This is a genomic window from Streptomyces sp. NPDC001002, from assembly GCF_053599215.1.
In genome coordinates, this window is the sequence record NZ_JBSFLV010000016.1 from 1 (window position 1) to 57,671 (window position 57,671).

The following is a 57,671-nucleotide window of genomic DNA, read 5'->3' on the forward strand; positions in this document are numbered from 1 at the left end:
TGCGAGAACTCGTCCCGCAACGAGAACACCCGCTCCTTCGCGCGAGCCTTCTCCTCGTCCCGCCGCCCACCACCGAACACGGCGTCGAACTTCTCCGCCTGGATCTTCTCCGTCAACGGCAGTGTCTGGAGCGGATTACGGGTCCCGTCGGGACGCTCCTTCAAGACACCCCGGTCGATGTAGTCCTGCACGGAGGCCACATGCAGCCGCAGCCCGTGCTTCTCGACCGTGCGGTCGCGGTAGTCGAGGACCTCGGGGAAGTTGTGCCCGGTGTCGACGTGCAGCAGGGTGAAGGGAATCGGCGCGGGCGCGAACGCCTTGAGCGCCAGGTGCAGCATGACGATGGAGTCCTTGCCGCCGGAGAAGAGGATCACCGGCCGCTCGAACTCGCCCGCCACCTCGCGGAAGATGTGCACCGCCTCGGACTCCAGCGCGTCCAGATGGGAGAGGGCGTACGGACTGGCCGTACCGTCCTCCGTCGTGGCGACGGTCGTCATGCCAGTCCCCTCTCGGTGAGCAGCGCGTGGAGTGCGGCCGCGGACTCCTGGACGGTCTGGTGCTGGGACTCGATGCGCAGGTCGGGCGACTCGGGCGCCTCGTAGGGGTCGTCGACCCCGGTGAGCCCGCTGAGTTCGCCCGCCGCCTGCTTGGCGTACAGACCCTTCACGTCCCGCTCGGAGCACACTTCGACCGGGGTCGCCACATGCACCTCCAGGTACGCGGCACCGCTCTCCTGGTGGCGCTTGCGCACCTCCTCGCGGCTGTCCGCGTAGGGCGCGATGACCGGGACCAGCGCCTTGACGCCGTTGCGGGCGAGCAGTTCGGCGAGGAAGCCGATGCGCTGAACGTTGGTGTGCCGGTCCGCGCGGGAGAAGCCGAGGCCCGCGGAGATGAACTCGCGGATCTCGTCGCCGTCGAGCACCTCGACGCGGTGGCCCTCCTCGCGCAGCCGGCCGGCCAGCTCGTAGGCGATGGTGGTCTTGCCGGCGCTCGGCAGACCCGTGAGCCAGACGGTGGCTCCGGTCGTCACGTGTGTCTCCTGTATCTCCTGAGTGGTCGTCATGGTCAGCCGTGCAGCCCGCACTCGGTCTTGTTGCGGCCCGCCCAGCGCCCGGCCCTGGCGTCCTCGCCCTCAAGCACGCGGCGCGTGCAGGGGGCGCAGCCGACGGACGCGTAGCCGTCCATCAGCAACGGGTTGGTCAGTACGCCGTGTTCGGCGACGTAGGCGTCCACGTCGTCCTGCGTCCAGCGGGCGATCGGCGAGACCTTGACCTTCTGGCGCTTCTCGTCCCAGCCGACGACGGGGGTGTTCGCCCGGGTCGGGGACTCGTCGCGGCGCAGCCCGGTCGCCCAGGCCGTGTACTTGGTCAGGCCCTGCTCCAGCGGCTGGACCTTGCGCAGCTTGCAGCACAGGTCGGGGTCGCGGTCGTGCAGCTTGGGACCGTACTCCGCGTCCTGCTCGGCGACCGTCTGGCGCGGGGTGAGGGTGATGACGTTGACGTCCATCACGGCCTCGACCGCGTCGCGGGTGCCGATGGTCTCGGGGAAGTGGTAGCCGGTGTCGAGGAACACGACGTCCACGCCGGGCCTGGCCCGGGAGGCGAGGTGGGCGACCACCGCGTCCTCCATGGAGGAGGTCACGCAGAACTGCTTGCCGAAGGTGTCGACGGCCCACTGGAGGATCTCCAGCGCGGAGGCGTCCTCCAGGTCACGGCCCGCCTGCTCGGCAAGCGCCTTCAAGTCGTCGGTCGTGCGGTCTTCCTGAACGGTGGTCATATCTCGTCCCCTCCCGTTTCGGTGCGCTGAAGCCCCCGGGACAGCAGCCCGAGGAACTTCAACTGGAAGGCTCGATTGCACGCTCCGCATTCCCACGCGCCGTGGCCCTGCTCGCTGGGACGCAGGTCCTCGTCGCCGCAGTAGGGGCAGTAGAAGGGGGCGGCCCGCTCGCTCACGACAGGGCCTCCTCGGAGGCGCGGGTGGCCCAGGTCGCGAACCGCTCGCCGTCCTCGCGCTCGGCCTGGAACCGCTTCAGGACGCGCTCGACGTAGTCGGTCAGCTCGTCCGAAGTGACCTTCAGACCACGGACCTTGCGGCCGAACCCGGCCTCCAGGCCGAGCGCGCCGCCGAGGTGCACCTGGAAGCCCTCGACCTGCTCGCCCTGGTCGTTGAGGACCAACTGGCCCTTGAGGCCGATGTCCGCGACCTGGATGCGGGCGCAGGCGTTCGGGCAGCCGTTGATGTTGATGGTGATCGGCTCGTCGAACTCCGGGATGCGGCGCTCCAGTTCGTCGATCAGCGCGGCGCCGCGCGCCTTGGTCTCGACGATGGCGAGCTTGCAGTACTCGATGCCGGTGCAGGCCATGGTGCCGCGCCGGAAGGAGGACGGCTTGGCGGTCAGGTCGAGCGCGGCGAGGCCCTCGACCAGCGAGTCGACCTGGTCCTCCTCGACGTCGAGCACGATCATCTTCTGCTCGACGGTGGTACGGACCCGGCCCGAGCCGTGCGCTTCGGCGAGCTCGGCGATCTTGGTGAGGGTGGCGCCGTCGATGCGGCCGACGCGCGGGGCGAAACCGACGTAGAAACGGCCGTCCTGCTGGCGGTGGACGCCGACGTGGTCGCGCCAGCGGGCCACCGGCTGCGCGGGGGCCGGGCCGTCGACCAACTTGCGCTTGAGGTACTCGTCCTCCAGGACCTGGCGGAACTTCTCCTGGCCCCAGTCGGCGACGAGGAACTTCAGCCGGGCGCGGGTGCGCAGGCGCCGGTACCCGTAGTCGCGGAAGATGCCGATCACGCCGGCCCACACGTCCGGGACCTCGTCCAGCGGGACCCAGGCGCCGAGCCGGACGCCGATCTTCGGGTTGGTGGACAGGCCGCCGCCGACCCACAGGTCGAAGCCGGGGCCGTATTCGGGGTGCTCGACGCCGACGAACGCGATGTCGTTGATCTCGTGCGCCACGTCCAGGAGCGGGGAGCCGGAGATCGCGGTCTTGAACTTGCGCGGCAGGTTGGAGAATTCCTTGGTGCCGATGTAGCGGCTGTGGATCTGGTCGATGGCCGGGGTGCCGTCGATGATCTCGTCCTCGGCGATGCCGGCGACGGGCGAGCCGAGGATCACGCGGGGCGTGTCACCGCAGGCCTCGGTGGTGGAGAGCCCGACGGCTTCGAGCCGGTTCCAGATCTCGGGCACGTCCTCGATGCGGATCCAGTGGTACTGCACGTTCTGCCGGTCGGTCAGGTCGGCCGTGCCGCGCGCGAACTCCTGCGAGATCTCGCCGATCACCCGCAGCTGGTCCGTGGTCAGCCGGCCGCCGTCGATGCGGACGCGCAGCATGAAGTACTTGTCGTCCAGCTCCTCCGGCTCCAGGATCGCGGTCTTGCCGCCGTCGATCCCGGGCTTGCGCTGGGTGTAGAGACCCCACCAGCGCATCCGGCCGCGCAGGTCGTTCGGGTCGATCGAGTCGAAGCCGCGCTTGGAGTAGATCGTCTCAATGCGTGTCCGCACATTGAGACCGTCGTCGTCCTTCTTGAACTGCTCGTTGCCGTTGAGCGGCGTGAAGTGCCCGGCTGCCCACTGACCCTCACCGCGGTGACGGCTCACCTTGCGGCGGGGCGCTGCGGCAGCAGGGTTCTGCGGGGTGGCGGCCATGTTCGGGGTCCTCCGGGACAGACGGGAGCGGCTCTTACCTGCGGGTACGGGCGCATGGGTCTACGTGCGCGTCGTTGCGCGGGACGAGACGTGTGCAGGAGATGTCGGTGTCGCTGCGGCTCTCAGCTCGCCGGACAGATGGCGCTGGACATGCGGCCGAGGTCGACGTGGCGCCGACTCACCAAGGCAATTCCAGTTCCGGACATGACGGAAGCGTGTCATGGCGATCTGGACACAGTCCAGCTTCGTCCGACATGCGGACACCCTGGTCTCGAAGTGCGAGACGCGGGTGTCATCGGTCACATGCGCCGCACGCGGTCTTGTCCGCGCAGGTCAGGCGGGGTATGCCCCGGGCCAGGGACCCGGCGTGGCCACCTCGCGCTCCTCCTCGACCTTGGTGTCGAAGAGCGTGAAGCCCCGGCGCAGATAGTTGTCCATGGCGTACTCCCCGTCCTTGCTGCATGTATGCAGCCAGACCCGCTTGGTGCGGGCGAGACCCGGCCAGCGGTCCGCGAGATCCCAGGCGCGGGCGGTGCCGTGCGCGAGCAGATGGCCGCCGATCCGGCGGCCCCGGAAGGCGGGGATCAGCCCGAAGTAGGCGATCTCCACGACCCCGTCGTCCTGCGGGTCCAGCTCCACGAACCCGGCGGGCGTCCCGCGCTCGTACGCGACCCACGTCTCCACGCCCGGCCGGTCCAGGTACCGCTGCCAGCGCTCGTACGGCCAGCCGAGCCGGTCGGTCCAGAGGATGTCGCCGCCGACGGAGGCGTACAGGAAGCGGCTGAACTCGGGGGAGGGCAGCTCGGAGCGGACGATCCGGACGTCCCCGTCCGGCGCGGCGGCCGGCAGCAGGTCGGTCGGGGCGGTCTGCTCCAGGGACCAGGTGGTCACGGGGAAGGTGCTCATGCCCGTCAGGGAATCATCCGGCCCGGAGGCTTGTCGATTACCGGCCGGCGGACTTGTCGATCGAGGACAGCGGGAGCGCGTACAGCATCCGGCCGGACTGGGACCAGACCTCGCCGGTCGTCGCCCAGTAGGAGAGGGAACCCGCCCGGCCGCTCCAGCACTGGTGCGAGGCGTCCGAGCCGCACTCGGTGGTCTTCGCCTCGTCCGCGTTCTGCCGCCAGAGGGTGCCGTGGTCGCCCGCGGTGTCGGCCGCCCGGTCCAGATACCAGGTCGAGTCGAGCGAGAGGACGCCCGCGACGCCGGTCACCTTCGTCTCGTAGGCCGCGTCCGCGACCGCGTTCCCGGCGGAGTCCGTGGCCAGGAGCCCGGCCCGCGCCGGGTCCGAACTGAACGCGTAGCGCCACAGCCGGGTGCGCAGATCGTCGTCCACGGGCACCCGCTCGCTCGCGACCAGACTGTCCGGCGCGGTGCTGCGGTCCAGGGAGATCGCCGTGGGACGGGGCGACCCGCCACCGAGCGTGTACGAGCCGACCGCGGGCAGCACATACCGGTAGCCGTACGCCGCCCAGCCGCCGCGCACCTTGCCGACCTTGAGGCTGTCGACGGTGGCCCGCTGCACGCGGCGCATGTCGTACGCGTAGAGGCCGGTGGCGGTGGTGACCAGCAGCTTGCCCTGGTACCAGACCATGCCGGAGACCGCCGAGGGCAGCCCTCGGTAGTCGCGTCCGCCGTCCACCGGGACCGCCAGGACCGCCCAGGTGTACGTCAGATGCGCGGGATCGTCCGCGTTCACGAAGGCGACCCGGGCCACGCCCGAGGCCTTGCCCCGCTCGGTGTCGTGACTCCAGCCGGACAGGATCACCCGGTTCCCGCCCCAGTGACCGTCGTCGTCCGCGTCCCCGGAGGTGGTGACCGCGCCGGCCTGCCAGCCGTCGGTGTCGGCACTGTCCCAGCAGTACGCGCGCGTGGCCGCCGGTTCGACGGGCAGGGTGCTGCGCTCGGCGGTGGTGCAGGAGGCCGCGTCCCGCAGCGTGCGGTCGCTGTCGTCGAGGACCTCGCGGACGCCGACCGGCTTGCCCATTTCGGCGGAGAGACGGTCGAGGGTGTCCTGCGGGACCAGGTGCTCCTGGAGCGGGAGGTCGGCCCCCTTGGCGTCCGCGGCCAGCGGCTTCAGGCCGCCGGGGGTGTCACTGACGGTGGCCTGCGAAGCGCTGATCATGGTGGCGGCCGCGGTGAGGGCGAGCGCGGTCCCGGCCAGGAAGCCGCGCACCGCCTGGCCGCGCCTTTGCCTGCGGTGTCTGCCGCGTTGCTTCATCGAACCTCCCGAGGCGAGCCAACTGCGTTTGTTGGTCCGAGCGTTGACCAAGGAGCAGGTGGGGTGGCCCGTAGAGGGATGCTACGGCAGGCGAGGGCCGCGGGGGACGAAGACCCTGCAAATATGCGGAAGATGCCGTCGCTCGGGCACGCACGGTGACGGAACGGGCATATTCAGGTGGTCCCGGTCGGAGTCCGTCCCGCCGTCAGCGCGGGGGCCGTCGAGTGCGGCAGCAGGTCCAGCGGGTCCTCGGGGACGAGCACCTCGACCTCGGCCTGCTCGCGGAAACGGTAGGGGCGATGCTCCAACAGGCCGCCGAGATAACGGCGTACCCGTGACATCTCGGCGCGCACGGTCACCGTGCGGCCCGCGTCGCCGAACACGTCCTCGGCCAGGCCCGCCGCGCTGCGCCCGGTGCGGTGCAGCGCCAGCAGATAGAGCAACTCGGCGTGCCGGGGGCTCAGTTCGCGGCTCCAGGACCCCGCGCACTCCGACACCGTCACCGTCCAGCGGCGCGGGCGGGTCAGGTCCAGCACGATGCGGGTGGCACCGCGTGGCGTGGGCTCGTCGGACGCCCTGATCAGCCAGCCCTCGGCCAGCGGCTCCACCGAGCAGGGCCCCAGCGGCGGCAGCCACCGGCGGCCCGGCGTCAGGGACTTGGGCAGGGTGATCCGGCTGCCGGCCGGCAGCCCGGTCACCGCGGCGGTCCAGCCGTCCCGGTCCACCACCAGGGCCCGCCCGGACAGCCGGGCAAGGACCGGGGCCGCCACCGCGCGCAGCCTCTCCAGCGAGGTCAGATGCAGTTCGCGCAGCCGGGCCTCGGCGAGCTTGGCCACCGAGTCGACCCAGGCGAGCGTGGCCGGGTGCATCGTCTCCAGCGGTCCGCTGACGTCCACGACCCCGAGCAGCCGTCCGTCGCGCGGGTCGGTGATGGGGGCGCCGGTACAGGTCCAGGTGGACAGCGAGCGCACGAAGTGCTCGGAGGCGAAGATCTGTACGGGCCTGCGGACCACCGCCGGGGTGCCCACGCCGTTGGTGCCGACGACCTCCTCGCGCCAGTCGGCGCCGACCTCGAAGCCGAGCCCGTCGGCGCGGCGCAGCACCGGTGTGCTGCCCTCCCGCCACAGCACCCGGCCGTCCGGGCCCGCGACCACCATGATGTGGTGGGCGACGTCCGCGACCGACAACAGCCCCTCCCGCAGCACCGGCAGCACATGGCGCAGTTCCGTCGACTCCCGCCGTCGCCGCACCTCGTCGGCCGAGAGCACCCCGGCCCGCAGGTCCCGTTCGGGATCGACGCCGCTGCGCAGGGTGCGCCCCCAGGACTGCTCGATCACCGGCCGCGGCGCGACGGGCGCGCGCTGCCCGGCGAGCGTGGCGGAGCGGACCTCGCTGAGCACCCGCGCCGCGCGCGTGGTGTCGACCGCGGCGAACTGGGTGACGTCCGTCGGCGAGAGCGCCACGGGACCTCCAGGGAGAAGGGGTCGGACCGCCGGGCCCACCGTCGCGATTCGGCCACGGAGCCGGCAGTCCGTTGACTGACCGTCTCATAGTGTCGTTCCCGCCAGAGGGACGTGCACGGTCCAGCCACAGAAAGCAGCAAGTTGCAACCCTCTGCAACCCTGGTGAACTGCCAAACCCTGGTTGAAACTTGAGCAACGCCGTCCCGAGCGGCGTGCCAGGCCTGTCTACGGGCCACTGGGCGGGGGTGGTGCCGTGTCGGCGCAGCACCACCCCCGCGTCCGGCCCTTCGCGCAGGTCAGGACAGTGGCCGGGCCCGCTCCACCACCGACGCCAGGTCGAGCGTGGACGGCAGGGTCCCGAAGGTCGCACCCCCGTCGCTGCCCAACCGTGCGGCGCAGAAGGCGTCCGCGACCTCGGATGGCGCGAACCGGACCAGCAGTGACCCCTGGAGCACCAGCGCGAGCCGCTCCACCAGCCGCCGCGCGCGTCCCTCGATGCCCTGCAGATCGGCGAGTTCGGTCAGTACGCCCTTGATCGCGCCGTCCAGCCGGTGGTCCGCGCCCCGCGCCCGGCCGACCTCCTGGAGATACGCGTCCAGCGCGGCCGGCTCACGGCGCAGCGCCCGCAGCACGTCCAGCGCCTGGACGTTGCCCGCGCCCTCCCACACCGAGTTGAGCGGCGACTCGCGCACCAGCCGGGGCAACCCCGACTCCTCGACATAGCCGTTGCCGCCCAGACACTCGGCGGCCTCGACCGCGACCGGCGAACAGCGCTTGGTCACCCAGTACTTGGCGGCCGGTACCGCGATCCGCAGCAGCGCCCGCTCCTGCTCGCCGCCGTCGTCGTACGCGGCCGCGAGCCGCAGCGCGAGGGTGGTGGCCGCCTCCGACTCCAGCGCGAGGTCGGCCAACACATTGCGCATCAGCGGCTGGTCGACGAGCTTGGCGCCGAACACCTCACGGTGGCCGGAGTGATGGACCGCCTGCGCGACGGCCTGCCGCATCAGCCCGGCCGACCCGATCACGCAGTCAAGGCGGGTCGCCGTCACCATGTCGATGATCGTGCGCACCCCCTGCCCCTCCGCACCGACCCTCCGCGCCCAGGTCCCGTCGAACTCGACCTCGCCCGAAGCGTTGGACCGGTTGCCCAGCTTGTCCTTGAGCCGCTGGAGCAGGAACACGTTGCGGGTGCCGTCCGCCAGCACGCGCGGCACCAGGAAGCAGGTGAGCCCGCCGGGAGCCTGGGCCAGCACGAGAAAACCGTCCGACATGGGCGCCGAACAGAACCACTTGTGCCCGGTCAACTCGTAGGTGCCGTCCTCTGCGAGCGGCCGCGCGGCAGTGGTGTTCGCCCGCACATCGCTGCCGCCCTGCTTCTCCGTCATCCCCATCCCGAACAGCGCCCCGGCCTTGAGGTGGGCGGGACGCAGCTCACGGTCGTAGACCGTCGAGGTCAGCCGCGGCTCCCACTCGGCGGCCAGGTCGGGGTCGGTGCGCAGAGCAGGCACCGCCGCGTGAGTCATCGACAGGGGACAGCAGTTGCCGGCCTCGACCTGCGTCCACACCAGGAACGCGGCCGCCCGGCGGACATGGCCGCCCGGCCGGTCCCAGGCGGCCGTCAGCCCCGCGGCGACGCCCTTGCCGAGCAGCCGATGCCAGGCCGGATGGAATTCGACCTCGTCGATCCGCCTGCCGTGCCGGTCGTGCGTACGCAGCCGGGGCGGATTCTCGTTGGCCTGCACCCCCCACTCCTGCACCTGCGCCGACCCGGCGGCCTGCCCGAGGGCGGCCAGTTCGTCACCGGCCTCCTCGGACAGCGCCGGGTCGAGATGCCGCGCGACGGCCTCCGTCAGGACCCGATCGGCGGAGTAGACGTCGTACCCGGTCAGGGGCGGCGGCTGGTTGGTCACGGTGTGGGTGGTACGTGCCATGCCCGCGAACCTACCGCGCACGGACCTGCCCGGACGCAACCGCCGGGCCGGGCCCGGGCCGGTGCCGGAACGACGGTCGCTCGTGCACCGGCCCGCGCCCGGCGACCCGTCAGGCCGGGCGGGCCATCGCCACCGCCTCCTCCGGTTCGATCGTGCCGGCCGGCTCGGCGGCCGAGAGCGGCCAGTCCTCGTGGTAGACGGTGTCGAGGTAGCGTTCGCCGAGGTCGGGGGCGATGGCCACCGAGGTGAGGCCGTCGTGGCCGTTGCGGGCCAGCCACTGGCCGGCGCCGCTGACGACCGTGCCCGTCGAGCCGCCGAACAGGAAGCCGCGGGCGGCCAGTCGACGGCAGGCGAGGACGGTGTCGGTCTCCTCGACGCGGACCACGTCGTTGACATAGGTCTCGTCGAGCATGGGCGGCGGCACGCTCGTGCCGAGCCCGGGAATCATCCGCGGGCCCGCCGGGCCGCCGAAGCTGACCGAGCCGACGCTGTCGACGGCGACGATGTGCACCCGGCGCCGCCACTGCCAGAACCAGCGGGCGCAGCCCATCAGGGTCCCGGTCGTGCCGGCCCCGACGAACAGGACGTCCAGGTCCGGGAAGCGGCGGGCGATGGCCGGCGCGGTGGTGCGGAAGTGCGCCCGCCAATTGGCCTGGTTGGTGTACTGGTTGAGCCACACGTACCGGTCGTCGGACGCGCACAGCGCCCGTACGTACGCGATCCGCGCGCCCAGGAACCCCCCGTGCACATCCGGTTCCCTGATGACGTGCACCCGGGTGCCGAGCGCCTCCATCAGCCGGATCGTCGGCAGGTTGCAGCGCGAGTCGGTCACGCACAGGAACCGGTGGCCCCGGCTCGCGGCGATCACGCTCAGGGCGACCCCGAGGTTCCCGGACGACGACTCGACGAGCACCGAGCCGGGCCGCAACAGCCCTTGCCGCTCGGCCGCGTTGACCATCTCGGTCGCCGCCTTCAGCTTGACGGAGCCGGCGAAGTTGAATCCCTCGCACTTCAGGTAGAGCGGCAGCCCCAGTGCGGCCCGAAGGTCGACGTAGAGCTCCTCTTCGTTGAACTGTGCCGGATCTGAAATTACGGGCATGACGCCCCCCTCCTCATGCGCCACGTGCATGGCCGTCAGCCGTACCGGCGCAGCTCGTGGAAGAACCCGTCGACGACGTGCAGCCCGCCCCTTCGGGCCACTTCGTCATGGACGAACCTGCCGACCGCGAGGTCGAGCACCCCCAGTCCGAACGGCGAGAACACCACCGTCCGGTCACCCGGGACGGTGACCCGCCCGGTCAGTACGTCGTCGAGCGTCCCGTCCAGGAACTCCCGTCCACCGGTGAGTTGTTCGGCCAGGTGCGGGGAGGTCTCGGCCTTCAGACAGTGCTCGACGTCGTCGACGAAGTTCGCCGAGTCGAGCAGGATCTTCGGGTCGAGGTCCCGCAGCGACACATGCAGCACCAGCGGATGGTGGGCGAACCAGGACGGGTCGTGGATGTACGGCGCGGACGCGACGGTCGCGAAGACCACCAAGTCGCAGGAGCGGATCAGGGACTCCGGGTCGTCGTGCACGGTGATCCGGCCCTCGGCGCCCGACCGTTCGAGGTAGCCGCGGAAACCGGCCGCGCTGTCGGCGTTCAGGTCGTGCACGCCCGTCTCCTCGAACTCCCAGCCGGTGCCGGTGAGATGAGTGTGCACATAGCGTGCGATGAGCCCGGTGCCGATGAAACCGACCCGCGTCGGACGCGTCCGCGTCCGGCTCAGCCGGTCCGCGGCCAGCGCCGCCGAGGACGCCGTCCGCGTCGCGCTGATCACCGAACTCTCCAGACAGGCGAACGGATAGCCCGTGTCGGGGTCGTTCAGGATCAGCACCGCCGACGCCCTCGGCAGCCCGGACTTGGTGTTCTCCGGGAAACTGGAGATCCACTTCAGCCCGTCCACCGGCAGCGGCCCGCCCAGCGAGGCCGGCAGCGCGATGATCCGGGACGAAGGACGGTCCGGGAAGCGCAGGAAGTACGACGGCGGGTTCACCGAGTCGCCCTCCCCGTGCAGCCGGTACACGGCCTCGACGAGTTCGCCGATCTCGGACTCCCGTCCGCTCAGCGCCTGTTGGACCTGCTCGCCGGAGATGACGGCGAAGTCCGGTGCGGCCGTGCTCATCCGCCGCTCACCTCGCACTCGGCGCGCCCCACCGGGTTCCCGAACGCCACCAGCACCTCGCGCGGCCCGTCGAACGGCTCCCGGCCGTGCGCGGTACGGATGTTGTCCACCAGCAGCAGATCCCCCGAGCGCCACGGCTCGCGCACGGTGTGCGCCGCGTAGGCCTCGTTGATCTGCCGCACCACGTCCTCGCCGATCGGATCGCCGTCGCCGAAGCGGGTGTTGAAGGGCAGTCCGTCGGAGCCGTACTCGTCCACCAGGTATTCACGCACTTCGGGTTCCATGGTCCATTCGTTGAGGAAGGCGATCTGGTTGAACCAGCAGCGCCGCCCGCTCACCGGATGGCGCAGCACCGCACTGCGCCGCTGCCGGGTGCGCAGCGAGCCGTCGCCCTGCCAGGCGAACTCGATGCCCTGGGCGCGGCAGTAGCGTTCGATCGCGCCGCGGTCGTCGGTGCCGAAGGCCTCCTGGACCGAGGCCCCGATCTCGTCGTTGTAGGAGCGGGTCAGCAGCCAGCCCTCCCGCTCGAACCGCTCGACCAGCGCGGCGGGCAGCGCCTGGAGCACCGCCGACGCGTCGGTGACCGCGGTCGCGCCGCCGGACTCGGGCGCCTCCAGACAGGCGAACAGCAGCAGGCCGGGGAACTCCAGGCCGTAGCTGACCTCGTGGTGCATGCACATCTGCTGGTTCGGCGGCCACTTGGTCGACGAGTAGACGCCGTCCGCGTAGCCGCGCCGGGGCGCGAAGGGCTCCCGGTCGGACATCAGCCGGTCGGTCAGCCGCCGGGCGACGGCCTCGGTCGCGTCGGGGTCGGCGAGCCCCAGCCCGCGGACCAGCACACAGCCGTGCTCAAGCAGGACGGCGTGCAGCGCGTCCCGGTGGGCGGCGACCCAATTGGCCGGGTGGAGCTCGGACTTGGCGTGCAGCAGGGGTGGAGCGCCGGGCGCGATTTCCAGGCCCGGAAGCGTGGCTTCAGACGTGTACGACATTGCGGGTTGTCCCTTTCAGTGGTGCTGGTCGAGCAGCCCGGCCAGGTCCGCGAGGACCGGGTGACGGGTGACGTCCTTGAGGGTGATCGCCCGGTCGAGGACGATCGCGAGCTTGACCGCGGACATCGAGGTGCCGCCGCGGTCGAAGAAGTGGTCCTGGCGGCCGATCCGCTGTTCCGGGATGCCGAGCACCTCGGCCCAGGCCGCGGCCAGCCGCCGCTCACCGGGCGTGTCCGGGGTGCCGGACTTGGCGTCGTCGAGGTCGGCGGCGAGCGCGGTCAGCGTCTTGCGGTCGGTCTTGCCGTTGGCGGTCAGCGGCAGCACGTCCCGCCAGTGCACGAGGGACGGGACCATGTAGGCGGGGAGCGAGGCCCCCAGCACCTCCCGTACCTTCTCGGCGTCCACCGGGTGCGGCCCGGTGCAGAACGCCACCAGGCGCACCCCGCCCACGACCACCACCGCGCCGTCCCGCACCCCGGGCACCCGCAGCAGCGCGTTCTCGACCTCGCCGAGCTCGACGCGGAAGCCGCGGATCTTCACCTGGCTGTCGCGCCGGCCGAGGAACTCCAGCTTCCCGTCGGGCCGCCAGCGCCCGTGGTCGCCGCTGCGGTACAGCCGCTCGCCGGGCCGGTAGGGGTCCTCGGTGAAGGCGGCCCGGGTGCGCTCGGGGTCGTTGACGTAGCCGCGTCCGACACAGACTCCGGAGAAGACGATCTCGCCGGGCGCGCCCAGCGGTACGGGTACCAGGTCATCGTCGACGACGTACACCCGCACATTGCGGATCGGCCGTCCCAGCGGCACCCGGTCCCCGGCCGGCACCTCGTGCATGACCTCGTGGTTGGTGTCGTCCGAAGTCTCCGTCAGGCCATAGGCGTTGACGAGCCGGATGCCGGGCATCGCGGTGAACCAGCGCTGCACCAGTTCCTGCTTGACCGCCTCGCCGGTGACCGACACACAGCGCAGGTCGGGCAGTTCGCGCGGACGCTGCTCCAACTCGGCGAGCACGGCCTCCAGATACGACGGCACGATCTGCACCACGTTCACCCGGCCGCGCGCGATCGTGTCCACGAAGGCCGACACGTCGAGGATCGTCTCCTGCCCGATCAGCAGCGTGCGCCCGCCGACCAGCAGCGCCGAGACCAGCTGCCACAGGGAGATGTCGAAGCACTGCGGTGCCGTCTGCGCGACCGTGCCGCCGGACTCGAAGCCCAGGTCCTCGATCTTGGCGAGGACGTGGTTGACGAACCCGGCGTGCTCGCACATCGCGCCCTTGGGCTCGCCCGTGGAGCCGGAGGTGAAGTAGATGTACGCGGCCTGGTCGGCGGTGACGGGCACGCCCAGAGCACCGTCGGCGTGGTCCTCCGCGTACGCCGTCTCCACGAACAGCCGGTCTATCGACTCCAGGTTGGTGTCGCTGCCCCACTCGGTGAGGACGAGGCCGCAGCCCGCCCGGTGGAGGGTGCGCGCGATGCGGTCGGCCGGGAAGTGCGGCTCGATGGGCAGATACACTCCGCCCGCCTTGAACACGGCGAGCACGGAGGCGAGCCAGTCCAGGTTCCGCTCCATCACGACGGCGACCACGCCCTCGCGCTCCAGACCGCGCGCGAGCAGCGCCCGGCCGACGCGGTTGGCCCGGGAGTCGAGCTCCCGGTACGTCCACCGCCGGTCGCCCTGCACGGCGGCGACGGCGTCCGGGTGGGCGGCGACCCGCTCCTCGAACAGCTCGTGCACCCGCCGGTCCGGCAGCTCTCGGACCGGTCCCGCCAACTCGTCGAGCTGGAACCGGAGTTCCTCCTCCGACAGCAGCGTGGGCCGGTCGGGTTCGGCGAGCGCGGTCAGGTGGTAGCCGGCGATCCGCGCGGCCGCCTCGGCGTCCAGGACGTCGGTGCGGTAGCGCAGCCGCAGCACGCCGTCCGTGACCCTCACGTCCAGGTCGTCGTCCTCGGCGCCCGGCTCACCGGTCAGCGCGGCGAGCACTTTTGCGTGCGCGGACGCGAGCGCGGTCGGCCCGGTCGGCTGTCCCGGCGGCAGCGGGACCTCGTACTCCGCCGTGCCCGGCACCGGAGTCAGCGTCCAGTGCGGGATCGGTTCCCTCATGTCTTTCCCCCCTTGGCGGGCACCCCGTTGCGGGACGCCCCGTTCACAGGCACCGCTCGCGCGGACCCCCCTGTCACCGGCGCTCCCGTCAAGGGCACCGCCGGATTCCCGCCCCAGGCCGCGCCCGCCGGCATCTCCTCGCCCTTCATCAGGAAGGAGTCGGGTGCCAGCAGCGCGCCGTCGCCCATCGAGACGCCGTAGTGCACCAGCGCGCCGGTGCCGAGCGTGCAGCGGGCACCGATGGTGATGCGCTCGGACTTGTAGGTGCCGTCCTCCTGGGAGTGGGCCTGCACCTTGGTGTGCGCGGCGAGCGTGCAGTCGTCGCCGATCGCGGTCAGCGTGCGCTCGGTGATGTAGGCGCCGTCGTCGAAGACCCGACGGCCCATGCGGACGCCCAGCAGCCGCCAGACGAGGTTCTTGTACGGCGTCCCGTTGAAGACGACGAGGTGGTTGTCCGGCACCTTCCACAGGCGCTCCTGCCACCAGAACCACGGGTCGTAGATCGAGCACAGCGTCGGCTCCAGCGACCTGAACCGCCCGATCATCCGCTCCACCAGCACGTAGTAGCCGGTGCTGAACACCAGACCCACCACGAGCGAGGCGCCGATCAGCAGACCGCCGAGGGCGCCACTGGCGCCGTAGAGGTCGACGGCGGCGAAGCCGAGGACCGTCATCGCGAACCAGTGCAGCCAGCGCACGAACAGGAACAGGCCCATCGAGCGCAGGTTGTAGCGGTTCTTCGCGGCCAGCCGGCGCGCCAGCTCGGGGCCCTCGCGCAGGTGGTCGAAGCGGGAGTCGCGCTCCACCGAGCGCGGGATCTCGAACGAGGGCGAGCCCAACAGGCCCACGCCCTCACGGAGTTCACCGTCCAGCGGGACCATCACCTTGGTCGCCAGCAGGCAGTTGTCGCCGGTGCGGCCGCCGCTGGGGTAGGCGATGTTGTTGCCGAGGAAGTTGTGCGGTCCGATCGTCGCCCGGGTGACCCGGAAGGAGGTCGCCGAGAAGTCGGCGTTCACGATCGACAGTCCGTCCGCGACCATCGTGCCGCTGCCCACGGTCGCCAGGTACGGCGTCTCGTGCGACACCTCCGTACCGAAGTTGGAGCCGGTCTGCTCCACGTGCGAGAGGTCGTAGCCGATGGCCCGCAGGTAGTGGACGATGTACGAGCTGTCGCCGCACAGCCACTTGAAGAACTTGATGTTGGTCATACGGGCGATCGCGCGCTGCACCGAGTAGTGGAAGCCGTAGAGCGGATAGACCCGGTCCGGGCGCAGGAACGGCTTCAGCAGGCGCGGGATCAGCGTCACGGCGGCGAGGCCGACGAGGACGGAGCCCACGAACAGGCCGACGGACAGACCCAGTGCCTCGCTGTAGAACTCGGCCGAGTCCAGCTGCTGGCGGGTCGGGTCGAGCAGGGTGTCCAGGGCGGGCACCAGGGTGAGCAGCAGATACGAGCCGCCGACCGCGAGCGGGACGTACACGAACACCGTCTGCAGCAGACCGCCCAGGCCGAACAGGGTCCGGCGCAGGGTGGTGCAGCGGGCCGGCGGTACGCGGACGTAGTCGACGTCCGTGCGGACGGCCGGGGAGCCGTGCCAGCGCTCGCCCGCCGGGACCGCGGCACCGCCGTACAGGGCGGAGGAATGGCCGAGTTGGGCGCCGTCGCCCATCGTCGTGCCGATCTCCAGGACGGTCTTCTCACCGATGTACACATCGCTGCCGAGGGTCACCCGGCCGGTGCGGATGAGGCCGGCCTCCGCTCGGTAGCAGAGCAGGTAGGAGTCCTTGCGGAGCACCGTGCCCGCGCCGACCGTCAGCAGGTCGGTGCAGACCGGCACCGAGTGGGTCAGGATCGTGACGCCCTTGCCGATCCGCGCGCCCAGCGCCCGCAGGTACAGCACGTACAGCGGGCTGCCGGTGAACAGGATCAGCGGGTTGGCGTGCAGCAGCGCCTTGACGGTCCAGAAGCGGACGTAGGCCAGGCTCCAGACCGGGAACTCCGTCTCCTTCCAGCGGCCCACCAGCAGCCACTTCGCGACCACCGGCAGGACGCACGCGCCGGCGAACACCGCGGCGCCGAAGACCAGCGACCGCAGATAGACCGAGACCACGGCGTCGGTGGCGGAGATCCACTCGTAGCCCTTGCCCAACACCAGTCCGGCGAGCAGGCAGTAGGCGGCGAAGACGAGCAACTGGAGCGCACCGCACAGGAGATAGCGCGGGGTGGAGCCGGGCGGAGTCGTCGGGACCGCGACCTCGGCGGTCGGCGCGGCGGCCGGTGCGGTGTCGAGGGCCGCGGCCAGGCGGCGGATCGTCGGATGGCCGTAGACGTCCTTCATCGACACCGACGGCAGATCCTCGCGCTTCCTGACGCGGGCACAGAAGTGGGCCATGACAAGGGAGTTGGCGCCGAGATCGTCGAAGAAGTGGCTGTCGACCGGTATGTGTTCCTTGCGTACTACACCGGCCAGCACCTCCGCGAGGACGCTCTCGGTGACAGTGTCGGTTTTTCCCACCACGTGTGCTCCTTACTGGTTTTACATGCTTTACGAGCTTTGTGAGCTCTGCGGTTCCACCGACGGCCGGGTAACTTGACGCGCCTTTCCGGCGATCACGGCGATGCCGGCCTCCAGCGGTCCCCGGCCCACCGCGCGCCGCCAGCAGACGGCGAAGAGCAGTGAGCCCAGGGCGAGCAGGCCGTAGAGAAGGTCGGGGGAGTTGCCGAGGGCGCCCGTGGCGAGGAGCAGGACGTGGGCGCAGTAGAGGGTGAGCGGCATGGTGCCCGCCGCGGTGAGGGGACTGAGCAGCCGGCGGGTGGGGGTGAGCCGGGTCAGCAGGAGGGCGGCGCCGAGCAGGGCGCACGCCGAACCGAGGGTCTGGAGCAGGTCGAACGGTGAGGTCGAGTGCGGGGCGCGGGAGATGAGCGACCACCAGGTGGCGTCGTCGCCGGTGTCCCACAGCACCTCGGGCCGGGCCTCGCGCCACGGTGTGTCCGGGAACTCGGCCCGCCACAGGTGCCAGAGCCCGCCGAACTGGGTGAGCCAGACGGTGGCGGTCAGCCAGGCACCGGCCGCCAGTGCGAGCCCGCCCAGCAGCAGCCGCCGTGCGATCCGTACGGACGTCAGGTCCAGCCGGCCCACGGCGAGACCCGCGCACAGATACGTCATCCAGGCGACCACCGGGTAGTTGCCGTGCACCAGCAGATCCGAGAGCAGCCCGAGCGGATCGGTGAACAGGTTGGTGAGGACGGGATCGCCCTCGAAGGCCGGCTCGGGCAGCACACCGCGGAGAAGGTGCACGGCGACGGGGCCGGCCAGGGCCAGGGCGAGGGAGAGCGCCGCCAGGGTGCGGGGGCGCAGGCGGAGTAAGGGGATCGAGAACAGGAACAGCAGGGCGTAGAACGCCAGGATCACGTCCACGCCGAGGTCCGCGGCCCGCGAGGCATAGCCCAGCAGGAGCCCGGTGAGCCCGATCAGTGCCGCCCGGGTGGCGACCGCCGCGTACTGCGGGCGCCCCACGACCGGCCGGCGCCCGCCGGTGGTGAACGCCAGGCCCACCCCGGCCAGCAGCGCGAACGTGGCCGCCGACCGGCCGCCCGCGAACATCCACGCCGGGGTGGGCGAGCCGTCCGACGCGAAGGCTCCGTACACATGTACGGAGAACATCCCGAGCAGCGCCAGACCGCGGGCGGTGTCCACCCCGACGATCCGCGGCGCGGCGGAGTCTGCGCCGTCCGGTAATGGCTGTGGCGGCGGTGGTGTGCGCGTCAATTGATACGGAACAGGCATACGAATTCCCCGAAAAGGAGTACGAAGGAATTCGCTCCGCTGTTCAGGGCAGGGCGAAATTCCGGAACATTGGGAAAGGGTTGGATTCGAGTTCCAAATGGTGTGGATGTGTGTCGAGTGGTCGCGTGAAAATGGCGCAGGGCAGCACGGCGCGATCCGCATGGATCCCATGCGGACCACGGGTAACGCGACTGGATCGGGTCCTGGTCAGAGACCCTCGATGTCCCCCGTGTCGTGTGCGTCTGAGTCGTCCTCAGCGAACGCAACGAATGCAAGGCGGATTCTTTCGGAAACTTCACGAATGGTTCAAGGGGGTTTCAGCCATTGGCTGGTTCCAGACCGTCCTGAATTCGTGATCAAGTCGCCGACGTGTGGCGTTTACAGAAATGACCGATTCAGCGAGCGAACAAACCGGCCATCACGGTCATGACAGAAAATTCGTTCGTTTTTGTCGGGCCGAGGATGAGTGCACGCAGCCACGGCGGATACCTTTAGGTCGTGCAGCCAGCAAGTGACTCCCCACAACGGCCCTCCGGCCGTCTCCACCGGGCGCGTGCCCTCTATCGGAACGTCTCGAAGCGCAGGACCGCCTGGCTGCTGCTCAAGGACACCGTCAACTCGTGCATGGAGTACCGGATCCTGGGCCTCGCGGCCGAGGCCGCGTTCTTCACGCTGCTGTCCGTGCCACCACTGCTGCTCAGCCTCATCGGGCTGCTCGGCTACGTCGACGACTGGACCGGCACCGACACCATCACCAGCCTCGAGAACAACATCCTGGAGGCGTCCCGCACGGTCCTGTCCGACAAGGGCGTGGCCGAGATCGCGCAGCCGATCCTGCACGACGTGGTGAAGGGCGGCCGGCCCGACGTCATCTCGGTCGGCTTCCTGTTCGCCCTGTGGTCGGGCTCGCGCGCGGTGAACGTCTTCATCGACACCATCACCGTGATGTACGGCCTCGACGGCGTCCGCGGCATCGTCAAGACCCGAGTGATGTCGTTCCTGCTGTTCATCGTGGGCCTGCTGATCGGCTCGGTCGCGCTGCCGCTGATGGTCGCCGGGCCCGACGCGGTGGTGGGGGTCGTGCCCTGGTCGGAGACCCTCGTGCAAGTCCTGTACTGGCCCGTGGTGATCGTCCTGTCCGTCGTCTTCCTGACGACGCTCTACCACGTGTCCGTGCCCGTGCGCTCGCCCTGGATCGAGGACGTGCCCGGCGCCCTGGTGGCACTGGCCATGTGGGTGCTCGGCAGCTTCCTGCTGCGCATCTACATCACCAGCACCATCGAGGGCGCGACGATCTACGGCTCGCTCGCCGCCGCCGTCGCCGTACTGCTGTGGATCGGCGTGTCCGCCTTCGCCGTCCTGGTCGGGGCCGCGGTCAACGCCGCGATCGACCGGATCTGGCCGACCGCCGCCACGGCCGCGGCCCGCGCCTCCAACGAACGGCTGCGCGAGGCCCAGGTCGCCGAGTACGCGGCCCGGACGGCCGCCGTCCGCGACGCCGACCACGACCATGATCCCGACGACCCGGACATGCCCTCGGAGTTCCCGGAACGCTGGTCGCGCTTCCTCCCCCCGGAGGACGTGACCTCCCGCCTGCGCACCCACGCCAAGAGCACGCATCCACCGCGCAAGCGCGAGGGGTCTTGAGGGGTCTGCCGGTCGAGGGGGAGGACCTGAGCGGTCCGGCGACCGAGCGCGGAGGTCTCTGAGCGGTTCGCCGGCTCAGGCCTTCCAGGTGCCGGACGCCGCGGCCTCCCGGGCGAAGTCCGCGAAGTCGCGCGGCTCGCGGCCGAGGATCTCCTGAACGCCGTTCGACAGACGGGAGTTGCGGCCGTCCAGCAGCGTGCCGAACACCTCCACCAGGAACTCCGCCTCCGGCTCCGGCACCCCGAACCCGGCCAGCCGCGCCCCGTACTCGCGCGGCGACACCGCCCGGTACGTCAGCTCACGCCCCGTCGCCCGCGCGATCTCCGCGACCCCGTCCCCGAAGGTCAGCAGCCGCGGCCCCGAGACCTCGACCTCCTGCCCCACATACCGCTCGCCCGCCGTCAGCACGGCCACCACCACGTCCGCGATGTCCCGCACGTCGATGAACGGCTCCCGCACCTCACCGCCGGGGAACACCAACTCCCCGCTCTGGCGCAGCTCTTCGACCAACGGCCCCTCGCTGAAGTTCTGCGCGAACCACGCGGCCCGTACGACCGTCCAGTCCGCACCGGACTCCTTCAGCCCCGCCTCGGTGGGCCGCGCCTGGTCCTCGCCGCGCGCCGACAGCAACACCAGCCGCCGTACGCCCAGTTGCACCGCCTCGCGTGCCAACAGCCCCACGTCCCGGGCCGCGTCCGGCGATCCCACATCCGACGGATAGGCCAGATAGGCCGCGTCCGCGCCCCGCAGCGTGTTCGCCCACGTCGACCGGTCCGCCCAGTCGAAACCCTGCGCACGCGACGCCGCCCGCACCGTCAGACCCGCCGCCTCCGCGGCCTGCGCCACCCGGCTCCCGGTCCGCCCGGAGGCCCCCGTCACCACGACCGTCATACCCTGCTCGCTCTGCGTGTTGTCTGTCATGCGAGCCAGTCAACTGCCGCACTTCACAAGGAACCATCGCTGAACGGCTCATTCCCATAATCGCGCGTCTACGCTGGCCCCATGGACGCACTCGCAGGCCTGCTGGAGGGTCCACGCGCGCGTGGCGCCTTCATGATCCGTGCGTGCTTCGACCCGCCCTGGGCGATCCGGGTCGAGGACCGCGCCCCGCTCACCGTGATGCTGATGGTCCGCGGCGACGCCTGGATCACCCCGGACACCGGACCCCCGCTGCGGCTGCACGCCGGCGACCTCGCCATCGCCCGCGGTCCCGACCCGTACACCTGCGCCGACGACCCCGCCACGCCCCCGCAGGCGCTGATCCTGCCGGGCGCGGAGTGCTCCTACCCCGACGGCAGCCCCCTCCAGGGCTCGATGGACCTGGGGGTACGTACCTGGGGCGACAACCTCGGCGGTTCCACCGTCATGCTGATCGGTACGTACCTGATGCAGGGCGAGATCAGCGGGCGCCTGCTGGACGCGCTGCCGCCGCTGCTCTCCCTCACCGGCGACGTCTGGGAGTGCCCGCTCACCTCGCTCCTCATGGAGGAGATCGGCCGGGACGAGCCCGGCCAGGAGGTCGTCCTGGACCGCCTCCTCGACCTGCTGGTCATCGCCGCGCTCAGGGCCTGGTTCTCCCGCCCGGAAGCCGCGGCACCCGCCTGGTACCAAGCGCTCGCGGACCCCGTGGTCGGCCGCGTCCTGCGGCTCCTCCAGGACGACCCCGCCCACCCGTGGACGGTCGCGTCCCTCGCCGCCAAGGCGGGCGTCTCCCGCGCGGCCCTGGCCCGCCGCTTCTCCGAGCTGGTGGGCGAGCCCCCGATGACCTACCTCACCGGCTGGCGCCTGGCCCTGGCCGCCGACCGCCTGCGCGCCTCCGACGCCACCCTCGACAGCATCGCCCGCCAGGTCGGCTACGGCAGCGCCTTCGCCCTGTCCAGCGCCTTCAAACGGGTCTACGGCGTCAGCCCCCAGGAACACCGGGCCCGCGCCGCGGACGACGCTCCGCTGGTCGGCGCGCGGTCCTGATCCCGGGAGTGGCTCGGCTCATGGGCAGGTGGAACGGGCGTCCCAGCTGACCGGCGGGGCGCGGTGGCGCGGGCGAGAGGGTCGTCTCCGGCGGGGTGGCCCGGGAGAGCGGGCTGCCTCCGGTGCGGTGGCGTGGGCGGGTGGCGCGTGTCCGGTGGGGTGGCGTGGGCGAGCGGCCTGTGCCCGGCGCGGCAGCGTGGGCGGGCGGTCCGTGTCCGGTGGGGTGGCGTGAGAGAGCGGGCTGCCTCCTTTGCGGTGGCGCGGGCGGGCGGTTCGCCTCCGGCGGGGTGGCGTGGGCGAGCGGCCTGTGCCCGGCGCGGCAGCGCGGGCGGGCGGTTCGCCTCCGGCGCGGCAGCGTGGGCGAGCGGCCCGTGTCCGGTGGCGTGGCGCGGGCGAGCGGGTCGCCTTCGGCAAGGTCGGATCAGGTGTCGCCTTCCCGGCTGTGAGGCGGCCCCCTTCGTCGTCGCCCGCTCCTGACACCGGGCGTAGCCTGGACCTCGTGTACACGGAACGGGCATCCGCGCTGACCGGCGCGGTCGTGTGGACGAACACGCCGTCCGCGGCCGCACCGGGGCGGGTGCTGCCCGACGGGTGCATGGACCTGCTGTGGCACGAGGGGCGACTCCTCGTCGCGGGACCCGACACCCGTGGATACGTCACCGAGGGCGCCCCCAGCCCCTGGGCGGGCGTCCGCTTCTATCCCGGCACGGCGCCCGCGCTGCTGGGCGTGCCCGCGCACGAACTGCGCGACCGGCGCGTGGAGCTCACCGACCTGTGGCCGACCGCCCGCGCACACCGGCTCACGGCGTGCGTGAACGCTGCGACCGACCCGGCACACGGCCTCGACGAGGCGGCCCTGCGCCTGGCGGCGGACGCCGACGCCCCCGACCCGCTCCTCGGCCACCTCGTCACGGCACTGGACGCCGGCCGCCCCGTCGCCGCCACCGCCGACGAACTCGGCCTGGGCACCCGCCAGTTGCACCGCCGCGCCCGGTCCGCCTTCGGTTACGGACCCAAGACGCTGGCCCGGGTACTGCGGCTGCAACGCGCCCTGCGACTGGCCCGCCGGGGCACGCCGTTCGCGGAGACCGCGGCCGAGGCCGGCTTCGCCGACCAGGCCCATCTGGCGCGGGACGTCAAGGAGTTGGCGGGTCTGCCGCTGGGCGAGCTGCTGCGGTAGCGGCGCGCGGACGGCCCGTACGGCGACCGCGGTCTGCTGGGCGGAGGTGCGCGGCGGTCTACTGGGGGAGTGCCGCGGACTACTGGGGGAGTGGCGCGAACTACTGAGGGAGTGGCGCGAACAGGTCGACGCCGTTGCCGTCCGGGTCGTGCACCGTCGCGTACCGCTGTCCCCAGACCGCGTCCCACGGCTTGAGCTCCCCGTCGTACCCGGCGCCGACCAACTCCTCGTACACCGAGTCGACTTCGGCGGGCGTCGCGCACCGGAAGGCGAGCGCGACCCGACCACCGCCGACCGGCGCCTGCCACCCGGCGTGGAACGAGCGGATGGTCTCCTCGGTGTCCAGGGCCAGCTTCAGCCCACCGGGCAGTTCGGCCTCGACATGGGGCAACTCCTCGGCCCCGTCCGGAAAGACGAGCCCGAGCCGACGGTAGAAGGCGAGCGAGGCGGCCAGGTCGGAGACGACGAGGCCGATCACAGAGAATTGTGGAGTCATGCGAGCACCGTAGGCAGGCCACGCCCGCCGGGTCTTGAAGGAATCGGACACGCGGGCCCGGCCCTCAGAAGGTGACCGGCCCCCGAGGCGTGTCCACCGTGAACGAGAGCCCGAACGGCCCCTCGGACAGGGCGAGTTCGGCCTCCACCGCCGCCAGCAGCGGCCGGATCTCGTCAGGGTCGGGCGCCGTCGCGGACAGGGCCAGCAGGGGAGTGGCGGGCAGCGAGGACGCCGTCGGGTGGTCGGAGTCCTGCCAGTCGATGAGGAACGGCACCAGACCGGACGGATGCGCGGTGTCGCCGTCGGTCAACCGCCACTCAAGCAGCGTGCCGTCGGGCCGGCGCCGGCTCATCGGGTGGATGCGCCCGGGATCGTAGCCCCGCGCACGGGCACCCTCGACCGCCGCGTCCAGGTCGGCCGGGCTGATCGCCCAGGTCACCGTCCGTGCCACGGCCAACTCGTCGACGTCGAACGGGCGGGGACCGCTCGGCTCCGGCTGCTCCGGGTCGGGCCCGATGATCTCCAGATAACTGCGGCCACCCAGTGCCACAAGGTAGTTGCGGGTGCCGAAGCCGACATGCACACCGCCGGGCGCGGGCGCCACACCGGTGCGCCGCGTGAAGTCGGCGACCGTCGCGGCCAGATCGGGGGTCGCGAGGACGAGATGGTCCAGTCGCGCGGGAATGGCGTTCATCGCAGCAGAGGCTACGGGGCAAGGTGGCTTGAATGGAACACCTGTGCGGCGAGGAGGGCGGGTCCTTCGCCCGGGCTCTCGCCCGACCGCTCCCGATCAGTCGCCGTGGGTGAGCGTGCCGTCCTCCGACATCCTCGGGTGCAGCTTCATCGGACCGTACGCGTCCACGTCCGAAGGGCGGGGAGACTCCGGACCCTTGGGGCCGGTGCGGAGGATGCGCTCCACCCGGCAGATCCGGAAGAGACGGTCGTCGACGCGGAACTCGTCCGCACGCCCGAGGGCACGGAACTCCTCGGCCGCCGCCGCGTACCTGGCCTTGGTCCTGTCGTCGAGGCTGTACAACAGCGCCCACACCTCGGCCAGCCCGTCGTACAGCATCTGGCGGGCCGCGTGCGGGGTCGGTGCCAGGACGCCGAGCGGTCGCCAGCCGCCCTCGCGCTCGACCCGCTCGACCACACCGAAACCGGTGGGGAGCAAGACCGGTTCGGGGTGAGTGGCGACGGACTTCTCGGAGTCCGTACGGACCTCGACGGGGAAGTGGGCGCCCGTGTACGTGAAGGCACGCAGCCCGAGTTGGATCGCCCCCGCGGACGGGCCCTCGGCGAGCCCCGGATCGATCGTGAAGCCGATGTCCCGCAGCTTGTGGTCGCGCGCCTGCCGGTCCCAAAGCCGGATCGTCGGCTCGGGGTCGGTGGGCCGGGGCGGCTCAGGACCGCCGTCGCCGATCCGCGCGAACTCGTCCCCGCGCACCACCCGGTAGCGCACCCCGCAGGCCGTCACCTCGTCCGCCCGCTCGCGCTCCAACACGGCGACGCCCGCGAGCAGTTCACGCCGTACGGCCCGGTCGTCGGTGTCGTCCTTCGCGGTGAAGAACAGATACGACTGCAACCCGTCCCGCGCCATCTGCGGCACCCGGTCCACGACCGGCTTCAGCACCCGCCACTGGGGTCCCACCGCCGGATCCTGGGCGGCGATCCCGAACACCGGTCCACGCAGGGCGAGTCGGGGATAGCGCCGGGCACCCTCCATCGCGTCGGCCTCGCGCACCCAGGCGGCGGGGTCGTCACGACGGATCAACTCCTCGTGGAGCGCGTCGATCTGTTGCTGCCAGTCATCGGACATGAACGCATTGTGCCGAGTCCACCGGGCGTGGGCACCCGAACCGACGCAACTTCCACCGGGGTTGGAAAGGAAGTGGTAGACGCTAGGACCGCGGACGTGCCGTACTGCTCCGCTCCACCAACCGCGTCGACAACTCCGTACGTGTGCTCTCCGGGCGTTCGCCCTCCATCATGCGGACCAGCAGCCGCAGGGCCGTGGCCGCCATCTCGGCCAGCGGCTGGCGGACCGTGGTGAGGGCCGGGGCGATCCAGCGGGACTCGGGCAGATCGTCGAAACCGACCACGCTGACGTCGTCCGGCACGCTCAACCCCCGTTCCGCCAGGGCCTCGTAGACACCCAGCGCCATCCGGTCCGAGCACACGAACACGGCCGTCGGCGGCTCGCGCAGTTCGAGCAGGTCCAGCATCCGCCGCCGGGCCACGCTCTCGTCGAAGCCGGCGTGCCGGACGTACTCGGCACGGTGGCGCACCCCGGCCGCCGCGAGCGCCGAACGGTAGCCGGCCACCCGCGCGCTGCTGCACATCTTGTGCTGATGGCCCGCGACGACCGCGATCCGCTCATGGCCGAGGGCGAGCAGATGCTCGGTGGCGGTGACCCCGCCCTGCCAGTTGGCCGCGCCCACCGACACCACACCCGGCGGCGGTTCGAGCACCGGGTCGATCAACACGTAAGGGATCCGGCGCTGTTCAAGCCAGGAGTACTGGGCCGGCGTCAGCTCGGCCAGATTGAACAGCACCCCGGACGAACCGCGCACGACCAGCTTGTCCAGCCAGCCGCGCTCCGGCTGCCCTGTCCTGGTCCGGTTCAGCGCCGCCGAGACCACGACCTCCAGGCCCGCGTCGTGCGCCGCCGCCTCCACCCCGTGCAGCACGGCCCCCGACCAGGAGGTGTCGAGCGCGTGGACCACGAGGTCGACCAGACCGGGCACCTTCGTCGTGTCGAAGCGGGGTCTGCGCACATAGCCGAGCCGGTCGAGCGCCTCTGTCACCCGCCGACGCGTCTCGGGCGCCACGTCCTCCCGCCCGTTGACCACCTTGGACGCGGTCGGCACGGACACCCCCGCCTCACGGGCCACGACCGCCAGCGTCGGCCCCGCGGCCACGCTCGCATTCCCCGTACGGACCATCGGGAACCACCTCTCCGGCCCGCCCGAGGGCCACCGAAAATTTCGACCAGCGACGAAGCGGTAAGCGCTTCCTACCCTAGGTTCACCGCAACGCACCGGGAAGAGGTTGGACTTCGCAGGCTTGGAACGTCCCTGACTTTCGAAACTTCGAACAGGGTGGCTACCGACAGTTGAGCCGAAACCCGCTGAAGTCGGCGGTGAACGCGGCGTCGACGAGGTCCACGGCATGGATGCCGACCATCGCACCGGTGAAGCGCAGCTTGGTCCCGTAGTCGTCGGAGAGCTTGCCGAAGTCGAGCACGGGTCCTACGGGAGTACGCGCATGGCCGCCCTGGGCAGTTGGAGTAGCGCTGCCCCCGAGGGCGTACCAGAAGCGCGCTTCCACGCCGTCCACCGTCACCCCGAGCGTCAGCGGCCCGTCCGCATCCGCGTCGATGTCGACCACGGCCGCCTGCCGAGTGGCGGACTCCTCGCGCTCGACAAGACGGAGGACGGTACGACCCTTCCCCTGCCACTGCTGCCCGTGCTGCCCTTCGCCCTCGGGCTCCGCCCAGGTCACGTCGAGGCTCACGTACGCCTCGGTGTTGTACCAGAGCACCAGCCCCGCGGCCTGCGTGAACGTCCGCGGCCGAGCCTCGACGGTGACCTCGGCCTCCGCCCGGTGCTCGGTGATCCGCTGGGCGAGCAGACTGTGCGCCCACCGCGACTCGGGCCCGTGCCGACCGCGCAGCCGGATCCAGCCGGGCCGGGCACGGGCGTCGGCCCATGAGGGATCGGGATATCCGCGCGGGGAACTCCACGGCCAGCCCAACTCGTCAGAGGGCAGGCCCGTCGGCACATCAGGACGTGGAGGCGAAGCGCGAGGCGTCACTACGTCGACCTCGACCGCCGGATGATGGCCGCCCTGCCGAAGCCGGGGCCACCCCTCCTCGTCCCACACCAAGGCCTGGACCGCAGTTTCCCGCCCGAGCGGACAGCGCGGTCCGCCACCGCTGTCCAGCGGACGGGCCGTCAGATGGCTCAACACCCACTCCCCGCCCGGCAGTTGGACCAGCTCCCCATGCCCCGCCTTCTGCAACGGCAGCGAGGGATCGTCCCGAGAGGTCAGCAACGGCCGATCGTCGAGCACGTACGGACCTGTGAGCGCGCGGCTCCGCGCCACCCGCACGCCGTGCTCGAACCCCGTACCCCCCTCTGCGAGCACCAGGTAGTACCACCCGTCCCGGCGCACCAACTTGGGCCCCTCGATGAGGCGTTCGTGCTGCACCAGCAGATGGGTGCCGCCGATCGGAGCCAGCGTCTCGCGGTCCAACTCGCTCAACACGATGCCGGCGAACCGCCGCCCACCCGGACGATGGTCGTTCTGCAGATTGAGCAGCCACAGCCGACCGCCCTCGTGATAGAGCGCGGGATCGAATCCATGACTGGCCACCCGCCGAGGAGCGCTCCACTCGCCACCCACCTCAACGGCCGTACTGACATGGACATCCGCGTCGAAGTACGCCGTCCCGACCGAGCGCACGACCGCGTACACCACCCAGAACCGCTCAGCGTCCCAGCTCAGCGAGGGCGCCCAGATGCCACCCGAGTCGGGCACCCCGGCCAGCGAGTCGCCGGGTACGGCGCCGCGGACATGGCCGGCGTACTCCCAGTGCGCGAGATCGCGGGAACGGTGGATCGGAATGGTCGGGAACCACTCGAAGGAACTGTTCGCCACGTAGTACCAGTCACCGACTCGCACCATGGAGGGATCGGGGGCGAAGCCACGGAGAACAGGGTTGCGCAGCAAGGTCACTTGAGGGGGCACGGCGGGGCTCACTTGAGGGCTCCGAGGGTGACTCCGGTGCGCCAGTACCGCCGCATGGCGACCATCATGATGGCCATCGGGACGATGGAGAGCAGCGCGCCGGTCAGCACCAGGCTGGTGAGGTCGACGCCGGACTCCAGGCGTTTGCCGGACCAGTTGTACAGGCCCAGGTTGAGGGTCCAGTTCTCCTCGCCGCGCAACACGGTGAGCGGCAGGAAGAAGGCGTTCCAGGTGTTGACGAAGGCCAGCAGAAAGACGGTCGCCCCGCCGGTCGTCATCATCCGCAGCACGATGCTGAAGAAGATCCTGAGCTCACCGGCCCCGTCGATCCGGGCGGCCTCCAGCAGTTCGAAGGGGATGGTGGCCTCGGTGTACACCTTGGCGAGATAGACGCTGAACGGATTGATCAGACACGGAATCAGCATCGCCCACGGGGTGTCGACGAGCCCGATCTCCGAGAACATCAGATACAGCGGCAGCGTCAGCAGCGCGATCGGGATCAGAAACGACCCCACCACACACGCGAACACCAGATTCCGCCCCGGGAATTGAAAGCGGGCGAGCCCGTACCCGGTGGCGAGGGCGAGCAGCGTCCCGCCGAGGGAGCCGACACCGGCGTAGAGGAACGAGTTGGCGGTCCACCGCAGGAAGATCCCGTCCTCGTAGGTGAACAACTGCCGCAGATTCCCCCACAGATGCCACCCGGAGAACCACAGCCCATTGCTCTGATAGAGCCCCGTACGGTCCTTCGTCGAGGCGACGATCAGCCACCACACCGGAAAGAGGCTGTAGACACTCGCCAGCACCAGCCCGACGAGCAGAAACCGCTGCCCGCCCCGCGACCGCGAAGCCCGGTCCGGCGCACTGATCCTGCCCAACTGCCGTACTTTCGCCCGCGGTTCCTCGGTGAGCGTCATCAGTCGACCTCCCTCGAAGTGAGCCGATAGAAGAGGAAGGAGGCAACGCCGAGAATGAGAGCCAGCAGAACCGACAGAGCAGCGGCGTAGTGGTAATTGCCGGCGTTGAACGCCTGGTTGTAGATGATCATGATCGGCGTGAAGCTGTCGCTGACCGTCTGCGGAGTGATGTTCCGGAACAGCGCGGGCTCGTTGAAGATCTGCAGCATCTGAATCACGGACAGCATCCCGGTGAGCACCAACGCGCCCCGCACATAAGGAATCTTGATACTCACGGCGATCCGCGGCTCCGAGGCCCCGTCCAGCCGAGCGGCCTCGAACAGCTCACGCGGCACGCCCTGGAGTGCCGAGTAGATGATGACCATGTTGTAGCCGATGCCGTGCCAGGTCAGCAGGTTGCCGATGGACGGCCACACCATCGAGGGCGCGAAGAAGTTCCAGTCGAAGCCGAACACCTTGCCCAGTGGCGTGAGCGGACCGACGGCCGGGCTGTACAGATTGATCCACACGAGCGCGGCGACCACACCCGGGATCATGTACGGCACCAGCAGCACGAGCCGGAACCGGCTCGCGGCCCGGGAGGCGAGCGCGTCGAGGAACAGCGCGAGCAGCAGGCTGATGAGGAGCATCACCGGGATCTGCACACAGGCGAACAGCACCACCCGCAGCACGGACCCCATGAACGCCGAATCGGTCAGCCCCTGCTGGTAGTTGTCGAACCCGGCGAACTTCTCGGTCGACCCCCCGAGCCCCAGCCCGGACTGCTGCTCACGGAAGAGCGACTGGTAGACGGCGTACCCGATCGGGAGCAGATACAGAAAGACGAAGCCGAGCTGGAAGGGCACCGTGAAGGCGGCGCCCTTCCAGCGCAGTGAGCGAGTCATCGTGGTTCGCCCTCAGCCTCTAGCCCTCGACACTGATGCCGCGGGACTTCAGGTCCTTGACCGTCCACTCCTGCATGTGCGCCAGCAGGTCGGTCACCTTCTGCTCCTTGCTCACGACCTTGGCCCAACCGGCCTGCATCTCGGTGAACATGGCGGTCCAGTCGGGCCCGAAGGTCCAGTCGGTCGTCACGGTTCCCAGGCTCTCGGTCACCACCTTCTGCGCGGCCTGGTAGTTACTCCCGAGCAGCTTCTCGGAGACGGCCTCACCCACGTACGACTGACTGTCGGCCAGCGCCGGCATCACCCCGTTGCCGGTGGTGGGGGAGGCCATCGTCTTCACGGCACCGGCGTCGGTGGACATCCACAGAGCGGCCTGCGCGGCTTCCTGGACGTGCTTGCACTGCTTGGTCACCAGCGTCACGCTGCCGGTCAGATTGGTCCCCGCGGGCGTCTTGGCCGCCTCACCCGCATAGGTCGGCCACGGCGAAAGGGCCCACTTCCCGAAAGACTTGGTGAAGTTCTGCACCATGCCGGCCATCTGCCAGGTCGAGATCTGCCGGGTCGCGGTCCCGCCCTCGTCGTAATTGCGCTGCACGGCGGCGTAGTCGGCGAAGGACAGCTTCGAGTTCAGATCACCGTCGATGATCTCCTGAATCACCTTGGCGGCCTTCAGACTTCCCGCGTCCTGGAAATCCACCTTCCAGGAGTTGCCGTCGATGGCGTACCAGTGCGCCCCGGCCTGCATGGCGAGCACCTCTAGCGTGCTCGGGTCCTCGCCGGCGAAGTTGGTGATCTTCACCCCGTGCTTCTTCAGCACCTTGCCCGCGGCGATGAAGTCGTCCCATGTGACCGGCGCGGCGATCCCGTACTTCTTGAAGAGGTCGGTCCGGTAGATGGTGAAGTTCGGCGAGGAACTCGTAGGCACGCCATACGACTTGCCCTGCACCTGAGCACTGGCCCACGCACCCCCGTTGAACTTCCTCTTGCTGGCGTCCACGTACTGGCTGATGTCGGCGAGCGCCCCCTGCGAGACCCAACTGGTCACGTACTCGGCGGTGTTCTGCACGAGACAGGGCGCGTTGCCCGCCTTCACGGCGTTGGTCAGCTGCTTCTGCATGGTCAGCTGGTCGGTCACCTTGGTGTACTTGAGCTTGACGTCCTTGTGCGCGGCGTTGAAGGCCTTGACGACCGCCTCCTGACCGTTGGCCCAGCCCCAGAAGGGCAGGGTGACCGGACCGGACGACTTGGTGTCGTCCCCCGAGTCCGACCCGCCACAGGCGGCGAGCAGACCCGTCAGCGCGATTCCGGCGACGGCGGCGTGGGCGAACCTTCTCCGGGAGCTGGTGAAGTTCATCTGACCGTGATCCTTCGGGGATTGGGCGTTCTCAGAGGAAGGGGGGCGCTGCGGAAGATGTAGAAAGCGGTTGTCGTGAAGGTAGGTCGGCGGTCAGGCCCGTAGCAAGAGGTGTGCGCGAACTTCTTCGCTGAGGTTGGGAAATGCGCTGGTGGAGAGCGGAAACCGGTTACGAAACGATAGGCAACCGGTTCCTGAAACGCGACGCAACCCCGGTGACCAACCGCTCTTCTCGGACCGGCAGGCGCCTAACGCTCCGCGTGATCCGCGTGCTGTCCGCGCGAGCCCTCGGGCCGCCGGATCCACGCGTCCAGCAGCCGCAGCGCCTCTTCGGAGCTGGAGCCTTCGGCGGCGGTGTAGACACTCAGCCGTTGGTCCGGGTCGGCGGGCGTGGTGAGGGACTCGTAGGTGAGGGTGAGCGGGCCGACGACCGGGTGGTGGAAGTGTTTGCTGCCGTGCGTGTGCCGGTACACGTTCTGGTCGGCCCACCAGCGGCCGAAGTCCTCGTCCGCGATGGAGAGTTCACCGACGAGTTCCGCGAGGAGCGGATCGTGGGGATGGCGTCCGGCATCGAGCCGGAGCGAGGCGACGATGTCCTGGGCGTGGGTGTCCCAGTGCGTGTACAGCGAGCGGGCGGTCTCGTCGCGGAACATGAACCGCACCAGGTTCCGCTCGCGGTGCGGCAGCGCGTCGAAGTCGGTGAGCAGCGCACGGGCCATCCGGTTGGACGCGAGGATGTCCATTCGCCGCCCCAGCACCAGGGCGGGGGTGTGCTCAAGGATCCGGAGCATGTCGCGCAGCCCCGGGCGGACCGGCTGCGGGCGCGTCGCCGCGCGGCGGGGACTCCCCGCGGAAGGCTTGGCGAGCTGGAACAGATGGGCGCGTTCGACGGGGTCGAGGCGCAGCGCGCGGGAGATGGCGTCCAGCACGGACTCGGAGACGTTCATCCGGCGTCCGCGCTCCATGCGTACGTAGTAGTCGACGCTCACGCCTGCCAGCCGCGCGATCTCCTCGCGGCGCAGTCCTGGCACGCGTCGGGACCCACCGTCGTCGGACAGGCCCGCCTGGCGCGGGGTGATCCGCGCCCGCCGGGAGCGGAGAAACTCACCGAGAGCCGTGTTGCGGTCCATACCGTTCACGATAGGACCCGAGATCGCCCCCACGGCCGGCGAGAGGGGGACTGACAGTCCCCCGGTCCGGCCGTCCCCAGGGCCGAGCGGACCCCCCGGAAGCCGATCGGCGGCCGATTCCGGTGCTGAAGTGGAACGTGTCGAGACCGGCCGGGGCCCAACCGCCCCCCGCTCGGCGTCCGTTCGCATCGCACGAAGGGGAACTCCCGTGTCGGACACCAAGACATTCCTGATCACCGGCGTCAGCACCGGCCTGGGCCGCGCACTCGCACGCGCCGCGCTGGCCGCGGGCCACCGGGTGGTGGGCACGGTGCGCACGCCCGCCGACGCCCAGGCCTTCGAGGCGCTGGCCGGCGACGCGCACGCCCGCATCCTGGACGTGACCGACCACGACGCGGTGAACACGGTCGCGGACGAGACCGAGCGCGACCTGGGCCCGGTCGACGTACTCGTCGCCAACGCCGGATACGGCCACGACGGCCTCTTCGAGGAGTCGTCGATGGAGGACCTGCGCCGTCAGTTCGAGGTGAACGTCTACGGAACCGTGGCGGTGATCAAGGCCGTGCTGCCGCACATGAGGGAGCGCCGTTCGGGCCACATCGTCGCCGTCACCTCGATGGGCGGGCTGATCACCATGCCGGGCCTCAGCTTCTACCACGGCAGCAAGTTCGCGGTGGAGGGCATCCTCGAATCGCTCGGAAAGGAGGTCGCCGATCTCGGCATCCATGTCACCGCCGTCGAGCCGGGCAGCTTCCGGACCGACTGGCTCGGCCGCTCGATGACCCGCGCACCCCGCGCGATCGCCGACTACGACGAGCTGTTCGAGCCGGTGCGCGCCCGCCGCGTCCACGGCAGCGGACAGCAGCCGGGCGACCCGGACAAGGCCGCGGCCGCCGTACTGCGCATCGTGGCGGCCGACCGCCCGCCCACGCACCTGCTGCTCGGCCCCGACGCGCTTCGGCTGGTCCGGGCCGGACGCGACGCCTTCGAGCGCGACCTGTTGGCCTGGGCCGAACTGTCGGCCTCCACCGACTTCGACGACACCAGCGGGTCCGCCTGACGGCACGGGCTGTCGGGCCCCCGGCGCGGGGCCCGGACAGCGACCGTCATCGCTGAGCCCTCCAGAACGACCTCTCCACCCGTCCTGCACCCTCTGAGCCCGTCAGTTCAACAGAGCGGCCGTGAACAGATCACGGTGATCCACCAGCCACCCCTAGATGCGGTCCCAACGCTGCCAACCACCGCGCTCGGACAAGGCGTTGGCGTACACGGGGTCGCCATCCGCCACCCGGTCGGCGACGAAGGCCCGGCAGGACGCGGTGGCCTGTTCGATGACGCCGGGCAGTTCGGCCCGCTCGTGCGGGGAGAGACCGTAGCTGTCGGCGAGGATCCGCAGTCGCGCAGGGGCGTCCAGCCCCGCGGGATAGAGAGCGGCCGCGGACGCGGGATCGAGCATGGGAACCCAGTAACGGGCGGTCATGGCGAGGTCCCACACGGCGCGGCCGGGGGCGGCCAGATCGAAATCGATCAGTGCCTCGGCACGGCCGTCAAGGAAGACGACATTGTCCGGACACACATCGTTGTGGCACAGCATGATCCCGCCCGCAGGGTCGGCCAGGGCCCGGGGCCACTCCGCGCCGGCGTCGACGGCGATGTCCGCGCCGACGTCGTGCAGGCGCCGCAACAGACTTCCCACCGACCTCAACGCGGTCTCCGTCATCACCCAGCGCGGGTAAGGCGGGAGAGCGACGTCACCGGGGATGAAGGTCAGCTGCTCGCGGCCGTCCGCAGTGAGACAAACCGGCGTCGGAGCCGCGTCGAACCCATGCTTTCTGAGCGCGAGGAAATGAGCATGGAGAGCACGAGCGGTACGCGGCGCCGGGCGCTCCACCACACCACCGCGACGGAAGACCGCACCGGCGTTCACCATGCCGCCGACCAGGGGGTCGCCCTCGTCCGTCTCGCCCTCGTCCGTCATGTCGATGACGCTACCGGCGGGCCGGCGGCCGCACGGAGTTGCGCACGACGACATGGGTGCCCAGCACCACATGGTCGCCGTCACCGCCCTTGCGCCGCCCCGCCCCACCCTCACGCCGGTCGGCGACCGCACGCAGGGCCACCCGGCCCATCTCCTCGTACGGGACGTGCACGGTGGTGAGTTGAGGGGTCAGCTGGGAGGCCAGCGGGATGTCGTCGTAGCCGACGATGGAGACGTCCTCGGGCACCCGCAGTCCCCCCGCCCGCAGCGCCTGCATGGCCCCCGCGGCGACGACGTCCGTCCCGGCGAGCACGGCGGTGAATTCCAGCCCCGCCCCCAGACTCTCCTCCACGGCCTCGTACCCGTGCTCGTAGTCATAGGGCCCGTGCCGCACCATGCCCGCCTCGAAAGGCACCCCGTACGCCTCGAAGGCCCGCTGAGCCCCCCTCAACCGCCCTTGAGCGGTGGTGAGTTCGGCATGCCCCGGCAATACCAGCACCCTCCGATGCCCGGCCGACAACAGATGGCTGGCCATGGCATAGGCGCCGCCCTCGTTGTCGTAGTCGACGGTCGTGGCCGGCACGTCCCCCTCCAACGGAGGCCGCCCCACCAGCACCAGATGCGAACCGGCGGCATCCAGAGATCGAGCGAACCGGGCCATGCGCAACTGGTACTCGTCGTAGTCGTAAGCACCGCCCAGCAACACCACAGCGGCGACGCCCTGTTGGCGCATCAGATTGACCAGCGCCAACTCCCGCTCGGGGTCGTCACCCGTCGTCCCCACCAACGACAGCCACCCCCTCAGCGTCGCGGCACCCTCAACTCCCTTGGCGACGTGGGCGAAAGCAGCGCCAGTGATGTTGTTGATGAGAATGGCGACGGTCGGGGTCCCGCCCCCGGCCAGCGACCGGGCATGCGCATTGGTGACGTAGTCCAGGTCCTGCACGACCTTCATCACCCGCCGCCGCAACTCCTCCGACACCGGATAGTTCCCGGACAACACCCGCGAGACACTCGCGACGGAGACACCGGCCCGCTCGGCCACGTCACGGATGGTGGCCCGCCCGATATCACCGGCAACCTTGCGCTGACTCACGGCCAGGACTCCTCGAACTCACAGGCCAGACCCCACCGGAACAGATCAGTCACCGGCTCAGAAACCGTATCCCATCCAATTCGCCGCCCCCGCAAACCACCACAGGCAGACGGCAACGGCCCACCAACGGTTCGTGTGCCAACGCGCCGGCCGCGAGGGAGCCGTAGGGGCGCGCCGGTGTCGAGACGGCGAACGCGCGGAGGCGCGAAGCGCTGAGCACGATCGCCGTCTCGACACCGGCATAGAGCGCCCCGAAGGCGACCGAGCAAGAAATTCGGCACGGCACCTGCAAAAGCAACCGCAAAACGCCGTGCCCTAGAGGGCCGCCCACTCAACCACCAAGCACACAAACCCAGTTCACCCACCTCAGATCAAGCCACGTCAATCCAACCCACCCACACCAAACGCCCCCAACTCAAGCCACCCGAACCAAATCCACATACCGCACCTCATGCCCCAACCCCACCCCCTCCGCCACCCGCTCCAGCTCCTCCACGACGATCAGCCCAAGTCGCTCCAGCTCGTTCCCGAGGGACCCGGCGATATGGGGCGTGAGGAAGACATTGGGCAGCCGATACAGGGGGGACCCCCCAGGCAAAGGCTCAGGCTCCGTCACATCAAGCACCGCACACAGCCGCCCCGAGACCAACTCCTCCACCAACGCATCAGGATCGACCAACGCCCCCCGAGACGTATTGATCAGCACCCCTCCGTCCCGGATCAACGCAAGCCGTGCCGCATCGAGCATCCGATAGGTCTCCGGAATATCAGGCGCATGCAGCGTCACGATGTCACTCCGCCGCAAGAGCTCCTCCAACCCCACCAACTCAGCCCCCAACACCTCCGCTTGACTCACCGTCACATACGGGTCGTACAGCAGCACCGAAAAATCAAACGGCCGCAACAGCTCCAGCAACCGCCGTCCCACCCGAGACGCCCCGATGACCCCGACCCGACGCCCGACATTGCCCGTCCCCGCGGTCTCCGCATGCGACGGATACCGGTGCTCCGCACGGAACCGCTCGCGATGAGTGAACGCGTCCTTCCCGCTGAGCAGGATCATCGCCAGCGTGTACTCCGCGACCGGCAGCGCGTTGCCGGTCACCGCGCTGGAGACGGTGATCCCGCGTTCCCACACCGCGTCCCCGACCAGTGAGCGGACGGAGCCGGCGGCGTGCAGGACGGTGCGGAGCCGGGGTGCGGCGGCCAGGACGTCGGCGTCGAGGCGGGGACAGCCCCAGCCGGTGATCAGGACGTCGGCGTCGGCGAGGGCGCCGGCCACCGCCGGGTCGGCGAAGTCCCGTACCACGAGCGTGGGGTCGAGGTCCGAGGTGTGGGTCAGCCGGGCCATGAGCGGCGGCGGGAAGAGCAGGGGAAGGTGCACCGGATCCATCGCGAACACGGCCCTGGGCTGCGGGTTGGGCATGACTCTCCTGACCACGAGATCTGACCACGGGACGGAAACATTTTCAGAAAGCGCCTTCTACCGTAGATCTACCGTAGGTCTCCCGAGAAGGACCGGTCAATCACTCGGACCGAAGGCCAACCGGTTGCTGGATCGGTTGCCGGATCCACGACGAACCCACCCCCACACCCCCCACCACCCAGCACCCCCAGAGTTTTCGAAACTTGGTCATCCCTCTTGACGCCCCCAGCGGCCGGAAGGAAGCTCCCTCCACTGCCTGTAGAAACCGGTTCCCGAAAACTTCTCAACGCAGAGACGTCATCTCGACGCTGAGACGCAGAGACTCGGAGGGTTCATGCACACCCAGGCCGGTGCTCCGCCCAGCCGCCGCCGTTTCCTCGCCCTGTCGGCGGGTGGCGCCGCGGTCGGCGCGGCGGCGTTGAGCGGCTGCGCCCTGCAAGTGGCCGGTGCCGCGACCGGCGGTGGCGAGCGCGTCACCGTGATGGCCAAACTCGACGACATCGCACCGGAGTTGATCCAGCAGGCGCAGAAGGAACTCGGCATCGGGATCACAGTCGTCCAGGACGACATCACCCGCCTGATCGCGATGCTCACCAACGGCAGCCCGCCGGACCTGGTGCGCGGCAGCGGCGCGCTCGACACGCCATACTTCGCCGCCCGGGGCGTGGCCGAGAACCTCGACCCGTACTTCGCGAAGTCGACCGTCCTCAAGGTCGACGACCTGGACCCGGCCAACGACCTGTGGCGTTACGACGGCCGGACCCAGGGCAAGGGCCCCCGCTACGGCATGGCGAAGGACTTCTCGCAGGACGCGATGTTCTGGTACAACGCGGCGCTGTTCGACAAGGCCGGCGTCGACTACCCGCCCGACACCGAGCCGATCACCTACGAGGCCTGGCTGGAGAACGCCAAGCGTCTCACCCAGCGCAAGAACGGCCAGACCACCGTCTACGGCGGCAGTTACAACGGCCTGGGCCTCGGCATCCTCTTCACCAACCTCACGGCCGCGGCCGGCGGCAGCCTCTTCTCCGCCGACTTCAGCCGCGTCGACTTCACCACCCCCGAAGCCCGTAAAGCCCTTGCCTGGTACGTCGATTACGCCAAGGCCAGGGTCGGACCGAGCCTCGTCCAGCCCAACCCCGACGGCTGGGACGGCCCCACCTATGTCGCGAACCGGATGGCCATGTCCGGCAGCGGCTACTGGCTGGGCGGCATGATCAACGCCGAGCCGAAGCTGGCCGAGGTGTCCCGCCTCGCACCCGCGCCGGTCTTCGAGGGCGGCCCGCGGCTCAGTTCCTGCCAGGGGGCCACCGGCATGTGGATGCCGAAGAAGGCGCGCAACAAGGACGCGGCCTGGCGGGTCTTCGAGTGGTTCTTCGGCGAGGGACCCGCCAAGGCGCGCGCCGAGGGCGGCTGGGGGATTCCGAGCCTGAAGTCGCTCCAGCCGCTGATGCCGCACAAGGAGGACTACCAGCAGCGCGCCATCGAGGTGCAGAAGGCCGAGTCGAAGCACTTCTCGGTGACTCCGTTCACCCCGTACATCAAGTGGGACGCGCTGGAGGCCCTCATCAACCAGGTTATTCCGGCCGCGATGAACGGCCGGATCTCCGTAGACACCCTCGCCGGACGCCTCAACTCGGTCGTCAACGAGCAGCTGAAGCGCGGTAAGGAGCAGGTGGGATGACAGCCGAACAGATTCCCGAAGCCGTACGGCGACCCCGAACCGCCGCGCCCCCCGGCGCCGGACGCACCACCTCCGCCCGCACCACCCCGACCCGGACCGGCGAGGGCGACTCCACCCACCTGCCCCGCACGTCCATGACGGCCCGCCGGCGCCGGGCGTTCTACCTGTTCACCTCGCCCTGGATCATCGGGTTCGCGCTGCTGACCGTCGGTCCGATGGCGTACGCGCTCTGGCTGAGCTTCACCACCTTCGACGGCATCTCGCCGCGCTGGCGCTATGTCGGTCTCGGCAACTACCGCGAGCTGCTGTCCGATCCGGTGACCTGGGACTCCCTGGGCCGGGCCGGGGTGTTCGCGCTCACCTCCGTACCGCTGTCGATCGTCGCGGGACTCGCCCTCGCGGTCCTCGTCAACCGGCCCATCAAGGCGCGCGGTCTGTTCCGCACGTTGCTCTATCTGCCGGCGGTGGTACCTCCGGTCGGCGCGGGGCTGATCTTCAAGCAGCTCTTCAACCGGGACTCCGGTGCCGCCAACGGCGTCCTGCATGTCTTCGGCATCGACGCCCTCGCCTGGCTCGACGACCCGTACGCCCGCTACGTGATCCTGATGGCGGTGCTGTGGGCCGCCGGGAACGTCATGATCATCTCGCTGGCCGGCCTCCAGGACGTGCCCCGTGAACTCCACGAGGCGGCCCGGATCGACGGCGCGAGCGCGTGGCGGACCTTCCGCAGCATCACCGTTCCGCTGCTCTCGCCGGTGCTGCTGTTCCAGGCCGTGACCGGGATGATCGCGTCGGTGCAGACGATCATGCCGCTGCTGATCGCCCCCATCTCGACTCCCTCCGGAGTCACCGGGATCCCGCAGACCAACTACATGTACATGATGCACGTGTTCGCCCAGTACTTCGCGATGGGCCGCTACGGCTACGCCTCCGCACTGCTGTGGGTGCTCTTCGTCCTGATCCTCATCGTGACCGGGATCGTCTTCAAGGCCACGTCCGGAGTGGTGTTCTACAACGTCGATCCGGAGGCGAAGAAGTGACTCCCACGAGCCTGCCCCCCAAGTCCGCGCAGGGCGTCCGCATCCGCGTCAACCGTCTCGTCCTCTACACCGTCCTCGTCGTGATCACCGGACTGATGCTCGGCCCCTTCGGCTGGCTGATCGTCACCGGCCTCAAGACGACCCCCGAACTGGCCGCCTCCCCGGTGCACTGGCTGCCCGACCGGATCCAGTGGCACAACTTCGCCGACGCCTTCACCCAGATCGACTTCCTGGGCTACGCCCGCAACTCCCTGATCATCGCCCTGATCTACGCCACCCTCGTCACCCTCAGCTCCGCCTGGGTCGGCTTCGGCTTCGCCCGCCTCAACGCCCCTGGAAAGAAAGCCCTGTTCGGGATTCTGCTCGGCTCCATGATGCTGCCGCAGATGATCACGCTCTTCCCGACGTACCTCATCTTCGCGAAGCTCGGCATGGTCGACACGTACTGGCCCTGGGTGCTCTGGGGCCTGGCCGGCGCCCCCTATCTCGTCTTCCTGTTCCGGCAGTTCTTCGCCGGGATGCCGAGGGAGTTGGAGGAGGCCGCGATCGTCGACGGCTGCGGGTACGCGGGGATCTTCTGGCGGATCTTCCTGCCGCAGTCCTGGCCGGTCCTGGCCGCGAGCTTCGTGATCGCCTTCACCTGGAGCTGGGGCGACTTCATCGCACCCATGCTGCTGCTCTCCAACGACCGCACCACGCTCTCCGTCGCCCTCATGACCTCGTACGTCACTCCGGGCGGCCTGCCCGTGAACAACCTGCTGGCCGCGGGCTCGGTGATGTACGTCGTGCCCGTCCTGCTCATCTTCCTCGTCGCCCAGCGCGGTTTCGTGGCCGGCATGTCGACGACCGGCCTCAAGTAGCCCCTGCCGCAAGCCCGTCCGCAAACCCTTCGGCAACGCCTTCCGTAACGCCTTCGGCAGTTCCTTCCGCACCACCTCGCAAGGAGTCGCAGATGAACACGCCTCTGTCCCGGCGCAACGCCCTCCAGGCAGCCGGCGCCACCGCCCTCGCCGCCGGTCTGTCGAGCGGCCTCACGGCCACGGCCGCCCACGCGAACGAGCAGGGCCATGGCCACAACTCCCGCCCGAAGCTGGTCACTTACCCCCGCCCGGCCACCATGCCGACCAACACCTCCTTCAAGGTGCGGGCCCGCATCGCCCCCGACGGTGAGTGGCAGACGCTCGACATCTGGCGGCCGCAGCTGGAGGAGATCAACGCCACCACCGGCTCCGGCAAGGTCTACAACTCCTCGATGGTGTACTTCGACTTCCGCGGTTCAGTGGAGCTTGAGGTCACCTACCTCAAGGGCGGCACCACCAAGGCCCGGGTGAGACCGGACGCGCTCGGCATCACGCCCGAACTCCTCGGCGACACCCTGCGGTTCACCCTCGACGAGCCGCACGACGTCGTCGTACAGATCAACGACGAGATCTTCGACTGCCTGCACGTCATCTCCAACTCCCTGGAGAAGCACGCCCCTTCGGCCGACGATCCGGACGTCATCTACTTCGGCCCCGGCGTGCACACCGTCACCGGCAACGTCCTGACCGTCCCCAGCGGCAAGACCGTGTATCTCGCGGGCGGCGCGGTGCTCACCGCCCAGGTCTACTTCAAGGACGTGGAGCGGGCCCGCCTCACCGGACACGGCGTGCTCTACAACAACCCCGGCGGCGCGATCCTCTGCGAGGGCAGCAAGAACATCCGCGTCGAGGACGTCATCATCCTCAACCCGTCCGGCTACGCGGGCACGTTCGCCGAGAGCAGGAACGTCCGCATCACCAAGGCGCGCGCGTTCAGTTCGAAGGGCAACGGCGACGGATTCGACGTCTTCTCCTCGACCGGGATCACCTTCGACGGCTGCTTCATGCGCAACTCCGACGACTGCATCGCCATCTACTGCCACCGCTGGGACTACTACGGCGACACCCGCGACATCACCGTCAAGAACTGCACCCTGTGGGCCGATGTCGCGCACCCGATCAACGTCGGCACGCACGGCAACTCCGACGCGCCCGAGACGCTCGAGAACCTCGTCATCAAGAACATCGACATCCTCGACCACCGCGAACCCCAGATGAACTACCAGGGCTGCATCGCCCTCAACCCTGGCGACTCCAACCTCATCAAGAACGTGCGGATCGAGGACGTGCGGATCGAGGACTTCCGCTGGGGCCAGGTCATCTACATGAAGGTCATGTACAACACGAAGTACAACACCTCGGTCGGGCGCGGCATCGAGGACGTGTACGTCAAGAACCTCACGTACACCGGCACCCACGCCAACCCGTCGCTCCTCCTCGGCTACGACGCCGAACACGCCATCAAGAACGTCACCTTCGAGAACCTGGTGCTCAACGGGCTGGTCGTCGCCGACTCGATGAGGAAGCCGACCTGGTACTACACCACCGACTCGGTCCAGTGGTTCTCCAACGAGCACGTGACGAACCTGAAGTTCCTCACGACCGCCGAGGCGGAGGCGGCCGCCGCGTCATGACCGTCCCGACTCCCGTGCCTGACCCCGCTCCCGTCACCCCGAGCCGCCGGGGCTTCCTCGGCGGCTCGGCCGCCGCCCTGCTGCTGGCCTCGGGTGCGAGCGGTCTGCTCGTGCCCGGCCGGGCGGTGGCGGCCGGCGACGACCCCGAGGTGACCTTCTCCCACCCCGGCCTCCTGCACACCGCCGACGACCTCGCCCGCATGAAAGCGGCGGTCGCCGCCCAGCAAACCCCGGTCCACGACGGCTACTTGGCGCTCGCGGCCCACGCCCGCTCCTCCTCGTCGTACGTCGTCCAGAACACCGGCCAGATCACCACCTGGGGCCGAGGCCCCGCCAACTACCAGAACCAGGCCGTCGCCGACTCGGCCGCCGCCTACCAGAACGCCCTGATGTGGTGCGCCACAGGGGAGCGCACCCATGCCGACAAGGCCCGCGACATCCTGAACGCGTGGTCGGCGTCCCTGACGGCGATCACCGGCGCCGACGGGCCGCTCGGCGCGGGGCTGCAGGCCTTCAAGTTCGTCAACGCGGCCGAACTCCTGCGCCACACCGGCTATGACGGGTGGGCGCGGGAGGACATCGCCCGCTGCGAGCGGTCGTTCCTCGACGTCTGGTATCCGGCCGTCTCCGGTTACATGCTCTACGCCAACGGCAACTGGGATCTGACGGCTCTTCAGACCATCCTGGCCATCGGCGTGTTCTGTGAGGAGCGGGTCCTCTTCGAGGACGCCTTGCGCTTCGCCGCGGCCGGCGCGGGCAACGGCAGCGTGCTCCACCGCATCGTCACCGACGCCGGCCAGGGCCAGGAGAGCGGCCGGGACCAGGGGCACGAACAACTGGCCGTCGGCCTGCTCGCGGACGCGGCACAGGTCGCCTGGAACCAGGGCATCGACCTCTGGGGCCTCGACGACAACCGGATCCTCGCCAACGTCGAGTACGCCGCCCGCTACAACCTCGGCGCCGACGTGCCCTTCACCCCCGACCTCGACCGCACCGGCAAGTACATCAAGACGTCCGTCTCGGCCGTCTCGCGCGGCACCCTGCCACCGATCTACGAGATGGCGTACGCGCACTACGCGGGCGTGCGCGGCCTCGACGCCCCGTACACGAAGAACGCCGTCTTCCGCGGCACCGGTGGCGCCCGGGTCGTCGAGGGCAGCAACGACGACCTGCCGAGCTGGGGCACCTTCGCGTACGCCGGAGCCGCCGCGACCGCGACCGTGCCGACACCACCGGCCGGTGTCACGGCCGTGGGCAACGACCGTTCCGTACAGGTGAGTTGGCTGCCCTCGGCCTGGGCCGACTCCTACACGGTGCTGCGGGCCACGGCCGTCGACGGGCGGTACGAGAAGATCGCGTCCGGGGTCGCGCAGCCGACGTACACCGACCGGAAGGCGCACGCCGGACGGACGTACTACTACACGGTCACCGCCTCCAACGCGCTTGGCAGGAGCGGCAGTTCCGCGTGGGCAGCCGCCTCCGCCGGTCTTCCCGGGCCCTGGTCGACCCAGGACGTCGGGGACGTGAAGATCCCCGGTTCCGCCGTCTTCGACGGCGAGCGCTTCGTCCTGGAGGCGAGCGGCACCGCCGACAGCTACCGTCTCGCCCACCTCCCGTTGCGCGGCGACGGTACGGTCACCGCGCGGATCGTGTGGCCGCTCAGCTCGCAGTACTCGAAGATCGGCGTCACCGTCCGCGCCTCCCTCGACGCGGACGCGGCGCACGCCTCGATGCTGATCCAGGGGCTGCCGCTGCACACCTGGAGCGGGGTCTGGACGGTTCGGCCATCCGCCGGCGCCGATGTCTCCGCGATCGGCAGCACACCCGTCCCGCCCTCGCAGCAGCAGGCGATCACCGTGAACGCCGCCTTCCCGATCTCCGACCTCGGCGCGCTGCCCGCGTCGGCGACCCCGCTGGAGGCGCCGTACGTCGAGGGCGCGGGCGACGGCTACCGGCTGCGGAAGCCCTACTGGGTGCGGGTCACCCGGAAGGGCGCGCGCTGCACCGGAGCGATCTCGCCGGACGGCGTCCACTGGACCGAAGTCGGCACCACCGAGGTCGAGTTGGGGCGCACCGCGTACGCGGGACTCGCCCTCACCTCCTGTCTCGGCGTCGACCAGGACTACGCCGAGACAGGCACCGGCGCCTTCGACAACGTCAGCGTGACGTCTGCGAAAGGCGCGGTCTGGAGCGTGCCCCGCCCTGCCCGCACCGCTACCGACCTGCGGGCCCAAACCGGCGCCGACGCCGTCGAGTTGGCCTGGTCCGACTCCGACCTGTCCGCCGAGTACACGGTCCTGCGCGCCACCCGCGCCGCCGGTCCGTACGAGACCCTCGCCACCCGCGTCGGCCCGGTCGGCTTCGGCACGCGCGTGCGGTACGCGGATGCGAACGGGGCGCCCGGAACGACGTACCACTACGTCGTCGTGAAGACCAACACCGGTGGCCGGGGCCCGCGTTCGCGGTCCGTCGCGGCCGCGATGCCCACGCCCACCGCTCCCCAACTCGCCTCCTCCACCGCGCTCTTCGCCAACTTGGGTGTCCCCTTCCGCTACCAACTGCGTGCCACCCACGAGCCCGTTCGCTTCACCGCGGACGGCCTGCCCGGCGGGCTGCGCGTCGATCGCCGTACCGGCCTGATCTCCGGAACGCCCACCGGGACGGGTGAGTTCACGGTCACGGCCGGTGCGGGCAACGCGGCCGGTGTCGGCTCCGGCACCCTCGCCCTCACCGTCGGCACCCCACCCCCCGCGCCCTGGACGTACGGCGATCTCGGCGACACCGTGCTCGACGACCGTGCCTTCGGGACGCTGGGCGTGGTCGCGATCACCACGCCGGGCAGTACCTCGTACGACGGCGGGACCTTCACCGTGCGGGGCGCGGGCGTCGATCTGAACGCCAACGGCCAGGGAATGACAGGCCAGTTCGTGCGGCGGCCCGTCAGCGGCGACTGCGAGGTCGTCGCCCGGATCGTCTCCCGCAGTGGCGTGAGCACCGACCGCGTCGGGCTGCTCATGGCGAAGTCGCTGTCGCCGTTCGACCAGGCCGCGGGGGCGATCGTCACCGGTGGGAGCACCGCTCAGCTCATGCTCCGCAAGACCGTGGCCGGGGCCTCCGCCTTCACCGGTGGCGCGGCCGTCACCCTCCCCGCACTGCTGCGGCTGAAGCGCGTCGGGACCGCCTTCAGCGCAGCGCTGTCCACCGATGACGGCGTCACCTGGACCCCCCTCGCCGACGGAGTGATCCCCGGCTTCGGTGACGCCCCCTATTACGTCGGGCTGGTCGTCTGCTCGCGCAGTCAACTCGTCCGCTGCACCGCCGAGTTCGACGAGGTGAGCATCACGCCCACCTGAGCCGTCATGGATTGGAGATGCACAGGAATGAGCCGCACATCCCCCCACGAGCACCTCCGCACAACCGAGTTGAGCCGCCGCGGTCTCCTGAGGACCGCCGGTGGCCTCACCGCCGCCCTCGCCCTGGGCGGCGCCACAGTCGCCACCGCCGCGCACGCGGCCCCGGCGACCTTCACCCACCCCGGCATGCTGCACAACGCCGGCGACATCAACCGGGCCAAGGTCAGGGTCGCGGCGGGAACCGACCCCTGGCTGTCCGGCTGGAACCGGCTGACCGCCAACTCCCACTCCCAGTCCACCTGGACCAACCGGGCCACCGCCACGATCATCCGCGGCGGCACCGGACAGAACTACAGCCTGCTCTACAACGACATCGCCGCCGCCTACCAGAACGCCCTGCGCTGGAAGGTCGGCGGCACCGAGGCGAACGCCGTGTGTGCCGCGAACATCCTCAACGCCTGGTCGACCACGCTGACTTCGGTCACCGGGAACGCCGACCGGTTCCTCGCGGCCGGCCTCTACGGCTGGCAGTTCGCCAACGCCTGCGAACTCATGCGGGACTACAGCGGCTTCGACCTGGCCGCCGCGCAGCAGATGCTGGCCAACGTCTTCTATCCGCTCAACAACAGCTTCCTGACCAACCACAACGACGCCTGCATCACCAACTACTGGGCCAACTGGGACCTTTGCAACATGGCCTCGATCCTGGCCATCGGGATCCTCAACGAGGACAGCGCCAAGTACGACCAGGCCGTCACGTACTTCAAGTCGGGGGCGGGCAACGGCTCGATCGCGCACGCCGTGCCGTACCTGTACACCGACTCGGACGGCTACGCGCTGGGCCAGTGGCAGGAGTCCGGCCGCGACCAGGGCCACACCGTCCTGGGCATGGGCCAGATGGGCGCGATCTGCGAGATGGCCTGGAACCAGGGCGACGACCTGTACTCGTACGACAGCCGCCGCTTCATGAAGGCCGCCCAGTACGTCGCCAAGTACAACGCGGGCAGCGACGTGCCCTTCACCACCTACACCTGGGGCACCGGGCAGAGCTGCGCCCAGTCGTCCCAGACGGTGATCTCCGCCGCCTCGCGCGGCCAGATCCGGCCGGTGTGGGCGATGCTCCACTTCCACTACAACCGCCGGATCAGCCTCGACGACAAGTACATCTCCGCCATGTACTACAACCTCGTCGCCCCCGAGGGCGGGGGAGGTGACTACGGCTCCGACAGCGGCGGCTACGACCAGCTCGGCTTCGGCACCCTGATGTACGCCAAGTAGCGACCTGGCCGAGCAGCACCCTGTACGCCAAGTAGCCGTCTCACCGCGCTCTGCACCGGAATACCCGAGCGATCTGTGGTGCTCTGTTGTTCACGGTGCAGTAGCGCGGTGGGAAGGCTGGTGGGCAGATGACAGCAGTCGGGGCAGCAGTGCAGACGGACCCCGTGGTGGGCACGCCGTACGGGGATGTGCGCGGCCGGTACGAGCACGGGATCGCGGTCTTCCGGGGCATTCCCTACGCGGCGCCCCCCTTCGGTCCCCGCCGGTTCCGGCCGCCGGTGCCGCCCGAGCCCTGGGGCGGGGTGCGGGACGCGGGCGCCTTCGGGCCGACGGCGCCGAAACCGCCGTACTCCGAAGCCTTCGCGAAGCTGCTCGCCGACCCGGTGGTGCCCGGCGACGACTGCCTCAACCTGAACGTCTGGACCCCTGAACCCGGTCCCGGCGCCAAGCTCCCGGTGCTGGTGTGGTTGCACGGCGGCGCTCTGACCAGGGGTTCCTCGGCCGTGCCGGTGTACGACGGGCAGACCTTCGCGCGGGACGGCGTGGTCTTCGTGTCGGTGAACTACCGGCTGGGCGTGGAGGGCTACGGGCTGTTCCCGGACGCCCCCGCCAACCCCGGCCTGCGTGACCAGCTGGCCGCGCTGGAGTGGGTGCACCGGGCGATCGGCGCGTTCGGCGGCGACCCGGACCGGATCACCCTGGCCGGGCAGTCCGCGGGGGCGATCAGCATCGGCGCCCTGCTCGCCGCCCCGCAGGCGCGGGGCCTGATGCGGCGGGCGGTCCTGCAGAGCGGGCCGCCCGAGGCGTTCGACCGGGACAAGGTACGGCGGATGGTGCGCCGGATGGCCACCCGGCTGAAGGTCCCCGCCACCGCCGCGGCCTTCGCCGAGGTGGACCGTGAGCTGCTGCTGCGCGTGCAGGCCGACGTCGGCCGGCTCAGCAGTCCGGTGCTCGGCGGCCCCACCTTCGGGCTCGTCGTCGACGGGGACCTCGTCCCGCGCGACCCGCTGGAGGCGCTCGTCGACGGCGACGCCTCCAAGGACGTTGACCTGATGCTGGGCTGGACCCGCGACGAGTACCGCCTCTGGCTGGTCCCCGGCGGGCTCCTGGAGCGCGTCGACCGGCTCGGCGCGGTCGCCCTGGCCGGGGCCATGGCCCGCTGCCACTGCGGTACCGAGGTGCCGCGCGGCTACCGCGCCCTGCACCCGGAGGCCGGTACCGCCGAGATCGTCGGCCAGCTCGTCACCGACCACCTGCTGCGCCTCCCGCTGCACCGCCTGGCCGAGGCCCGCCCCGAGCGGTCGTACGTCTACGAGTTCGCCTGGCCCTCCGGCCTGCCCGACCTCGGTTCCTGCCACGGCCTGGAGCTGGGCTTCGTCTTCGACACCGGGGACGTGCCCGAGTCCCGCAGGCTGGCCGGCGACCACGCCCCGCAGGAGCTGGCCGACGCCATGCACGGCGCGTGGGTGCGGTTCGCGACCGACGGGGACCCCGGCTGGCAGCGCTGGGACGACTCCCATCCGGTGCGGATCTTCGACGCGGGCGAGCCGCACACCGCGTACGGGCCGCGTGACGCCGAGTTCGCCCTGTGGGCGGCCGACGTCACTCGCGCGGAATCCACACCCGCATCGGTCCCGCCCCTCGGTTCGCCCACACGTGGTACGGAACTGCGGTCAGTGGTACGACGTCTGCGCCTGCCCGGGTCCGTCCGGCGGCCGTGACCACGGTGACCCCGCCCAGCAGCTCCGGCTCGTGCCGGACGCTCAGGCGGGCGTCGTGCGCGAGCGTGAGCTCCTCGAACGGGATGCCGGCCCGCTGGTCCTCGCCCTCCAGGCAGTGCACCAGCGGGCCGCGCTCGATCGCGACGCAGCCGCGTACGCCGTCCACGCGCGGGTCCGGCAGAGTCAGCCGGGGGCTCAGGTCGAGGTCGACGGTGAGGGTGTCCCCGGGGTGCCAGTGCCGGCGCAGCCGCAGCCAGCCCGGCACCGTCTCCGCGGGCGAGTCCCCGTTCGGGGCGGTCGCGGTGAAGTCCGGGCACCAGGACGGGATGCGCACCGACAGCGTCCAGTCGGTGTCGACGGGCGCGGCCTCGACGGTCACCGCGATCCGGCCCCGCCAGGGATAGTCGGTCTCGACCCGGACCCGGCCGCCGCCGGCCTCGTACACCCCCGTCGCGTACTGGTGCAGTTGCAGCCCCTCGGCGTCCCCGCTCGCCATGTAGTGGGGGAGCGAGGCGAGCAGCCGCATCACGTTGGGCGGGCAGCAGGCGCAGCGGAACCAGGGCGTGCGGCGGACCGAGTCGTCACCGCCGAACTCCTCGTGCGCCTCCCGAACTTGGAGCGGATTGACGTACAACCAGCTGTCGCCGTCCAGGCCCACACCGGACAGAAAGCCGTTGAAGAGCGTCCGCTCGACCAGGTCCGAGTACTTCGCCTCGCCCGTCAGCAGCGCCATCCGCCACGACCACTGGACCGAGGCGATCGCCGCGCAGGTCTCGGCGTAGGCGCGGTCCGGGGGCAGTTCGTACGGGTCTCCGAAGGACTCCCCGTCGTAGCGGGCGCCGAGCCCGCCGGTGAGGTAGGTCTTGGTGCCCGCCATCGCGGCCCAGATCCGCTCCAGCGCGGCCCGCAGCCCCGTGTCCCCGGTCTCCACCGCCAGATCGGTCGCGCCGGCCAGCAGATACAGCTGCCGTACGGCATGACCGGTCACGGTCGTCGCCTCGCGCACCGGGACGTGGTCCTGCCAGTAGCCGGCGCCCGGGTCGTGGCCGGGACCCTCGCTCAACAGGCCCTGGCCGCGCCGCTCGACGAAGTACGCGGCCAGGTCCAGCCAGCGCTGCTCCTCGGTCTCCCGGTACAGCTCCATCAGCGCGGTCTCGATCTCGGGGTGACCGCACACCCCGTCGATCGCCCGGTCCGGCCCGAAGAGCGTGTCGACGAGCACCGCGAACCGCACGCCGATGGCGAGGAGTTCGAACTTCCCGGTCGCCCGGTGGTGGGCCACGGCCGCCTGGAGGAGATGGCCCGCGCAGTACAACTCGTGCCCCCAGTGCAGGTCCTGCCACCGCTGCTCGGGCCGGGCGAGCCGGTAGTACGTCTGGAGATAGCCGTCGGCTTCCTGGGCGCCGGCCAGCAGAGCGATCAACTCATCGACGCGCGCGGTCAGTTCGGAGTCGCCGGGGGTTTCACTGTCGTCAGCGGCGCGGTCGGCGAGCTGCCAGGACGCGGCCTCCAGCCACTTGTGCACGTCCGAGTCCTGGAAGGGGTGGTCGCCGACGAAGGTGCCCTTGCCGTCGGCGGCGGCCCGGAGGTTGGCGAGATTCCCGGCCGCCTCCAGCCGCGCCGGGCCCTGCGGGATGCTGACCTCGGCGTTGGTGTGGCGCCGCGCGGCCCAGAAGCCGCCTGTGATCCGCGCCGCGGAGGCCGGGCGCAGGGCGGTGGACGCACGGCCGGTGGGACGGATCGGGCCAGTGCTCATACTGGGCGCTCCGGGATGAGAAACCGTTTTCCGACGGCGCGAGCCTAGGAAACGGGACCGATGCCGACAAGGGGGCGCCCGGGGTGACGGGGTGGTGCGAGCCGTCCGCTTCGGGCCGCCCGCGCTCCCTCCGGGGCTACTGGCCCTTGAGCGGGGCCACCGAACCGCGCATCACCACGTGCGTGCCCAACAGCAGGTGTTCGTCCGGGGTTTCGGGGGTCCGGCCCAGGGCCGTGCGGACGGCAAGACGGCCCAACTCCTCGTAGGGGACGTGGACCGTGGTCAGTGCGGGATACAGATCGCGGGCGAACGGGATGTCGTCGTAGCCCGCCAGCGAGACATCGCCCGGCACGTCCAGACCCCCCTCGCGCAGCGCGGTCAGCGCACCGGCCGCGACCATGTCGGTGGCGGCGATCACGGCCGTGAACTCCAGACCCTGCTTGAGCGCCCCACGCATCAGACGGTGGCCCGAGTCGCGGGTGAAGTCGCCGTGCAGCAGCAGCGCGGGGTCCGGTTCCACCCCGCGGGCGCGGTGCGCGGCGAGATAGCCGCGCTCCCGGCCCTGGGCGGTGGTGTGGTCCGGCTTGCCGCCGAGGAACAGGATCCGCCGGTGGCCCTGCGCCAGGACATGGGCGACCAAGGCGTACGCGCCGCCCTCGTTGTCGTACTCGATGACCGTCACCGGCGCGCCGGGCCCGAGCGGCGGGCGGCCGCACAGGACGAGCCGGGAGCCGGCCGACGCGAGCGAGTCGGCGATACGGCGGGTGCGCTCGCGGTATTCGGGGGTGTCGGCGGCGCCGCCCACCAGGATCACCGCGGCGGCGCGCTGGGCCCGCATCATCTCGACGAACTCCAGCTCCTGACCCACGTCACCCTCGGTGCCGCACACCAGGCACAGATGCCCGAGCCGGGTCGCCTCGCGCTCCACGCCGTACGCCATGTGCGCGAACGACGGGCCGGTGATGTCCTCAAGCACGAAGGCCAGCGTGGGCGTGCCGACCCCGGCGACCGCCTTGGCGCGCGCGTCGGCGACGTAGTCCAGGTCCCGGACCGCCCGCTGCACGCGCGTACGGGTCGACGCACTGACCGGGTACAGCCCGCCGAGCACCCGCGACACCGTCGACGCGGACACCCCCGCACGGGCCGCCACATCCCGGATCGTGCTGCGCCCGACGTCCTCGTTCTTCCGAGTCATCTCAGCCCGCCCCTCTCCCCGTCCCTGTCGCCCACCCGCGGGAACTGCGGCAACACGGGTGGCAACCGGTTCCGCGTGCGGAGGCTAGCAGGGGGGTGGGGGCGGCGACAGGAGGTCGGACGCGGGTGATCGGGGGCGGGGTGGGGGAGTGCGGGTGCGGGCAGGGGTGCGCGGGGGCGGGGATGGCGGTCGCTAGGCAGCCTTACGCCCCTGCGGGCGCCCCCTTGCCGGGTAGGTGACGCTTCGGCTCGGCTCGACTCAGCTCCCTCCGCCCGTCGACTACGCCCCCGCCAGCACCTTCCTGATCCCCGTGATCCCCTCCGGCCCCACCCGGCAGCAGCCGCCGATCAGCCGGGCGCCGGCGTCGCGCCAGCCGGTGACCTGCTCCGGCGCGAACGTGGCGCGGCCGTTCCAGGCGCGGGCCTCGGCGTCCCAGGTCTCGCCGCTGTTGGGGTAGGCGACGACGGGCTTGCCTGTGACGCGGGCGGCGGTCGCGACGGCGTTCTCGACGTCCTCGGGGGCGCAGCAGTTGACGCCGACCGCGATCACCTGGTCGTCATCGGCGGCCAGGGCGAACGCCTCCTCCAGCGGCTGACCGGCACGGGTGCGGTCACCGGCGATCGAGTACGACAGCCAGACGGGTACGTCGAAATCGCGCACCGCCCCGAGCAGCGCCTCGGCCTCGACGGTGTCCGGGATCGTCTCCAGGGCCAGCACGTCAGGCCCGACGGCGGCCAGCGCCTCCAGACGGGGCCGGTGGAAGTCCGCGAGCTCGGCCACGCTCAGCCCGTACCGGCCCCGGTACTCGGAGCCGTCCGCGAGCATCGCCCCGTACGGGCCGACGGAGGCGGCCACGTAGAGCGGCCGGTCGACACCCCGCCGCCATGCCTCGGTCGCCGCGTCCAGGGCCAACTCCACGCTCAGGCCGATGAGTTCGGACGCCTTGTCGGGCTTGATCCGGCGCCGAGCGAAGCCCTCGATGGTCGCCTGGTAACTGGCGGTGATCGCCACGTCCGCGCCCGCCTCGAAGTAGGCGAGATGCGCTTCGGTGATCGCCTCGGGCGAGTCGGCCAGCAGCCGCGCCGACCACAGCTCGTCGCTCAGGTCGTGCCCGGCGGACCTCAGCTGGTTGGACATACCGCCGTCGAGCACGAGCGGCCCGGCCGCGAGCGAGTCGGCGAACGAACGGGAGAGATGGGCGGGCGGAAACGGGGCGTCGCTGGTCATGCCCTGACGCTAGCCGACGGGGAGGGTGAGGACGGAGTCTGTCCGGTGAGTGAACGAATTGTCCAGTACGTGGGATGTCGGGGGCCAGGGGCTGTCATGTGGATCAGCCCTAGGCTTGAGGGATGCCCGAAACCGCGCTCCCCGCCGACGAGTCCGAGGCCCGCGAGATCCTCGGCCCGGCCGAGCCCGCCTTCGCACCCCTGGTCCACAACCCGAAGAACGGCGTCACCGGCGGCGTGTGGCGGGTCACCGCCGGCGACCGCACGGCCGTCCTGAAGGTCCTCACCCGCGGCAAGAAGGCCACCGGCAGCTGGGCCGCCACCGAGGACCCCCGGCACTGGAACTACTGGCGGCGCGAGGCGTACGTCTACGAGTCCGGCCTCGCCCAGTGCTGGCAGCCGTACGGCATCCGCGCCCCCCGACTCCTGGCCAGCGTCGAACGGCCCGACGGGGACCTCGCGTTGTGGCTGGAGGACGTGCGCGGCGAGCAGGCGACGACCTGGCCGCTCGCCCGGCACGTCGAGCACGCCCGCCGCATGGGCGCCGCCCAGGGGGCGATGCAGGACGCGACCCAAGGTGCCGCGTCGGCGGACGACCGGCCCTGGCTGTCCCGCCGCTTCCTGCGCGAGCACATCGGCAGCAACACCCTCGGCCAGGAACTCCTCGACACCGACGAGGCATGGCAACAGCCCCTGATCCGGGACCACTTCCCGCCCGGGCTGCGCCACGACATGGTCCGCCTGCACCACGACCGCGAGTGGTTCCTGCAGATCATGGAGACCCTGCCCCGCGCCCTCTCACACCTCGACCAGTGGCCCGCGAACGTCCGCGCCGACGGCCCCGACAGCGTCCTCCTCGACTGGGCGTTCACCGGCGACGGAGCCCTGGGCGAGGACCTCGGCAACTACCTGCCCGACTCCGTCCTCGACCTCTTCGTGCCCGCCGCCAGCCTCCCCGAGTACGCGGGCCAGGCGTACGAGGCCTACCTCCACGGCCTGCGGCGGAGCGGCTGGAGCGGCGACGAGGCCCTCGTGCGCCTCGCCGTGTGCGCCTCGGCCGTGAAGTACGACTGGCTCACCGCGCTGATGCTGGCCCGGGCCGGCGAGGAGCAGCTGGACTACGGTGGCGGCCGGTCCGTGTCCGCCGAACTCCGGTACCGGGAGCGCGGGTTGACGCTCGCGTTCCTCGCCGGGTGGGCGACGGAGGCGCGTGCGCTGGCCCCGCGGCTGGGATTCCCGGCGGCGCCGAGCGGTATCCGCTAGTCGTCACTGGCCTGTTGGGTCCGGCACAGGCCCATAGGCGTGGCACCGGCCCATTGGCGAGGCACCGGCCTATTGGTGAGGCGCCGCATGGCGACCACCCCTACCACCCCCACCGCCCCGACGCCCCCCGCGCCGCACCGCCGGTATCGCAAGGCCGATGAGCAGGCCCACCGCGAGGACGTACGGCCACCAACCGAGCCTGGTGCTCGCGGTGTTGGTGGTGTGGAGGGTGGCCGCGGTGGTCGGGGGCTCGGACGCTGTGTCGGGGTGGTTCGCCGCCGGGGTGGGGCTGGCGGTGGTCGCGGCGAGGACGACGTCGTTTCCGTCGCCGCCCTTGTAGCTGATGCGGTAGGTCGTGTCGGCGAGCTTCTGGCGGGCGCCCTCCTTGAGGCCCTTGAAGGTGCCGGTGGTCTTCGCCTTGCCGGTGTGGTCCAGGACGGTGATCGTGCGGGCGGGCGCGGTGCCGGCGGCCGAGAGGTCGAGGTCGCCGGACAGTCGGACTGCCCCGCTCACCTTCAACGGCTTCTCCCCGAGGACCAGTTCGCCCTTCGCGGTCTGCGTGTAGGCACCGGCGACGGTGACTCCGCCCGCGACCACACCGTCGTTGGTGACCGCCCCCTTCACCGTGCCCTTGCCGCTCAGCGTGGTCGCCACCCGCAGTCCGGCCGGTCCCGGGTCGAGGCGTGAGCCTGCCGAGGTGAGGCGAATGGCCGAGCTGTGGGCGAGAGTTGCTCCGTCGCGCAGCGCCAGCGTGCCCTTGGTGACTGTCGTCTTCCCGGTGTACGTCACCGCGCTGCCCGTGAGGGTGGTTTTCGCCGTGCCCGACTGCACGAGCGAGCCCGAGCCGCCGATCCGGGACAGGGAGACGGGGGTTGAGGCGTTCCGTACGACCAGGGTTCCGTTGTTCACCACCCGGCGCTGCTCCGTCCCCGTCATCAGGGTGCCGTCGCCCTGGGCCGAGGTCCCGAGCCCCAGCCGCAGCACGGCCCCCTTCTCGATGGTGGTCGAGCCGTCGTAGTACTGCTTCGCCGCGAAGGTCACGTCGTTCCCGCGCGTCCCCGCGATGACGACGTCCCCGGCGCCGGGCGCGGCCAGCGTGTCGTGGTAGCGGCCGCCGCCGATCGGCGCCCCCAGCGTCACCGGGCCGTTGTAGTCGAAGGTCAGTTTCGAGCGGCGCCCGCTCGCCTCGTGCAGGTTGATGTAGACGGTGTCCTTCGTGCCCGGCATGAAGATCTGGTGTGTCGTGCCGTCGCCCCAACGCACGTCGGCGCCCTCGATGTTCGTGCCGCGCTTGTTCAACTGGTGCGCGATGGCTCGCCAGTTGAGGTCCGGGTCGCTGAGCGAGGGGTTCGTGTCGCCGCCCCGGTCGCTGTAGCTGTACTGGCCGGTGAGCACGACCTTGCTGCCGGGCCGGCTGTGGACGTTGACGTCACTGCCGTACTCGCGCTGGTAGAAGTTCTGGCGCAGGGTGATCGTCTGGTACAGCGGGGTGTCGATGATCCAGGAACCCTGGTTGAGGATCGCGCGGGCGGCGGGCAGGGCCACCGGGTACTCGGGGCGGCCCACCGCCATGCCGGTGCCGTTGTCGATCACGCCTGAGAACGGGTGAGTTCCGGCGAGGTCGAGGGTGCCCCACATGTTGCGCGGCTGGGTGACCAGGCCCGAGCCGCTGATGGTGCCGATGTTGAAGGTGCGGGTCAGCGACAACCGCAGGGTGCCGTCCACCCGGACGTTGAGCTGATTCAGCTGGTAGCCGGGGGTGTTGTACGGGAAGTGCCCGATCAGGCCGGTGCCGCCGCCCGTGCCGTACTGGAGGGTCGCCCCGCGCTGGACCGTGATCGCCGGCGGGTCCGGGTTGGTGACCGTGGTGTACGGGTGGTTGCCGCCCTGCGTCTTCACGACCTGCCGCTGCCGTGCCTTCGGGAGCGTGAAGTCGCTGTCCTTGGTGAGGACCAGCGTCCCGCTCCCGCGTACGGTGAGCGTGCCCTCACCGCGCAGGACACCGTCGTACGTCGTCGTCCCGGACGGCACGGTGACCACCGTGTCGCCGGTGAGCGAGACGTCCCGGTCGGCCAGGACGTCGGCGGTCACGTCCCGGGGACCGGTACCGGCCGCCGCGGCCGGGGGAGCGGAGGCGAGGAGGGCGGCGACCGCGGCGAGGGCGCCGGCGGCTGCTGCTGTGGAGTGGATATGGCTGCGCACGGGAGTGGAGACGGGCCGGGGCACCCCGAGATAACAGAAAACTCGGCCGGAGATGAAAGGGCGGGGGAAAGCGCTCTCTCTTTGTCTCGTCGGACCCGTTGACCTCGTAGTGGCACACCCTTACCTTTTCGGCGTTCGAGCCGTTCGTAATGACAGATGGTGTTCGCCATCTCGAACGCCCCCCGAGAGGCAGCCGTATGAGCCGCAACGACGACCTGCCGCATGTCCCCAGCCGAGGGCTGACGCCTGTCCCGAGCCGAGAGCTGACGCCTGTTCCGAGCCGAAGGCTGATGCTGAAGGGAGCCGCCCTGGCCGCGGGCGCCCTGGCCCTCCCCGCGACCCTGGCGACCGCGACCCCGGCGACCGCGTCCCCGAAAGCAGCCCCGTTCGTGAACCCGCTCGTCCGTCAGCGCGCCGACCCCTACATCCACCGGCACGCCGACGGCCACTACTACTTCACCGCCACCGTCCCCGAGTACGACCGCATCATCCTGCGCCGCTCCCGCACCCTCAACGGCCTTGCCACCGCGGCCGAGTCGGTGATCTGGACCAAGCACGCCACCGGCGTGATGGGCGCCCACATCTGGGCGCCGGAGATCCATCGCATCGGCGGCAAGTGGTACGTCTACTTCGCCTCCGCGCCCGCCGAGAGCGTCTGGGACATCCGCATCTGGGTCCTGGAGAACGCCAACTCCGATCCCTTCCAGGGCACTTGGGTGGAGAAGGGCCAGCTCAAGACCGCCTGGGAGACCTTCTCCCTGGACGCCACCACCTTCACCCACCGGGGCACCCGGTATCTCGCCTGGGCCCAGCACGAGCCCGGCATGGACAACAACACCGCCCTGTGGCTGTCGAGGATGGCGAACCCGTGGACCCTGACGGGCCCTCAAATACGCCTGTCCACACCGGAGTACGACTGGGAGACCATCGGCTACAAGGTAAACGAGGGCCCGGCCGTCATCGCCCGCCAGGGCCGGCTCTTCATGTCGTACTCGGCCAGCGCCACCGACTGGCACTACTGCATGGGCCTGTTGAGCATCGACGCGAACGCCGACCTCATGAACCCGGCGAGCTGGTCCAAGTCGCCGACCCCGGTCTTCACCAGCAACGACACCACCCGGCAGTACGGCCCCGGCCACAACTGCTTCACGGTCGCCGAGGACGGCCGCAGCGACGTCCTCGTCTACCACGCGCGCCAGTACAAGGAGATCACCGGCGACCCGCTGAACGACCCCAACCGCCACACCCGGATCCAGAGGCTCGGCTGGCACCCGGACGGCACCCCCGACTTCGGCGTCCCCGTGGCCGACACGGTGAAGGAGAGTGTGTGAGATGA

47 protein-coding genes (1 of these 47 running past the window's edge) are annotated in these 57,671 nt (G+C 70.5%); 14 read left to right on the top strand and 33 right to left on the bottom strand.

Features of this window, described 5'->3' with window-relative positions:
- The 16 genes from cysD to ACWDR3_RS10465 all read right to left on the bottom strand — a co-directional run.
- Positions 1-497: sulfate adenylyltransferase subunit CysD (gene cysD, locus ACWDR3_RS10390; protein ID WP_450352050.1), on the bottom strand; the 497-nt coding region annotated here is incomplete at its 3' end.
- A complete protein-coding gene (gene cysC, locus ACWDR3_RS10395) occupies positions 494-1,063 on the bottom strand; it encodes an adenylyl-sulfate kinase (RefSeq protein WP_402345950.1) in 570 nt (189 codons plus the stop codon). The genes cysD and cysC, both read right to left, overlap by 4 nt.
- A gap of 2 nt (positions 1,064-1,065) precedes the next feature.
- Positions 1,066-1,776, bottom strand: a complete 711-nt coding sequence (locus ACWDR3_RS10400; RefSeq protein ID WP_450352051.1) for a phosphoadenylyl-sulfate reductase — start codon at positions 1,774-1,776, stop codon at positions 1,066-1,068.
- Positions 1,773-1,952 carry a hypothetical protein gene (locus ACWDR3_RS10405; protein WP_123996898.1) on the bottom strand — a complete coding sequence of 60 codons (180 nt, stop codon included), beginning with the start codon at positions 1,950-1,952 and terminating at the stop codon, positions 1,773-1,775. The genes ACWDR3_RS10400 and ACWDR3_RS10405 overlap by 4 nt, the downstream gene beginning before the upstream one ends.
- On the bottom strand, positions 1,949-3,646 hold the full coding sequence (locus ACWDR3_RS10410; RefSeq protein WP_450352052.1) for a nitrite/sulfite reductase: 1,698 nt from the start codon (positions 3,644-3,646) through the stop codon (positions 1,949-1,951). The genes ACWDR3_RS10405 and ACWDR3_RS10410 overlap by 4 nt, the downstream gene beginning before the upstream one ends.
- Before the next feature lie 122 nt (positions 3,647-3,768).
- Complete coding sequence (locus ACWDR3_RS10415; RefSeq protein WP_309486338.1) at positions 3,769-3,852, bottom strand: putative leader peptide; 84 nt, start codon at positions 3,850-3,852, stop codon at positions 3,769-3,771.
- Between the two features lie 127 nt (positions 3,853-3,979).
- Positions 3,980-4,552 carry a GNAT family N-acetyltransferase gene (locus ACWDR3_RS10420; RefSeq protein WP_450352053.1) on the bottom strand — a complete coding sequence of 191 codons (573 nt, stop codon included), beginning with the start codon at positions 4,550-4,552 and terminating at the stop codon, positions 3,980-3,982.
- A gap of 37 nt (positions 4,553-4,589) precedes the next feature.
- The gene (locus ACWDR3_RS10425; protein WP_450352054.1) at positions 4,590-5,867 is read right to left on the bottom strand and encodes a hypothetical protein; all 1,278 of its coding nucleotides are present in this window, start codon (positions 5,865-5,867) and stop codon (positions 4,590-4,592) included.
- A gap of 173 nt (positions 5,868-6,040) precedes the next feature.
- Positions 6,041-7,330, bottom strand: coding sequence for a GAF domain-containing protein (locus tag ACWDR3_RS10430; protein ID WP_450352055.1), 1,290 nt, complete (start codon positions 7,328-7,330; stop codon positions 6,041-6,043).
- Positions 7,331-7,626: 296 nt separating this feature from the next.
- On the bottom strand, positions 7,627-9,261 hold the full coding sequence (locus ACWDR3_RS10435) for an acyl-CoA dehydrogenase family protein (RefSeq protein WP_450352056.1): 1,635 nt from the start codon (positions 9,259-9,261) through the stop codon (positions 7,627-7,629).
- Positions 9,262-9,370: 109 nt separating this feature from the next.
- Positions 9,371-10,360 (bottom strand): 2,3-diaminopropionate biosynthesis protein SbnA, encoded by a 990-nt coding sequence (gene sbnA / locus ACWDR3_RS10440; protein WP_450352057.1) that lies wholly within the window; start codon positions 10,358-10,360, stop codon positions 9,371-9,373.
- Positions 10,361-10,395: 35 nt separating this feature from the next.
- Positions 10,396-11,424 (bottom strand): 2,3-diaminopropionate biosynthesis protein SbnB, encoded by a 1,029-nt coding sequence (gene sbnB / locus ACWDR3_RS10445; protein ID WP_450352058.1) that lies wholly within the window; start codon positions 11,422-11,424, stop codon positions 10,396-10,398.
- Positions 11,421-12,413, bottom strand: coding sequence for a TauD/TfdA family dioxygenase (locus ACWDR3_RS10450; protein ID WP_450352059.1), 993 nt, complete (start codon positions 12,411-12,413; stop codon positions 11,421-11,423). The genes sbnB and ACWDR3_RS10450 overlap by 4 nt, the downstream gene beginning before the upstream one ends.
- 15 nt (positions 12,414-12,428) lie before the next feature.
- Positions 12,429-14,510, bottom strand: coding sequence for a non-ribosomal peptide synthetase (locus ACWDR3_RS10455; RefSeq protein ID WP_450352060.1), 2,082 nt, complete (start codon positions 14,508-14,510; stop codon positions 12,429-12,431).
- Positions 14,507-17,026 carry a Pls/PosA family non-ribosomal peptide synthetase gene (locus ACWDR3_RS10460; protein WP_450352061.1) on the bottom strand — a complete coding sequence of 840 codons (2,520 nt, stop codon included), beginning with the start codon at positions 17,024-17,026 and terminating at the stop codon, positions 14,507-14,509. Before ACWDR3_RS10460 ends, ACWDR3_RS10455 begins: the two co-directional genes overlap by 4 nt.
- Positions 17,027-17,056: 30 nt before the next feature.
- On the bottom strand, positions 17,057-18,208 hold the full coding sequence (locus ACWDR3_RS10465) for a heparan-alpha-glucosaminide N-acetyltransferase domain-containing protein (RefSeq protein ID WP_450352062.1): 1,152 nt from the start codon (positions 18,206-18,208) through the stop codon (positions 17,057-17,059).
- 588 nt (positions 18,209-18,796) lie between these two features.
- Between ACWDR3_RS10465 and ACWDR3_RS10470 the strand changes: the two genes are divergently transcribed.
- Complete coding sequence (locus tag ACWDR3_RS10470) at positions 18,797-19,945, top strand: YihY/virulence factor BrkB family protein (protein ID WP_450352063.1); 1,149 nt, start codon at positions 18,797-18,799, stop codon at positions 19,943-19,945.
- A 75-nt stretch (positions 19,946-20,020) separates the two neighbouring features.
- Here the strand turns inward: ACWDR3_RS10470 and ACWDR3_RS10475 are convergent, their stop codons facing one another.
- Positions 20,021-20,866: an NAD(P)H-binding protein gene (locus tag ACWDR3_RS10475; protein ID WP_450352064.1), complete on the bottom strand. Its 846-nt coding sequence runs from the start codon at positions 20,864-20,866 to the stop codon at positions 20,021-20,023.
- A gap of 81 nt (positions 20,867-20,947) precedes the next feature.
- Here ACWDR3_RS10475 and ACWDR3_RS10480 point away from each other — a divergent pair, with 81 nt between their 5' ends.
- Positions 20,948-21,913 carry a cupin domain-containing protein gene (locus ACWDR3_RS10480; RefSeq protein WP_450352065.1) on the top strand — a complete coding sequence of 322 codons (966 nt, stop codon included), beginning with the start codon at positions 20,948-20,950 and terminating at the stop codon, positions 21,911-21,913.
- A gap of 499 nt (positions 21,914-22,412) precedes the next feature.
- Entirely contained in the window at positions 22,413-23,093 is a 681-nt protein-coding gene (locus tag ACWDR3_RS10485) for a helix-turn-helix domain-containing protein (RefSeq protein WP_450352066.1), read from the top strand.
- A gap of 100 nt (positions 23,094-23,193) precedes the next feature.
- Here the strand turns inward: ACWDR3_RS10485 and ACWDR3_RS10490 are convergent, their stop codons facing one another.
- From ACWDR3_RS10490 to ACWDR3_RS10530, 9 genes are all read right to left on the bottom strand, one after another.
- Positions 23,194-23,589: a VOC family protein gene (locus tag ACWDR3_RS10490; RefSeq protein WP_450352067.1), complete on the bottom strand. Its 396-nt coding sequence runs from the start codon at positions 23,587-23,589 to the stop codon at positions 23,194-23,196.
- 64 nt (positions 23,590-23,653) lie between these two features.
- A complete protein-coding gene (locus ACWDR3_RS10495; RefSeq protein WP_450352068.1) occupies positions 23,654-24,283 on the bottom strand; it encodes a VOC family protein in 630 nt (209 codons plus the stop codon).
- 96 nt (positions 24,284-24,379) lie between these two features.
- Positions 24,380-25,405 (bottom strand): DUF5954 family protein, encoded by a 1,026-nt coding sequence (locus ACWDR3_RS10500; protein WP_450352069.1) that lies wholly within the window; start codon positions 25,403-25,405, stop codon positions 24,380-24,382.
- 82 nt (positions 25,406-25,487) lie between these two features.
- Positions 25,488-26,507 (bottom strand): LacI family DNA-binding transcriptional regulator, encoded by a 1,020-nt coding sequence (locus ACWDR3_RS10505; RefSeq protein ID WP_450352122.1) that lies wholly within the window; start codon positions 26,505-26,507, stop codon positions 25,488-25,490.
- Positions 26,508-26,691: 184 nt separating this feature from the next.
- The gene (locus tag ACWDR3_RS10510; protein WP_450352123.1) at positions 26,692-28,326 is read right to left on the bottom strand and encodes a family 43 glycosylhydrolase; all 1,635 of its coding nucleotides are present in this window, start codon (positions 28,324-28,326) and stop codon (positions 26,692-26,694) included.
- 20 nt (positions 28,327-28,346) lie between these two features.
- Positions 28,347-29,255: a carbohydrate ABC transporter permease gene (locus tag ACWDR3_RS10515; protein WP_450352070.1), complete on the bottom strand. Its 909-nt coding sequence runs from the start codon at positions 29,253-29,255 to the stop codon at positions 28,347-28,349.
- Entirely contained in the window at positions 29,255-30,139 is an 885-nt protein-coding gene (locus ACWDR3_RS10520) for a carbohydrate ABC transporter permease (protein WP_450352071.1), read from the bottom strand. The genes ACWDR3_RS10515 and ACWDR3_RS10520 overlap by 1 nt, the downstream gene beginning before the upstream one ends.
- Before the next feature lie 19 nt (positions 30,140-30,158).
- A complete protein-coding gene (locus tag ACWDR3_RS10525) occupies positions 30,159-31,493 on the bottom strand; it encodes an ABC transporter substrate-binding protein (RefSeq protein ID WP_450352072.1) in 1,335 nt (444 codons plus the stop codon).
- A gap of 248 nt (positions 31,494-31,741) precedes the next feature.
- Entirely contained in the window at positions 31,742-32,623 is an 882-nt protein-coding gene (locus ACWDR3_RS10530) for a helix-turn-helix transcriptional regulator (RefSeq protein ID WP_450352073.1), read from the bottom strand.
- 208 nt (positions 32,624-32,831) lie between these two features.
- Here ACWDR3_RS10530 and ACWDR3_RS10535 point away from each other — a divergent pair, with 208 nt between their 5' ends.
- The gene (locus ACWDR3_RS10535) at positions 32,832-33,683 is read left to right on the top strand and encodes an oxidoreductase (RefSeq protein ID WP_450352074.1); all 852 of its coding nucleotides are present in this window, start codon (positions 32,832-32,834) and stop codon (positions 33,681-33,683) included.
- A 153-nt stretch (positions 33,684-33,836) separates the two neighbouring features.
- Here the strand turns inward: ACWDR3_RS10535 and ACWDR3_RS10540 are convergent, their stop codons facing one another.
- From ACWDR3_RS10540 to ACWDR3_RS10550, 3 genes are all read right to left on the bottom strand, one after another.
- Positions 33,837-34,601 carry a phosphotransferase gene (locus ACWDR3_RS10540; RefSeq protein WP_450352075.1) on the bottom strand — a complete coding sequence of 255 codons (765 nt, stop codon included), beginning with the start codon at positions 34,599-34,601 and terminating at the stop codon, positions 33,837-33,839.
- 10 nt (positions 34,602-34,611) lie between these two features.
- Positions 34,612-35,697, bottom strand: coding sequence for a LacI family DNA-binding transcriptional regulator (locus ACWDR3_RS10545; protein WP_450352076.1), 1,086 nt, complete (start codon positions 35,695-35,697; stop codon positions 34,612-34,614).
- Positions 35,698-36,112: 415 nt separating this feature from the next.
- The gene (locus ACWDR3_RS10550; RefSeq protein ID WP_450352077.1) at positions 36,113-37,123 is read right to left on the bottom strand and encodes a hydroxyacid dehydrogenase; all 1,011 of its coding nucleotides are present in this window, start codon (positions 37,121-37,123) and stop codon (positions 36,113-36,115) included.
- A 334-nt stretch (positions 37,124-37,457) separates the two neighbouring features.
- Here ACWDR3_RS10550 and ACWDR3_RS10555 point away from each other — a divergent pair, with 334 nt between their 5' ends.
- From ACWDR3_RS10555 to ACWDR3_RS10585, 7 genes are all read left to right on the top strand, one after another.
- Positions 37,458-38,807, top strand: a complete 1,350-nt coding sequence (locus ACWDR3_RS10555; protein ID WP_450352078.1) for an extracellular solute-binding protein — start codon at positions 37,458-37,460, stop codon at positions 38,805-38,807.
- Positions 38,804-39,847, top strand: coding sequence for a carbohydrate ABC transporter permease (locus ACWDR3_RS10560; RefSeq protein WP_450352079.1), 1,044 nt, complete (start codon positions 38,804-38,806; stop codon positions 39,845-39,847). Before ACWDR3_RS10555 ends, ACWDR3_RS10560 begins: the two co-directional genes overlap by 4 nt.
- Positions 39,844-40,707, top strand: coding sequence for a carbohydrate ABC transporter permease (locus tag ACWDR3_RS10565; RefSeq protein WP_450352080.1), 864 nt, complete (start codon positions 39,844-39,846; stop codon positions 40,705-40,707). Before ACWDR3_RS10560 ends, ACWDR3_RS10565 begins: the two co-directional genes overlap by 4 nt.
- 92 nt (positions 40,708-40,799) lie before the next feature.
- Positions 40,800-42,341 (top strand): glycosyl hydrolase family 28 protein, encoded by a 1,542-nt coding sequence (locus ACWDR3_RS10570; protein WP_450352081.1) that lies wholly within the window; start codon positions 40,800-40,802, stop codon positions 42,339-42,341.
- A 14-nt stretch (positions 42,342-42,355) separates the two neighbouring features.
- Positions 42,356-45,694, top strand: a complete 3,339-nt coding sequence (locus ACWDR3_RS10575; protein WP_450352082.1) for an alginate lyase family protein — start codon at positions 42,356-42,358, stop codon at positions 45,692-45,694.
- Between the two features lie 27 nt (positions 45,695-45,721).
- On the top strand, positions 45,722-46,972 hold the full coding sequence (locus ACWDR3_RS10580; RefSeq protein ID WP_450352083.1) for an alginate lyase family protein: 1,251 nt from the start codon (positions 45,722-45,724) through the stop codon (positions 46,970-46,972).
- Between the two features lie 128 nt (positions 46,973-47,100).
- Positions 47,101-48,693, top strand: coding sequence for a carboxylesterase/lipase family protein (locus ACWDR3_RS10585; RefSeq protein WP_450352084.1), 1,593 nt, complete (start codon positions 47,101-47,103; stop codon positions 48,691-48,693).
- Here the strand turns inward: ACWDR3_RS10585 and ACWDR3_RS10590 are convergent.
- From ACWDR3_RS10590 to mmuM, 3 genes are all read right to left on the bottom strand, one after another.
- The gene (locus ACWDR3_RS10590; protein ID WP_450352085.1) at positions 48,575-50,449 is read right to left on the bottom strand and encodes a glycoside hydrolase family 127 protein; all 1,875 of its coding nucleotides are present in this window, start codon (positions 50,447-50,449) and stop codon (positions 48,575-48,577) included. The two genes, ACWDR3_RS10585 and ACWDR3_RS10590, sit on opposite strands and share 119 nt — an antisense overlap.
- Positions 50,450-50,585: 136 nt before the next feature.
- Entirely contained in the window at positions 50,586-51,644 is a 1,059-nt protein-coding gene (locus ACWDR3_RS10595) for a LacI family DNA-binding transcriptional regulator (protein WP_450352086.1), read from the bottom strand.
- Positions 51,645-51,923: 279 nt separating this feature from the next.
- Positions 51,924-52,871: a homocysteine S-methyltransferase gene (gene mmuM / locus ACWDR3_RS10600; protein WP_450352087.1), complete on the bottom strand. Its 948-nt coding sequence runs from the start codon at positions 52,869-52,871 to the stop codon at positions 51,924-51,926.
- 122 nt (positions 52,872-52,993) lie between these two features.
- Between mmuM and ACWDR3_RS10605 the strand changes: the two genes are divergently transcribed.
- On the top strand, positions 52,994-54,133 hold the full coding sequence (locus ACWDR3_RS10605; protein ID WP_450352088.1) for an aminoglycoside phosphotransferase: 1,140 nt from the start codon (positions 52,994-52,996) through the stop codon (positions 54,131-54,133).
- Positions 54,134-54,202: 69 nt separating this feature from the next.
- Here the strand turns inward: ACWDR3_RS10605 and ACWDR3_RS10610 are convergent, their stop codons facing one another.
- On the bottom strand, positions 54,203-56,335 hold the full coding sequence (locus ACWDR3_RS10610; RefSeq protein ID WP_450352124.1) for an autotransporter: 2,133 nt from the start codon (positions 56,333-56,335) through the stop codon (positions 54,203-54,205).
- A 197-nt stretch (positions 56,336-56,532) separates the two neighbouring features.
- Between ACWDR3_RS10610 and ACWDR3_RS10615 the strand changes: the two genes are divergently transcribed.
- Both ACWDR3_RS10615 and ACWDR3_RS10620 read left to right on the top strand, forming a co-directional pair.
- On the top strand, positions 56,533-57,666 hold the full coding sequence (locus ACWDR3_RS10615) for a glycoside hydrolase family 43 protein (protein ID WP_450352089.1): 1,134 nt from the start codon (positions 56,533-56,535) through the stop codon (positions 57,664-57,666).
- A 1-nt stretch (position 57,667) separates the two neighbouring features.
- Positions 57,668-57,671, top strand: partial view of an RICIN domain-containing protein gene (locus tag ACWDR3_RS10620; protein WP_450352090.1) — the 5' end (the start) only. 1,406 nt of this gene lie beyond the right edge of the window; 4 of the gene's 1,410 nt are visible here — the first part of the coding sequence; it begins with the start codon at positions 57,668-57,670; its stop codon lies off the right edge, out of view.

Coding starts and splice junctions, on each gene's coding strand:
- cysC (WP_402345950.1), bottom strand. CDS start 1,063: ATGACGACCACTCAGGAGATACAGGAGACACACGTGACGACCGGAGCC.
- ACWDR3_RS10400 (WP_450352051.1), bottom strand. CDS start 1,776: ATGACCACCGTTCAGGAAGACCGCACGACCGACGACTTGAAGGCGCTT.
- ACWDR3_RS10410 (WP_450352052.1), bottom strand. CDS start 3,646: ATGGCCGCCACCCCGCAGAACCCTGCTGCCGCAGCGCCCCGCCGCAAG.
- ACWDR3_RS10415 (WP_309486338.1), bottom strand. CDS start 3,852: ATGTCCGGAACTGGAATTGCCTTGGTGAGTCGGCGCCACGTCGACCTC.
- ACWDR3_RS10420 (WP_450352053.1), bottom strand. CDS start 4,552: ATGAGCACCTTCCCCGTGACCACCTGGTCCCTGGAGCAGACCGCCCCG.
- ACWDR3_RS10425 (WP_450352054.1), bottom strand. CDS start 5,867: ATGAAGCAACGCGGCAGACACCGCAGGCAAAGGCGCGGCCAGGCGGTG.
- ACWDR3_RS10435 (WP_450352056.1), bottom strand. CDS start 9,261: ATGGCACGTACCACCCACACCGTGACCAACCAGCCGCCGCCCCTGACC.
- sbnA (WP_450352057.1), bottom strand. CDS start 10,360: ATGCCCGTAATTTCAGATCCGGCACAGTTCAACGAAGAGGAGCTCTAC.
- sbnB (WP_450352058.1), bottom strand. CDS start 11,424: ATGAGCACGGCCGCACCGGACTTCGCCGTCATCTCCGGCGAGCAGGTC.
- ACWDR3_RS10450 (WP_450352059.1), bottom strand. CDS start 12,413: ATGTCGTACACGTCTGAAGCCACGCTTCCGGGCCTGGAAATCGCGCCC.
- ACWDR3_RS10455 (WP_450352060.1), bottom strand. CDS start 14,510: ATGAGGGAACCGATCCCGCACTGGACGCTGACTCCGGTGCCGGGCACG.
- ACWDR3_RS10475 (WP_450352064.1), bottom strand. CDS start 20,866: ATGACAGACAACACGCAGAGCGAGCAGGGTATGACGGTCGTGGTGACG.
- ACWDR3_RS10480 (WP_450352065.1), top strand. CDS start 20,948: ATGGACGCACTCGCAGGCCTGCTGGAGGGTCCACGCGCGCGTGGCGCC.
- ACWDR3_RS10490 (WP_450352067.1), bottom strand. CDS start 23,589: ATGACTCCACAATTCTCTGTGATCGGCCTCGTCGTCTCCGACCTGGCC.
- ACWDR3_RS10495 (WP_450352068.1), bottom strand. CDS start 24,283: ATGAACGCCATTCCCGCGCGACTGGACCATCTCGTCCTCGCGACCCCC.
- ACWDR3_RS10500 (WP_450352069.1), bottom strand. CDS start 25,405: ATGTCCGATGACTGGCAGCAACAGATCGACGCGCTCCACGAGGAGTTG.
- ACWDR3_RS10515 (WP_450352070.1), bottom strand. CDS start 29,255: ATGACGCTCACCGAGGAACCGCGGGCGAAAGTACGGCAGTTGGGCAGG.
- ACWDR3_RS10520 (WP_450352071.1), bottom strand. CDS start 30,139: ATGACTCGCTCACTGCGCTGGAAGGGCGCCGCCTTCACGGTGCCCTTC.
- ACWDR3_RS10525 (WP_450352072.1), bottom strand. CDS start 31,493: ATGAACTTCACCAGCTCCCGGAGAAGGTTCGCCCACGCCGCCGTCGCC.
- ACWDR3_RS10530 (WP_450352073.1), bottom strand. CDS start 32,623: ATGGACCGCAACACGGCTCTCGGTGAGTTTCTCCGCTCCCGGCGGGCG.
- ACWDR3_RS10540 (WP_450352075.1), bottom strand. CDS start 34,601: ATGACGGACGAGGGCGAGACGGACGAGGGCGACCCCCTGGTCGGCGGC.
- ACWDR3_RS10550 (WP_450352077.1), bottom strand. CDS start 37,123: ATGCCCAACCCGCAGCCCAGGGCCGTGTTCGCGATGGATCCGGTGCAC.
- ACWDR3_RS10555 (WP_450352078.1), top strand. CDS start 37,458: ATGCACACCCAGGCCGGTGCTCCGCCCAGCCGCCGCCGTTTCCTCGCC.
- ACWDR3_RS10560 (WP_450352079.1), top strand. CDS start 38,804: ATGACAGCCGAACAGATTCCCGAAGCCGTACGGCGACCCCGAACCGCC.
- ACWDR3_RS10570 (WP_450352081.1), top strand. CDS start 40,800: ATGAACACGCCTCTGTCCCGGCGCAACGCCCTCCAGGCAGCCGGCGCC.
- ACWDR3_RS10580 (WP_450352083.1), top strand. CDS start 45,722: ATGAGCCGCACATCCCCCCACGAGCACCTCCGCACAACCGAGTTGAGC.
- ACWDR3_RS10585 (WP_450352084.1), top strand. CDS start 47,101: ATGACAGCAGTCGGGGCAGCAGTGCAGACGGACCCCGTGGTGGGCACG.
- ACWDR3_RS10590 (WP_450352085.1), bottom strand. CDS start 50,449: ATGAGCACTGGCCCGATCCGTCCCACCGGCCGTGCGTCCACCGCCCTG.
- ACWDR3_RS10595 (WP_450352086.1), bottom strand. CDS start 51,644: ATGACTCGGAAGAACGAGGACGTCGGGCGCAGCACGATCCGGGATGTG.
- mmuM (WP_450352087.1), bottom strand. CDS start 52,871: ATGACCAGCGACGCCCCGTTTCCGCCCGCCCATCTCTCCCGTTCGTTC.
- ACWDR3_RS10605 (WP_450352088.1), top strand. CDS start 52,994: ATGCCCGAAACCGCGCTCCCCGCCGACGAGTCCGAGGCCCGCGAGATC.
- ACWDR3_RS10615 (WP_450352089.1), top strand. CDS start 56,533: ATGAGCCGCAACGACGACCTGCCGCATGTCCCCAGCCGAGGGCTGACG.